The sequence below is a fragment of the Pseudomonadota bacterium genome (assembly GCA_018823135.1).
Taxonomy (GTDB): Bacteria; Desulfobacterota; Desulfobulbia; order Desulfobulbales; family CALZHT01; genus JAHJJF01.
On sequence record JAHJJF010000068.1, the window covers coordinates 1 to 57,671 of the forward strand.

Sequence of the window (57,671 nt, forward strand, 5' to 3'; positions counted from 1 at the left end):
CCTGGATCGCGTGGATGGTTTCTTAACCCGCCATGGCGGCAAGGCCGTTTTCGGCAGTCATTTCCTGCACCTGTTGCGGTCGTTGATGCCCTTCGTCGCCGGTGTCCGCCGCATGCGCTATCTGTAGTTCCTCCTCTTCAATGTGATGGGCTGCATTGCCTGGGCGACCGTGTTCGTCTCGCTTGGTTATTTTGCCGGTAAGAGTTGGCGGTTGGGCGCGAAATGGATCGGCGCCGCCAGCGAAATCGTTGGTGGTGCCCTGCTCCTCACCATCGTTCTGGGTTTGTTGTGGCGCTGGCTGGGACGGCACGAGACCGAGATCAAGCGGTGGTGGCAGGAGACGGCGGCACAACCGCGCCTGGTTGCCCTGTCCGGAAGATTAGCTCCCGTAAGAGAATTTCTTCTCGAACGCCTCTCGCCGAAGGGTTATCTGGGCCTTCACCTGACGCTTGGTGTCTTGCTCCTCATCGGCTCGTCCTGGCTGTTCGGTGGCATCGCCCAGGACGTGGTGGCCGGCGATCCGTTGACGATCATCGACAAAAATGTCGCGGAGTGGTTCCACCAGCGCCGGACTGCCGGATTGACGACGACGATGCTCCTGGTGAGCGGTCTCGCCTCCGTCACGTGGGTGACGGGTGTGGTCACGGTTACCGCACTCGTTTTGTGGTGGAAACGGTGCTGGCAACGGCTGCTGGCCTTGGTGCTGATTGTGCCCGGAGGCATGGTCCTGAACTTGCTGCTGAAAATTGCCTTCCATCGTCAACGACCCAGTTTCTCGAAATCGTTCCTCATTTTCCACGGCTATAGTTTTCCGAGCGGACACACTATGGCGGCCACGTTGCTGTATGGCTTGCTGGCCGCTTTTGCGGTCATCACAATCAAAACCTGGCGCTGGCGAGTGGGGGCGGTCCTCAACGCGTTCGTCATGATTCTGCTGGTCGGCTTCAGCCGAGTGTACTTGGGTGCTCATTATCCAAGTGATGTGCTGGGAGCCGCCGCCGCGGGTTTGGCCTGGCTGGCGTTGTCACTTACTTCTTTGGACACCTTGCGCCGAAGCCGTCTCCACCGGCACCATATGCGGGGCGGTACTCATTCGGATCGTGGTGAAACCGATTCCTTCAATACACAGTCAACCGGATGACAACGAGGAACAAAAACGAAATGAGTGACAGGTAATTGTTATGTCCGAGGGAAAAAAACATCGCAGGAATTTGTATAAAGCTTTCTCTCCCGCGAACGTATCCCGGTTTATTCCGGGCAATCGGATCGCCCTGTTACAGAACGGAGAAGCCTATTTCCCCGCCATCGAAGCGGCCTTCGACCGGGCAAGAAAGGAAATTTATCTTGAAACCTATATCTACGAAAACGATGTCACCGGACAAAGGATTACAGAGGCGCTTACGCGTGCTGCCCGGCGCGGCGTAAAAGTCCATGTAATGATCGACGGCTACGGGTCCAAGGATTTGCCGCGGAGCATGCTGGACGTTCTGCGGGCGGGCGGTGTAAAGACGCTCATCTACCGGCCCAAGATATCCCCCTGGACGTTTCGACGTAAACGCCTGCGTCGTTTGCACAGGAAAATCGCGGTGATAGACCGGGAGATTGCCTTTGTAGGGGGAATGAATATTATTGGTGACAGTGGAACGACGGGCGAGCCCCCTCACCACGACTACGCGGTAGCCGTGCAAGGACCGCTGGTGGATGTGATCCGCCTTTCCGCCCAGCGGTTGTGGTCACTGGTGGCATGGAGTTATTTCCGCAAAGGAACGATACTGAAGAGTGCACCGCCTGTTTTAACCTTCACCGGGGGGCGCATGAGCGCGGCATTCCTGGTGCGTGACAATATTGGCCATCGCCGGGACATTGAAGCGGCGTATCTGCAGGCGATTGACCGGGCTCAATCTGAGATCATTCTTGCAAATGCCTATTTTTTGCCAGGGTTTAATTTCCGTCATGCACTTATCAATGCGGCCAGGCGTGGCGTGCGGGTGGTTTTGCTGCTGCAGGGCCGGGTTGAATATTTTCTCCAGCATTATGCCTCGCGGGCGCTCTATGGCACTTTCCTCGATGCGGGAATTGAAATTTACGAATACCAAAAGAGCTTTCTGCACGCCAAAGTGGCGGTGATCGACGGGCATTGGGCGACTGTAGGGTCTTCGAATATCGATCCGTTCAGTCTGCTGCTTTCACGCGAAGCGAATGTTGTCGTTGACGACGAAGAATTCGGCGCGACCCTGACGCAAAGCCTGAAAAAGACCATGGCAACCGAAGGCTTGCGGATCTTAAGGGACAAATGGAAACAGCAATCCGTCGGCTTACGATTCATGAGCTGGTGCAGTTATGGTTTGCTGCGATTGATGACGGGAATCAGCGGGTATGCCCATGAAAACAGTGCTGATAAGCAGTTAATCCGGCAAAGCCGGAAATAAGTGCCTTAACAGCAGTCTGCAACGCATCAGGATCAAAGACTTTTCCGAGTTTTCTTGCATTTTATTACAGCAATCGAGCATTAAGGCACTAAAACAGTAAAGATAGCAGCGGAGCTGCGTTACATAATTCCGGCTCCGTCGGGATTATGAGAGGGACTCACGCAAGAGTTTGATCATCTATTTTCTGCGGCATGGAGAAAACACTGCCATCCGGATCGGCGGTTCCCATGTACCCGGGAAAATCATTCATTCCGGGGGTCATGAAAAAGGTCTGTGCAAGGGGCGAACTGCGGGTCAGAAATCCCCATGATCTGCGGCATACCTATGCAACGATCATGCTCATGGCACATCAGAGTCCCGCTTATGTTCAGCAACAGCTGGGGCATAGCTCGATAACCACTACCGTGGATGTCTATGGTCACTGGATTCAGGGAGAAGGTCGGAAAAATCTTGAGGAAGCACTGATGGGAACGGTACCAAATGAGGGCGAAAATCGCATATTTTCGCATATCGGAAAAACAGAAGGGTTGTAACCGGTTAAGATTACAACCCTTTTGATTTCATGGTGCCGAGACCAGGATTCGAACCAGGGACACGCGGATTTTCAGTCCGCTGCTCTACCGACTGAGCTATCTCGGCGAAGAACCTTGGCAATATATTGAAAGGTCTATGCTATGTCAAGTTGTTTCTCAATTGTATTGTATTACGCGAGTCCCGGAGAGACTGTCATGCCAGGCATTTTTGTTCCTGTCAATTGCTGCCCAGAGAAAGCCTGCGGCCAGTGGCAGCAGAGAAATGAGATAGCCGCTCAGGCGTAAAAAGGACTCTCCAAGTGTAATCGGTTTACCTTTTCCATTTACCACCCGCAATCCCATGATAATCTTGCCCACTGTCTGTCCACCGAAAGCATGCAGAGTAATAAAATACATGGCCATCAGAGCAGGGAGGGAAATGAGCGCAATAAGCAGGAAAAATGGAAGAAGGATTATAAGTTCCGGGTGATCAAGGCAAAACAAGAAAAGGAGGATTGCTGTGAAAAAAGCAAAGCCTGCCCCGAGTCCCAGCAGCAGGAATGTATCAATCAAAAAGGCCATTGCCCGGGCACTGAATTTGGCCGGGCAATGGCCTTGTGTAATTATGTTGGCCTTGTGCTTACTTATCATCCTCACTTTCGAGAGTCAACTCCAGATCGCCAAGATCAAAAGGTTCTTCTTCTGTTGCTCCGGAAACATCCTCAAGGTCAAGCATCAGATCATCTGCCGCATCCCCCGTACCTCGAGATGTCTCCATTGTATCGTTATCATCGCTGAGATCAAGTGTTGGGCCGGTATCATCATGCGAGCCAATATCCATCATCATGTCGTCAAGATCAAGAACCGCTTCGTCAGAATCTCTTTCCTTTGCGGGAGGTTCTTCAATAACCGGAACTTTCATGATAACGGTGTCACCTTCTTCCGACATGAGTTTGAGGGACGGTTTTTCATCTGTTTCAGGTCCCGACTCAAAAACAAGTTCATCGGAATCAATTTCAAGGACCGGCTCGTCTCCCGTCTCGGCAAGAGTTTCTTCGGCTGAATCTTCGTCAATGGGCGCAAGGTCGGAAAGGTCAATTTCGCCGAGGTTGAAGGCTATTTCTCCATTCTGCGCTTCCTGATACTCTCCTGCTTCCGCAAGGAGAGATTCCATCTGATCCGGGGGGGAGGGGGCTTCTTCTTCGATACCGGAGAGATCGATGGGCGTTTCAGCCATATCTAAGGTGATTTCATCCTCTATGGCGAGAGGTCCGGCGGCATCTGAAGAATCATCTGCTTCGAGGCTCAAGGCCTCCTCATCGGACTCGTCATCAAGCGTAAGCGATATCCCTTCATCTTCATCGGCAGTTTCCAGATCAAACATTGTCGCTTCGTCATCAGCCGCAAAAGTTTCCGCCGAAGACTCGAACGCATCTTCATCAGGAAGAGTTCCGGTGACGGAGCCCAGAAAGAGGGAAAGGTCTGACTCAAGGGAGGTTCCTTGAAGTTCTTCGGCGATTTGAGTGAGATCGCGGGAGCACTTGGAACATGAGGTCAGATGGTCAAAGGAGATAAAACCACATTTTGGACATCGCATCGAATTTTCCTTACGCTTTAGTAATCTTTAATCTTCCCAGGCTTGTTCAATGCTCACTGATGGTAAAAAGATGGTCGGTAAAATTTTGATGGAAATATCAAATGGTTGCCGAGTCATCTATGTGTTATTTTTGGTATTGGCTTCAGTCTATACAGACATTTTATTTTATAATACAAAAAAAAGCTCGTATTTGGGGTATAATTTGCCAGGCAGTTGAATTAATTATCTCATGCGAGTTGTAAAAGATTGTAATCTCTATAGTACCCATCTAGCTAAAATAATGCAAAAAAATAATTCCTGTGAGCATTTGATAATGCAGTGGCATGTCTGTGGGTACTTATCTGGCTATTGCAAAAAAATAAAGGTCCAGTATAGTCTTGCCAGCTTATATAGAATTCTCAATTGTTGATAATCTCGCAAAAAGTCGGATACTGAATTATCGCCCTCAATAATTTCAATAAGTTAACGGCGGAATACGCGTCCGACGAGGGCTTTTTGCGAGTCTGACAATTTTTAAATCCCAGGCAAAGAGAATAATGGTCGCAAAAGTGAAGGTAAAATAAAAATCACCTTAAAGCTTTTGTCAGACTAAAGAATAATTTCATTTCATATAGAGTAACAGACTGATCTTATGTTAAAAAAACATGGTGTAACTACAGCAGCTGTGCTGGCCGCTATTTTGACTGTGACCCTGCTTCTTCCGGGATGCTTTTATCAACAACGCATCCGGCATCTGCAGTCCGATGTTTGCCTGATTAAGGAAAACACCGGAAAGAATGAAGTTTATTCCTTGTTTGGGCCTCCGGCTCATTCTGTCCGTACAGAAAGCGGGGAGGAAACCTGGGTATATTATGATGTGAAAAAAAGTTTTTTGCGGAAGCTTCCTCTTGTCGGTACAGTTTTGGGGTATGAAAAATACCATGTCGTTACCGTTGCTTTTCTGGCAGACAGCGTGAGAACCTGCGAATACCGATTTTTAAGTAAAGATGAATTTTTACAGAAACTTGGGACGTACGGAATGGATTTGATCAATGAATAACTACGAAAAAGCACGGCTGCGGATGGTTCAGGAGCAACTGGTGCCGCGCAATATTACAGATGTGAAGGTTCTTGCCGCCATGGAAGTCATTCCCCGGCATCTTTTTGTCGAGGATGCTCTTCAGGCTCAGGCCTATGGCGATTTTCCCCTGCCCATCGGTGAAGGGCAGACAATTTCACAGCCATATATTGTTGCCCTGATGACCCAGGCCCTGCAACTCAAAGGCCATGAGACAGTGCTTGAGATAGGCACTGGCTGTGGCTTTCAGACCGCTATTTTGTCGGATATCTGCGGAAAAGTGTATACGGTGGAAAGGATCAAGCCTTTATTGATCAGGGCTCGGAGGCTGTTTGATTCCCTGCATTATTTTAATATCGTCTGTAAGGTGGATGACGGCACTCTGGGGTGGCCGGAAAACGCTCCCTACGATGCCATTATGGTAACCGCCGCAGGCCCGTCAATACCGGAACCCCTTGTTGAACAGCTGGCAGATCCAGGAAAAATGATTATCCCGGTGGGTGATCGTACCAGTCAGCAACTGGTTGTTATTACCAAGAAGGATGGAAACATCACCACCGATACCATTGAGAATGTTCGATTCGTAAGCCTTATCGGTAATCACGGGTGGCAGTCATGAGCGGGATATTGGAACCGGTTTCCCCGGGTGTGGTCAGGCGGATTTATGACCGTTGCATGGAATGGATCCAGACTCCCTATGGCGTTTGGGTGATGTTCATCCTTGCCGTTGCGGAGTCCTCGTTTTTCCCACTGCCCCCGGATATTTTCCTTATGGCCCTGTGCATTGCCATCCCTGCGAAATCCTTTCGTTATGCAGCGATCTGTACGGCAGGGTCGGTAATCGGCGGTGCCATCGGCTACTGGCTGGGAATGAGCTTCATGGAATTGATCGGCAACCGGATACTCGAATGGTATGGGTTGCATGAAAAATATGCCGTTGTGCAGGACTTGTATAAGGAGTATGATGCCTGGGCTGTTGGTGCAGCAGGTTTTACGCCGTTACCTTATAAACTTTTTACAATTACTGCCGGGGCATTCAGGATTGATTTTCCGACATTCATGATCGTCTCATTCTTTGCCCGTGGTGCTCGTTTTTTCCTGGTTGCAGCATTCATCTATCGCTACGGCGCCAGAGTTCGTACCTTTATTGAAAAGTATTTCAATATTCTGACAATTCTTTTTCTTGTTCTGTTGGTTCTGGGGTATATGGCAGTGAAATGGGCACTGTAAGCCTGGTATCTATCCTAAGGCCTTGCTGAGGTTGTTAACCTTGGAGATTGCGTCCTGAACATCGAAAGACAGTATCTTTCGATCCTGCATAATTATCTGTCCATCAATGATCACCATCGTCACATCGCTGCCGCTTGCGGCATACACCAGATTGTCGGCATTATAAAACGGTGTGAGATGCGGTTGGTCCAAATCTATAATAATCATGTCAGCGCGTTTGCCCTGCTCAAGGCTGCCGATGGTGTCACCCAACCCAAAGGCCTCAGCTGCCAAACAGGTGGCCATCTCCAGAATGCTGCGGGCGGGAAGGACGGTGGGGTCCTGACAATTTACTTTGTGAAGCTTGGCGCAGCTATCCATTTCCTGAAACATATCCAGGTTGTTGTTGCTGGAACAGCCGTCTGTGCCCAGAAGCACGGGAATTCTCTTTTCAATCATCTCGGGGACAGGGGCGATACCCGAAGCAAGCTTCATGTTGCTTTCCGGGCAGGTGATTACCCTGGCATTGGTTTCTTTGAGAATGTTTAAATCCTCGGGAGCCAGATGCACGCAATGCACGCAGAAAGTATCCTTGTCAAGAATATCCAGATCATTAAGATATGCCACAGGGGTTTTTCCAAACTTTTCAAGGGCCTGATTTGTTTCAAACAGGGTTTCTGCGACATGGATGAAAAAGGGTACGTTTTGTTGGCGCGCCATTTTTTTTGCCGAAACCAGGGTTGCGGCGCTGCAGGTGTAAGGTGAGTGACAGAAGATGGCAGGAGTTATCAGAGGGTTTTTCCCTTGGAGATCAGCAATAAATGCTTCAGCATGTGCAATATTCTTTGCAGGATCAGGAACCCCCGGGGCAGGAAAATCGATAACTCCCTGGGCGACAATGGCCCGCAAGCCAGCCTCCTGAAAAGCTTCGGCAACTTTTTCTTCGAAAAAATAGCCGTCTGCAACCGTGGTCGTTCCTGAGAGGATCATCTCTGCTGCGGCAAGCTTTGCGCACCAATAGGCCATTTCCGAAGTAACATGGCGCGCTTCAGCAGGAAAGATATGATCCTGCAACCAGATCATCAGCGGCAGGTCATCAGCAAGGCCGCGAAACAACGACATCGGTGCATGGTTATGGGCATTGATAAGTCCCGGCATGACAAGGGATCTGCTGCCGTCAATTATTCGCTGGGCATCAAGGGTACTTTGATTCCCGGGCATTGGACCAATTTTAAAAATTTCACCGTCTTTGACAGCTATAAAGCCGTCTTCAATAATAGATGGCTGTCCGGAAGCCATGGTCATAATTTTGGCGTTTGTTATGACGATATCGTATTTCATTGAGCTTCCGTTGGCCTTGGGGTTGAGACTTGCCCCGGCTATTCCAGGGCGATCAGTTCAATGCACGATGTAGGGCAAAAAGCCACGGTGCTTTCCAGAGCATAGGTTGAATCCACCGTTTCATTTCTTGTTTCCGCCTTTTCGCTGACCTCGTCCATGAAAAAGAATTCTGGGGAAAGTTCGGCGCAACTGCCGCAACTGTTACATCTGTAGCTATCAATAAGAATTTTGACTTTCAAAAGAGCACCATAAAAAGAATTAGATAGAAAAAAATACCTGCGGAGCGCAAAAAAAAGCCGGCGACTTAAATTCAAGTGCCGGCGTTATTTTTTAAGTGGTGCCGGAGGTCGGAATCGAACCGACATGGAGTTGCCCCCGCGGGATTTTGAGTCCCGTGCGTCTACCAGTTTCACCACTCCGGCAATGATGATGAGCCAACAATATATGGGCCTTGGTCGGCACTTGTCAAGGATAAAGAAAGGTTTATTTCGATCCCCATTTTTCCTGGATTCTTCTGGTCGCTTCCTCGACGTTTTCCTTTGAGCCGAAAGCGGAGAGACGAAAGTAACCTTCGCCGCTGGGTCCAAAGCCGCTGCCGGGAGTTCCCACCACATGGCATTCATTGATCAGTCGGTCAAAAAAATCCCAACTGGGGATGCCGTTCGGAGTTCTCAGCCAGATATAGGGCGCGTTGACACCCCCGTAGCAGGTGATGCCGGCGCTTTCAAGACCTTCGCGGATAATTCTGGCGTTCTCAAGATAATAGGCAATGACCTCTTTAACCTGTAACCACCCTTCATCAGAATAGACCGCTGCTGCCGCTTTCTGTACAGGATAGGAAACACCGTTGAACTTGGTGCACTGTCGACGGTTCCATAAAGGATTTAAGGCGATTTTTTCTCCATGGGCGGTTGTGGCCATGAGTTCCTCAGGGACAATGGTGAGGCCGCAGCGGACCCCGGTAAATCCGGCGGTTTTTGAAAAGGAACGAAATTCGATGGCGCATTGTTTTGCCCCGGCAATTTCATAGATCGAGTGCGGGATATGCGGTTCAGTGATATAGGCCTCATAGGCTGCATCAAAAAGGATGATTGCTTCATTTTTTAAAGCATAGTCCACCCAGCCTTTCAGTTGCTCTTTGGTGGCTACGGTGCCGGTTGGGTTGTTTGGGTAGCAAAGATAGATCAGATCGACTTTTTCTTTTGGAAATGCGGGAGTAAAGTCGTTTTCTTCCGTACAGGGCATATAGATGATTCCCTGGTAATACCCTTTCTTGTCAGCTTCTCCGGTCCGGCCGATCATAACATTGGTGTCGTTGTAAACCGGGTACACCGGATCACAGATTGCCACCTTGTTCGACAGGTCGAAAATATCAAGAATATTTGCGGTGTCACATTTGGAACCGTCGGAAATAAAGACTTCGTTGGTTTTTAAGGAAACACCTAAGGGAGTGAAAGATTTTTCAATAATCCGATTGATCAGCCATTCATAGCCCTGTTCAGGGCCGTAACCGTGAAAGGTTTCAGCCCTGGAAAGGTCATCCACTCCATCATGAAATGCTTTCAGAATAGTATCAGGCAAGGGCCGGGTGACATCGCCGATGCCCAGCCGCAAAAGTTTTGCGTCCGGGTTGGCCTGGTTAAAGGCCTTGACCCTCCTGGAAATCTCCGGGAAGAGATACCCGGCTTTAAGTTTGAGATAGTTGTCGTTAATACGCGCCATTCTTTTTTGGTCTCCCAAGTTGTTTCAATTTATTTACTCAGATTTAAGTGGAAATTCGTGTTTGCAGCAGATGAACAGGTTTTGGATATCGTCTAACGGAGTTCTTGTCAATAGGACTTAGCTTTTAATTTCTGATGAATTAGGTTTTTTGAAGATGAATATTACGATTTAGATGGATCCAGAAACACCTTCTGGAATTTCATGAAATATTCGATTCCGGACCAGATGGTAAGCGCAACGGAAATGTAAAGCACAATCAGGCCCAAATCATGAAGAAAGGGCAGGGGCAGGAAACCCAGAGGGAAAATAAGTATGCACAGCGCAGTGTATTGGCTGACGCTTTTGATTTTTCCAAGCCTGCTTGCTGAAATTACGATACCAGAAGAGGCGGCAACCCCTCTGAGACCGGTGATCACCAGTTCTCTTGAAATAATAATAAAGCTTGCCCACGCCGGTATTCTGTCCATGGGGATCAGCATGATGAGCGCCGAAGCCACAAGCACCTTATCCGCCACGGGATCCATGAGTTTTCCGAGAACCGTTTCACTTTTCTGCTTCCGGGCAAAATATCCGTCAGCAAGATCTGTGAGGGCCGCGGAAAGAAACAGAAAAAAGGCGAAAAGGCTTGTGGCGATACCCGCTTCGGGTTGAAAGCAAAACATCAGCACAGGGACCACGGCAAACCGAAAACCGGTGAGAAGATTGGGCAGGGTCAGAATTTTTTTTTGAGCGTGCATCAGTCGTATTGAACCTTTACCCATTTTTTATGTGGAGAGGTATTTTCCTGAAAGTATTGATAATTGTGTAAAACGGTTTGAATGTATTGTTTTGTTTCCGGAAAACTCGGGACCCTGCCGTGTTCTTTGACCCGTTCGGGCCCGGCATTATAAGCAGCCAGGGCAAGGGTGATATTGCCCTGGAAAAGGGTAAGCATTTTCCGGAGATATTGAGTGCCGCCGAGGATATTGGACTCAGGGTCAAAGACATTAGCGACGTTCATGTCTTTAGCGGTATCCGGCATAAGCTGCATCAGTCCTTTGGCGCCTTTCTTTGAAATGGCCAGCCGATTGAAATTCGACTCCGCTTTGATCACCGCTTTGATCAGCAGCGGATCAACCTCATACATTCTTGCTGCGCCACGGATATATGATTCGTACAGATATTCATAACGGTCTGCTTTGAACTGCGCAAGAGACTGCAGTCCGGGCTGGTACCTGGGATCAATCGGCACATTGGTGAGATGGATGCCGCCATCCTCATCAATAAAGGCATATATAGTTGCCTGAGCCCCCATGGGAAGAGAGATCATTCCAAGGAACAGCACAGTGCAGATAATGTTGCGAAGGAAAGCAGCCATGCCGGTATTATATACTATGTCCCAACAGATGAGAACAGGTTATGTGTTCTCTCAAAAAAAATAACCTAACTTGAGCAAGATTTGTTCAAGTTAGGTTTCAATAAAATGAGACTGCGAGTCAATGATTACTTTATGATTTTGCCCGTTTTTCCCAGTCTGCAAGAAATTGTTCAATGCCGATATCGGTGAGCGGATGCTTGGCTAACTGGGCAATCACCTTAAATGGAATCGTGGCAATGTCTGCGCCGATAAGCCCGGCCTGGAGAACGTGCATGGGACTGCGGACACTTGCAACGATAACTTCAGCTTGATAGCCGTAATTATCATAAATGGTCATGATGTCGCTGACCAGTTCCATGCCATCCTGCGAAATATCGTCAAGCCGGCCCACAAAAGGACTTACAAAAGTTGCACCGGCCTTGGCAGCCATCAGCGCCTGATTTGCCGAGAATATCAAGGTGACATTGGTTTTGATGCCTTCCTGGCTGAATCGTTTAACCGCCTTAAGTCCTTCGATGATCATCGGTACTTTAATGACGATGTTGGGGTGAATGGCGGCAAGTTTTTTTCCTTCCTTGACCATCCCGTCAGCATCCAGACTGACGACCTCGGCGCTGATCGGCCCGTCAACGGTGTTGCAGATTTCTTTTAAGATTTCTTCAAAGGGCTTTTTTTCTCGGGCGATGAGAGATGGGTTGGTCGTAACTCCGTCAACCATTCCCATGTCTGCAGCCTGTCTGATTTCATCAATATTTGCGGTGTCGATAAAGAACTTCATTGTTAGTCTCCTTTTTTCTTTAGAAAGCTTTCGCGGCATTGTTCGCTGCAAAAATGGATTGTTTCTTTGCCGTTTTGTAAATGGATCGCCTGCCCCATGGGAATATAAGTATGGCAGACGGGATCCTCTACCAGGACATCCTGGGCCGGGAAAGAATCCGGCTGTTCTCCTTTTGCAATATTCGGTTTTTTCTGTTGTTTCCCGGGACCGAAAATCAGACGATAGAGAATATACAACAAAATTGATAGAAAGATAAGTCTGAATGGACTCAAGTCGAGTTCCTCGATTTACCAGCTGGATTTGTCACCAGCCCGCTGAGAAGGGCTGATATCGTTTAATAATTCTTCAATTGTTCGATGCAGCACCGGATGATAATAGTCATGGGCGATTTCCGCAAGCGGCGCCAGAACAAAAAAACGGTGCTGCAGTTCCGGGTGGGGAATCGTCAGTCCTTTTTGGGTGAGGATAATATCATCATATAACAGGAGGTCAAGGTCAATTATCCGGTCCCGGCCTTTTGTCCTGTCTCTTCCCATGGAGGTTTCCACTGCCAGCAGTCTTTCAAGAAGCAGGTCACAGGCAAGATCCGTGTCAATAAGTCCTGCGGCATTAGTGAAAATATTGTCGGAATCCATGCCTACAGGTTCGGTACGGTAAGGGCTTGAGAGAATATGCGGGCGGATGCCGGGGATCTCACCCAGTTTTTTCCAGGCAGCCAGGATGTTGTCTTTCCCGGTGCCAAGATTTGAACCGAAACCAAGATAGGCTTTAGCCATCAGGCGTCTACCTTGTTGATCAATGTGCCGATTCCTTCGATGGTCACGGTCACGGTATCGCCGCTGGCAAGCGGGCCAATCCCTTCAGGTGTGCCGGTTGCAATAATATCGCCGGGATAAAGTGTCATTATCCGTGAAATAAAGCTGATCAATTCCGGAACTGGCCGGATCATCTGGGAAGTATTTGATGATTGCCGTAATTCGCTGTTTAAATGTGTCTGGATGGCAAGGTTTTCCGGGTCAAGCTCCGTTTCGATCCACGGGCCGAAAGCAGCAAAGGTATCAAAACTTTTTGAGCGGGTGAACTGGATATCTTTTTTCTGTAAATCTCGGGCGGTCACGTCGTTAAAACAGGTATAGCCGAGAACGGCATCCAGCGCCTCTTTTTCAGGAATATTTTTTATTGTCCTGCCGATAACCACCGCCAGTTCTCCCTCATAATCCACTCTTTTGCTCATTTCTGGGAGCATGATCGTGCAGCCTGTGCCAATGGCCGCAGATGGAGGTTTGAGAAAAATCAGCGGCTCGTCCGGGATTTGAAAATCTATCTCTTTTGCGTGGGGGGCATAATTGATGCCAATTGCAATAATTTTCGACGGCTCGCAGGGATGCAGGAGTTGCGCTTCTGCAAGGGGGATGGAGTCGATGATGCTGTAGTCGCCAAAGGGCGGGCCATCAAGGAGATTGATCCTCTGGTTTTCAATAATCCCGTAACTGCTGCCGTCTCGGGTTTTGCAGCGGACAATCTGCATGATTTTATGAGTCCATAAACATTCCGGCAATGTTGCAGAGGTTTCTGGACTGGGCTGTATCCTTATTCAATTGAGCTAACGAGCTGATAGCTTAAAGATCCTGGAGGCCTAAGACATCAAACATCGTGTACATGCCGTTGGGTTTATTGCCGACCCAAGCTGCGGCAAGGGCGGCACCTTTGGCGAAATTGTCTCTGGTGTGGGCCCGATGGGTTATTTCAAGCCTTTCGCCGGCTCCGGCAAAATACACCGTATGCTCACCGACAATGTCTCCGGCTCTGATGGTCTGGATGCCGATTTCTTTGTCGGTGCGGGCGCCGATCATGCCGTGCCTTTCGTAGACTCCGACCTCAGCAAGGTTGCGATTTACCCCCGCTGCAACCATTTCGCCGAGTTTGAGTGCCGTGCCGCTGGGCGCGTCTTTTTTCAAGCGGTGATGGGCTTCAACGATTTCAATATCATAATCGTCACCAAGGATGGAGGCGACTTTTTTAGCGATTTTGAAAAGGACATTCACCCCCACCGCCATATTTGGCGACTGAACACAGGGAAAATTGCGGCTCAGGGACGTGAGATTTGCAAGATTGTCCTGGCTTAATCCGGTGGTGCCGATCACCATTGCTGTCTTGTGTCTGGCGGCGATTTCTGCAAATCGCATGGTTGCCTCATGGAAGGTGAAATCGATTATCACATCCGCCTGGTCGATGACGCTTTCGAGGCTGTCGGCAATCAAGGCCCCGGCTGTGCCGTAGCCGCCGACTTCGCCGATATCCTTGCCGATATCCGGATGTCCCGGTGTTTCAAAGCCGCCGACAAGCTTGAGATCCTTGTGCTCGTTGACCATGAAGCCAACACGTTTTCCCATTTTTCCGGCAGCGCCTGCCACTAATACCTTTGTCATGAATATGTACCTGTATGTATTTTTATATTTTTATCTGGATTCGTAACTACAAGTCACTATTCCGGAATAGCTCAATGATAGTATTTGTACCTTGAGTGAGGAGAGAGGGGTGAGGGGCACAATCTTAAAGAATTTCATGGAGTTCTCCTCCCTCCTTACACCTGACTCCTCACGGATTCATATTTCAAATAAGTCCGTACTCGGAAACCACCTTTTTCAGTTTTTCAACGGTGGCATCATTCATTTTATACAGCGGCAATCGTGGCAGCGGCGAGGTGATTTTTCCCATCATGTGGAGGGCGGTTTTTGCCGGAACCGGGTTGGTGTCAAGAAACATTGCCTGCATCAGCGGGAAGAGTTTGTAGTGTAATTCCCTGGCCGCAGCCATGTCATCTTTCAGCGCCGCATCCATCATCAGGGCCATGTCTCTGGGGGCGACATTCGAAGTGACCGAAATAACCCCTTTTCCGCCAACGGCAACTGTGGCCATGGAGGTGAAGTCGTCCCCGGAAAGAATCGCAAAATCCTTGGGGCATAAGCGGATCACTTCACTGATCTGCATGAGGTTGCCGGTTGCTTCCTTGATGCCGACGATAGTGTTGATCTGGGCGCAGCGGGCAACGGTTTCAGGAAGCATATTGATGCTGGTCCGGCTTGGAACGTTATACATGATTATCGGGATGTCCACTGCCTCGGCAATCGCCTTGAAATGCTGGTAAAGCCCTTCCTGGGAAGGTTTGTTGTAATACGGGGTGATCATCAGGGCGCCGTCGGCGCCTGCAGCCTTGGCGTGTTTTGTCAGCTCGATCGATTCCGATGTACTGTTGGAACCGGTTCCCGCCAAAACCGGTACCCGGCCGTTGACCACCTTTATGGTTGTTTCCACAACCAGATGATGTTCTTCATGGCTCATTGTGGCGGATTCGCCGGTGGTCCCACAGGGTACGATGCCGTGAGTGCCGTTTTCCAACTGGAACTCAATGAGGTTCTTAAGTCCGGCCTCGTCAATTTTGCCGTTGATAAACGGCGTGACTATTGCAACAAAGGCTCCTTGAAATTTGTTCATATTTGTCCTCCTGCAGGATGGTTATTGAATCAACTTGTAGAGATTGATTTGCTCGATATTAATCCCATTTTTAGCGAAAGGGCATTTATTCCCCACAGTGTGGGTACCGATTGCAAATAGCAAAAAGCGGCAAAGAAGAAAACCCGTCACTATTTACTCATTACTTTTCACATATATAAAAAATAGATGTCTAGCATTTACTGAAGAAAAAATTCAACAAAAATATAAAAAAGGGTAAACATTTTCCGGGAGATTATCAACTGCCGGGTTTGGGTTGAAGCGTCCGCAACGCTTCAGGTTCAAGCTGACCTTCATAGATAAGACTTGCCGGGCCTTCCAGATACACATCGGTAATAACGGGCGGTGCAGTGTTTTCAAAAGAAAAATGGATAATCAGTTTCTCTCCTCCGGAAGTAATCACCGTCACCGGGGGATCAACCTGCCTTAAAATCGCGGCAATCAATGCTGCGCCAACTGCGCCGGTGCCGCAGGCCATGGTTTCATTTTCCACGCCGCGTTCATAGGTGCGCACCGAAAGGGTTTTGCGGTCAATGACTTCAACAAAATTTGCGTTGGTGCCGGCCGGTTGAAATTTTTCATGAAAACGGATGGCGCTTCCCCAGTTGACGATGGGAGTCTCACGGTTGTCTTTTACAAAAAATATCGCATGGGGCACACCGGTATTGATGAAATGGATTGTTTGATCATTTGCGCCAAAATCAATTTTCAGGTCCAGTGCAAGGCCTTCCGGTTGGGTCATTTTTAATTTCACGGAATGGTCGACAACCTCGGCTTCAATAATTCCGGCAATAGTTTCAAAGCGCATGGCTGCCGGGGCGATTTTCTTCATGTAGGCAAAACGAGCCGCACATCGGGCGCCGTTGCCGCACATTTCCGCGGAACTGCCGTCGGCATTATAGAAATCCCATGAAAAATCAGCCTGATCGGAGTTCTGGATGAGGATCAGTCCGTCGGCGCCCACCGAGAATTTCCTCTGGCAGACGGCCTTTGCAAAAGCGGCACGAAATTCCAGGGGTATAAATTTCTTGCGGTGGTCAATGATGATGAAATCATTGCCGGTGCCGCTCATTTTCATAAATGCTATGGGGAATTTGATATTCATTTTTTTACTTGTAACGGTTATTTCAAAAAATCCGGAATTGCTTCGCCCATGATCAGTGATTCCCTGGCTTCCCGTTTGCGGATCGTATGAAAGGTATCGCCATGGACAAGAATCTCCGGGACCCGTGGCCGTGAATTATAATTTGATGACATGGTAAAGCCGTAGGCGCCTGCACTCATCACCGCGATAAGGTCATCCCTTTCAAATATCGGGATTTCTACGCCTCGTGCCAGAAAATCGCCGGACTCACAGATCGGTCCGACCAGGTCGGCTGTTTCGCTGCCGCCTTCGGTTTTGATCACCGGCTGGATCCCGTGAAAGGCGTTATAAAGGCTTGGCCTTGCAAGATCATTCATCCCGGCATCAACAATCACAAAATTTTTCTTGCCGCGTTTCGTGTACAACACCTTGGTAACCAGAATAGCGGCGTTACCGACAATGACCCGGCCCGGTTCGAGGATCAGGGTGCAATTGAGATCCTGCATTTCCGCTTTGATTGCCGAGGCGTACTCAATTGGATGCGGTGGAGCCTCACTGTCATAGGTTATACCAAGGCCGCCGCCAAGGTCGAGATATGAAATTTCGATGCCTTGGGTCTGCAGCTTTGTAATGAAGATTTTCAGCTTATGCAGGGACTCGATAACCGGCGAGATGTCTGTGAGTTGGGAGCCGATATGGCAGCTGACGCCGATCACTTCGATATTCGGCAAACTGTTTGCACGGCTGTAGACATTTACTGCATCGTCAATGGGGATGCCGAATTTGTTTTTTGCCAGGCCGGTGGAAATATAGGCATGGGTTTTCGGATCAACGTCCGGGTTCACCCGGAAAGCCACGGGGGCTTTTCTGCCAAGGCCTGCGGCAATATCCTGAAGCCTGTCAAGTTCCTGCTCGGACTCGAGATTAAAGAGCAGGATTCCTGATTCCAGGGCATAGCGCAATTCGTCATCGGTTTTCCCGACACCGGAGTAAACTATTCGTTGTGGATCGATTCCTGCGGTAAGCGCCCGGAACAGTTCACCGCCTGAAACAATATCTGCCCCGCCGCCCAATCCGGAAAAAAGGCGGAGGATTGCGATATTTGAGCAGGCCTTTGTCGCAAAGCAGGTGATGTGCGGGATGCCTTTAAAGGCAGTATCAAACGCCTGGAAATGACGGGTAAGGGTTTCCGTGCTGTAAAGATAAAAGGGCGTGCCGACTTTTCTGGCAATTTCCGGGATTGAAACATTCTCGCAAGAAAGGGTGTTGTTTTTGTAAGTAAAATGATGCATGGATTTCAGAATTTTTATAGGTGAAAATTAATAATTAAGCAAGATGGGCTTGTAACAATTCCATCGTACCGCTTTGGGGTGCTATCACTCGTGCAGAATAATTTCCGCTTCATTTGAAAATACACTTTCGTTTGCAGGGCTGGCCCGGTCAAAAGCCGTAACGGAATAATACAATTTTGCCGGCCCTTTCGGAAGCGTGTTATCCGTAAACATTATAGCGTTTGACGGAATATTGCCAATTAATTTAGGCACCGGAGACGAGGCATCGCGTCGGTATATTCTATATCCGGCAAGGTCTTTATCGGTAACCGCCTCCCAGAAAATTCGGTTACTATTTTCCCATTTAACCACGGTGATTGCAAGTGGCGGTGCCGGAGGGGTTTGGTCTTTGGGGACACCCCAGGCAATCGCGCTGGCAGCACCGGCAGCCTTTGTGTCGTTGGCGGTGGATTGCGCCCTGATCCGGTAAAAATATTTTCTACTGTTTTCCACCGAAGCATCTGTATACGTTGTCGATTCGGTGCTGCCGAGAAATTTGAAATTCTCTTCATTATTGCCGCGATAAACTGCATAGGATAAAGGGCTGTTAATCTCGGTGCCGTCCAAAGCTTTTGCCGGTGGCGACCAGGACAAAAGCAGATGGCTGTCTCCGGCAGTGACAAGCAGGTTTTCCGGGGCGCCTGCAGGAGTGGTCCAGACAAAGGAAATAATGTTGGAATCCCGGCTTTCCAGCCGCCAGCCGGAACTGGTTCGTACTTTATAATGATAGCGATGGCCGGGCTGGAGCCCGGAATCGAAGAATTGGGCGGATTTTTTCTGGTTGCCGCGCCCATCAAGTTCACTTTCAACTCTTGCAAACTTTTCATACACTACCGGACAACCGGGGCAATGATCTTCGTCGCGCACTGCCGCTTTCAATATTTCATAATGGTCCACTGCTGCAAGCTTTCCTCCGGTTTCAGAAGAAGTCGGCCTGGACCAGAACAGGGTGACGCCCTTTTCATCAAGCTGGTACCGTAAGTCGTTGACCGGAACAGGAAGCACTGACTGCGGCGGCACCGGCAAGGTTTTTCTTCCACATGCCGGAAGAACCAGCAAAAGAAGAAGAAACGGAAATATACGGCGGTAAAAACCATGCTTCATGCTTGTCAATTCCTGGTTCAGGCAAGCGTTGCCCTGGCTTTTTCAATGGCTTTTTGAACGGCCGTGAGTGCGGTGCCGCCGGCGGATGTCCTGCTGTTCACCGAACCTTCAACGGAAAGGACGGAAAAGACATCATCCTCGATAGCAGCTGAAAAAGACCGCAGCTGGTCAATGGCCAGTTCGCTAAGATTTTTTCCTTCCTTGATGCAGTAGGCAACGGTCCGGCCGACTATGGAGTGCGCGGAACGGAACGGAATACCTTTAATAACCAGGTAGTCGGCAAGGTCGGTTGCGGTGATGAACCCGGCATCGGTTGCGGCAAGCATCCTGTCCTTGTTGAATGCACTGTGGCTGAGCATCTCCGAGGTTATTGCCAGGCATTGCTTGATGGTGTCAACGGTGTCAAAGATCGGCTCTTTATCTTCCTGCAGATCGCGGTTATAGGTGAGCGGCAGCCCTTTTAATATGGTTATCAATGCGATCAGGTTGCCGATGACCCTGCCGCTTTTACCGCGGATCAGCTCCGGGATGTCAGGGTTTTTTTTCTGCGGCATGATGCTGCTGCCGGTACAATAACCGTCCGCAAGGCTGATAAAGGAAAATTCTTCCGACGACCAGAGGACGAGCTCTTCTGCCAACCGGCTGAGATGAATCTGGATCAGGGTGGCGGCGGCAAGAAACTCCACGGCAAAATCCCGGTCGCCAACCGTATCCATGCTGTTAGCGGTTATTTCTGGAAAGTCGAGCTCTTTTGCAACAAACTCACGGTCTATGGGGAGCCCTGTGCCGGCAAGGGCTGCTGCCCCCAGGGGCATGACATTGATGCGCTTCAGGCAATCCTCGATACGCGCCGTATCCCGCCCGAACATTTCAAAATATGCCAGTAAATGATGGGAGAGCAGAACTGGCTGGGCGCGTTGCAGATGCGTATAGCCGGGAAGCATGACCCCCAGTTGCTCTTCGGCCATATCAACAAAGGTTTTGCGCAAGCGATGCAATAATTCGATAATCTTGCCGCTTTCCTCGCGAAGATAGAGCCTGATGTCAAGGCATACCTGATCGTTTCGGCTCCTTGCGGTGTGGAGCTTTTCACCCGCCTGGCCTATTTTATCAGCAAGGGCTTTTTCAATATTCATGTGAATATCTTCAAGCTCCGGCTTGAACTCAAAGGTTCCAGCGTCGATTTCTTTTTCGATTTCCGAAAGACCGGCGAGGATCTGTTGGCATTCTTCAGCGGAAATCAGCTGCTGTTTTGCAAGCATTTTCGCGTGGGCTGAGCTGCCTGCTATATCGTGGCGATACAGCCGTGCGTCAAAATGAATGGATGCCGTGAAGGCCTCAACCGATGCTGCGGTTTTTTCCGCAAACCTGCCGCCCCAGAGTTTTTTTGAATCAGAAGAATCGGTCATTTAAGGAATAATCCCTGTCATTTTTTATTAGCGGTTAATGCCTGGATTTTCAACCGCAGGGCGTTTAAGCGGATGAAGCCCCCGGCATCGGCCTGGGAATACACCTCATCTTCCTCAAAGGTGGCAAAGCTTTCCTGGTACAGAGACTGGTCGGATTTTCTGCCAACCGGAATACAATTCCCTTTATACAACTTGAGACGAACAATGCCGTTTACCCTTTCCTGGGCGGCATCCATCGTCCCCTGCAGAAGTTTCATCTCCGGCGAAAACCAGAAACCGTTATAGACAAGCGTCGCATATTGGGGCACAAGGTTATCCCTGATTTTCATGACTTCGCGATCCAGGGTGATGGTTTCAAGGTCACGGTGTGCGGCCCGGAGAATCGTCCCGCCGGGAGTTTCGTAGACACCGCGCGACTTCATGCCCACAAAGCGGTTTTCCACCATATCCAGACGGCCGATGCCATTCTGGCCGCCAACGGTGTTGAGCTTTGCAAGCAGGGTTGCCGGAGATAATCTTTCGCCGTCAATTGCCACAGGATCGCCGTTTAGAAATTCCATCTCTATATAGGTGGGTTTGTCCGGGGCCTTTTCAGGGGAGACCGAGAGCTTGAACATCGACTCTTCCGGTTCCTTCCAGGGGTCTTCCAGGATGCCGCCTTCAAAGCTGATATGCAGGAGGTTTTCATCCGAGCTGTATGGTTTTTCCTTGGTCACCGGCACCGGAATGGAATGCTGTTTGGCATATGCCATGAGTTTGGTTCGTGAATTCAGATCCCATATCCGCCAGGGAGCAATAATTGTAAGTTTCGGGTTGAGAGCCATATAGGTCAGTTCAAAACGGACCTGGTCGTTTCCCTTGCCGGTGGCGCCATGGCTTACCGCGTCGGCGCCTTCTTCTTCGGCTATCCTGACCTGTTCCTTGGCAATTATCGGTCTGGCCAGGGAGGTGCCCAGGAGATAGGACCCTTCATAAATGGCATTGGCGCGGAAGGCGGGAAACACGTAATCCTTGACAAAGGTTTCCCTGAGATCAACGATGATCACTTTTTCGGCGCCGGTGGCTAGCCCTTTGCGCCGCACCTGGTCCCAGTCTTCCTCCTGCCCGACATCTGCGGCATAGGCAATCACCGGGCACTGGTATTCTTCCGTGAGCCATCTGAGGATGACTGAGGTGTCGAGACCTCCTGAGTAGGCGAGAACTATTTTGTTAACGTGTGATGACATTATTTTTTACCCTTTTCATTCATCCCAGGTGTTTCGCCAGGATGGCTTTATGGATGTGGAGTTTGTTTTCAGCCTGATCAAAGGCCACGCATTGTTTGCTTTCCAAGACCTCGTCAACAATTTCTTCGTCCCGATGCGCCGGAAGACAGTGCAAGACTATGGCGTCGGCCTTGGCGTTCTTTAAAAGGGCGGGATTTACCTGATACGGCATAAAATATTTTACGCGTTTTTCCTGTTCGTCTTCCTGGCCCATGCTGGCCCAGACGTCGGTGTTAATCACATCGGCACCCTGAACAGCCTCAACGGGGTCCCGCACCAGGGTGATCGGCATTGAGGCTGTTTTTTTGGCCTCAGCGAGAATTTCCGGGTTCGGCTCAAAACCTTCCGGGCAGGAAAGGGTCAGGGAAAAACCCATTGTGCTTGCCGCCTGGATCCAGGAATTCGCCATATTGTTGCCATCGCCCATCCAGACGATTTTAAGTTGTTGAGGCTCGCCCTTGAACTCGATTACCGTCATGATATCGCTCAGGATCTGACAAGGGTGGTGGCGATCAGTCAGGGCATTTATCACCGGGATGGAAGAGTAGTCGGCAAGTTCCTCGACAACATTTTGTCCATAGGTCCGCACCACCAGTCCGTCGACGTATCTGGACATTACTCTTGCCATGTCCTTTAAGGGTTCGTTTCTCGCAAGCTGCGTATCTTTTCCGGAAAGGTAAATGACATTGCCTCCCAAGCCGTACATCGCCGCTTCAAAAGAGACTCTGGTGCGAGTCGAGGGTTTTTCAAAAACCATTCCGATGGTTTTCCCGGCCAGCAAATCGTGCCTGATTCCATTACGGCTTTCCTCTTTAAAGAGTAAAGCCTGGTTAATATATCCTCTGAGCTGGTCCGCGCTGAAATTTTTCAGTGATAATAAATGAGTTGGCATAATTCGTACTCTTTTGTTAACCGGCCAGTTTCTGGATTTTGTGCTGTGGCTAAAATGTTAAAAGCTTTTGCTGACCGTGATTTTGAGCCAAACACGAATCAATACAAAAAAATATATATTTTGCAAACGTTTTTGTTGATAGAACCAGACTTTAAAACATCCGGAGTTTGCTGTGAAGGGTGATTTGTCCGGAAGCGGCGCGGAACTCAGGCAGAATTATAGTGATTATCTTTTGTTGTCGAATTCGGCAAGGACCTTGTCAAGTGTGCCGATAAATTCATCAATGTCGGAGTATTCGATAATCAGCGGCGGGATACAACGCAGTACGGCATTCCCCGCAAAATTAAGCAGCACTCCCTGTTCAAAGAGCCGGGTCACCATGGATGCGCCATGGGGAATCGTCTCTTCGGTCAAGACCAACGCCTGAATAAGACCAATTCCCCGCACGCCTTCTGCCAGACCCGGATATTTGGCTGCCAGGCCGTTGAGTTTTGCAGCAAGATATTCGCCTTTTTGGGCGACCCCTTCAAGAAAACCCTTGGCAAGCATGGTCTTGACCACCGCAATCGCCGCAGCACAGGCAACCGGATTTCCGCCGAAAGTGGAAGCATGGGAACCCGGCTCAAAGGCGGCGGCAATTTTGTCTTTTGCCAGCATGGCACCAATGGGCAGGCCGTTTGCCAGGGCTTTGGCGAGAGTCATGATATCAGGTTCAACGCCGGACTGCTCATAGGCAAAAAGGCTGCCGGTGCGGCCCATGCCAACCTGTATTTCATCAAATATAAGCAGGAGATCGTTGTCATCACAGAGTTTGCGAATGGCTTTCAGGTACTCCTTGTCCAGAGGCCGCACACCGCTTTCGCCCTGCAGGGGTTCGCAGAGAATAGCGCAGGTTTTAGGTGATATCATCGATGCAAGGGTGTTGATGTCGCCGAAGGGGGCGTGCACAAAGCCCTCGGGCATGGGTTCGAAACCCTTGTGAAATTTTTTCTGGCCGGTGGCCGCGACCGTTGCAAGGGTGCGGCCGTGGAAAGACCCTTCAAGGGATATAATTTCATAACGGCCTTCGCCGCTGTATTTTCTGGCCAGTTTGATTGCCGCTTCGTTTGCCTCGGCACCGCTGTTGGCAAGAAAGATCCTGTCGGCAAAGGAGTTTTCAACAAGCAATTCCGCAAGTTCAATCTGCGGCATAGTGTGAAACAGATTGGAGATGTGCGTGAGTTTTGCCGCCTGTCTGCAGATAGCATCGGTCACCGGCGGAAAGCAGTGCCCGAGGCTGCAGACGGCTATCCCTGAGAGAAAATCAAGATATTGATTGCCGTCGGCATCTTTCAGCCTGCAACCGGAAGCTTCAACCATGACCGCAGGAAAGCGAAGATAGGTATTCATGAATTTTGAATTTCCCCGGTTTATCCAGTCTTTTGTGCTCATTCCACGATCTCCGTGCCGATGCCTTCGTTGGTAAAAATTTCAAGCAGAATGGCATGTTCGATTCGGCCGTCGATTATATGTGCTTTGGGGACCCCCTGGGCGATTGTCTTCCGGCAGCAGTTGATTTTCGGGATCATGCCACCGGCGACGACCCCGGAAGTGATAAGTTTTTCAGCCTCGGAGTGTGAAAGGGTGGGGATGAGCTTGCCGTCCTGGTCAAGCACTCCAGCGACATCGGTGAGCAGAATAAGTTTTTCCGCTTTCAGGTGCGTGGCCACCGCACCGGCAACAAGGTCGGCATTTATATTAAAGGCCTGTCCGTCTTCCCCGACACCCACGGGAGCAATGACCGGGATGAAGCCATTTTTTTCGAGGCTGTTCAAGACAAGGGGGTTGACATTGGTGATTTCGCCAACCCGTCCAAGGTCAATGAGCTCGGGTGGCGCGTCTTTTTCCTGGCTTTTGAGCATGGTCATTTTTTTTGCTTTGATGAGGTCGCCGTCACGGCCGGACAGGCCAACTGCCGATCCCCCGTGAAAATTGATCAGACTGACAATTTCCTTGTTGACCTTGCCCACCAGCACCATCTCGACAACGTCCATGGTCTCACCGTCGGTGACCCGCATTCCCTGAACATAACTGGGTTTGATGTTCATCCGGTCAAGAACTCTGTTGATCTGCGGGCCGCCGCCGTGGACGATCACCGGATTAATGCCGATGTATTTCATCAGGATGATGTCGAGGGCGAAGTTTTTCTTGAGCTCGTCGTCCACCATTGCGTGGCCGCCGTATTTAATAACGATGGTCTTGTTAAAGAATTTTTTAATATAAGGAAGAGATTCGATGAGAATCTTGGCCTTTTTAATGCTTTCATTCATAAATATGTTTCACCTCGTTTTTAATTACAATGATGAAATACTTCTAAAAAGTCTGACGTGCCTTCTTTTAAGATGGCTAAGTAAAAAATTCGATATACAAGGAGTAGTGGTGTTGCGAAAGCGGAGGCATACATGTGGTATGTTGAGCATTTCGCATTCCGCATAGACGCAGTAGATCGGACTTTTTACGACGCCATCAATGATGGGAAAACATCATAATGTCACATGTTCAATATGTAAAGCAACTATATAGGTGAGGATCAACGGCATTTGCTTTATTGTTTACAGGCAAATAATTCCATAGTAATGCTCTCAGGCCTATACGGGATGTCTCTCTGTTTCGGGAGACCAAAAACCCTTGTTGTAAAATCCGCGAAGAGGCTTTATTATCCGATGACAACATCTGTTGAGTGACCTGAAAGAGTATCTGGTGATGAACACTTTGAAAAAGAACTTCCTGATTATATATATAGCCCTCCTGCTTGTTTGTCTCCTGAGCGCCACAGGTGTCCTGGCTGAGGATGAGGCGGCCCGCGCCCCTCAGCAGCCGATTCATATTGAGGCAGACAGGATGGAATCCCTTAAAGATAATGATGCCGTTATGTTTACCGGCAATGTTGAGGCTCAGCAGGGCGACTTGATTATTCATGCCGGTAAAATGACGGTTTATTATTCAACAGATGGTGCCAAGTCCAGCGAACCGGGCATGGGGTTGCAGAAAATCAAAAAGTTCATTGCTACCGGAGATGTGAAGATCATCAGGGAAGGCTGGGTTGCCACGGGAGAAGTTGTCGAATACTTTGGTTTGGAAAAGAAGGTATATCTTACCGGCAACACCAAAGTGCTTCAGGATAACAACATGGTTACCGGTGATAGCGTCACCCTGTATCTTGAGGAAGGAAAGAGTATTGTTGAGCGGAGCGGTGAAAACGGATCAAGAGTGAAGGCCTTTTTCTATCCTGATGCGGACAATCAGGGTGAAACGAATGATAAATCACCATGACATGCATAGTATGCCAAGCGTTGAATTCCCTCCAGGCTACCGAAATTCCCTCGTCATCTTGTATGTTTTCTTACAATTCCTGTGTGTTTTACTGTAAATAAATTGTACATATGTGAATGAGATATATGCAGTCATTTGCTGTAATCCTGGGGGAGACCGGTGAAGCCCTCATTCCGTGAGGTTCGTACGCTAAATTAATAAATGGTATGAATGTGTCTGTCCTCGAAACCTGTGAAATAGTCAAACAATACAAGCAGCGCCGTGTGGTCGACGGTGTGAGTCTCAAGGTTGAGACCGGGTCGGTTGTGGGCCTGCTGGGTCCTAACGGCGCCGGAAAGACCACCTCTTTTTATTCAATCGCCGGTTTCATTAAACCTGATTCCGGAACCGTTCTCCTGGACGGGAAGAATATTACCTCTCTGCCTATACACAAACGTGCCCTTCTGGGGATTTCTTATCTGGCGCAGGAACCGTCGGTTTTTAAAAAACTCACCGTCGAAGAAAATGTCCGTATCGTGTTGGAGCCTCTCGGACTGGCCAAGAAAGAAATCAAGGAGAGAATTCAGCGGTTGATGGAAGAACTGAAGATTGAGTATCTGGCAAAAAATCTGGGCCATTCCCTGTCCGGCGGTGAACGAAGAAGGGTGGAGATAATGCGTGCTCTGGCGACAAACCCGCGCTTTATATTGCTTGATGAGCCTTTTGCCGGAATTGATCCGCTGTCGGTAGCCGATCTGCAACAGATTATTTACGAATTAAAGGAAAAAGGGCTTGGCGTGCTTATTTCCGATCATAATGTGCGCGAAACACTTATGGTCTGTGATTACGCCTATATAGTCAATCACGGCAAGATCCTCACCAGTGGCGCGGCCGAGGAGATAGTAAACAGTGATATTGCCAGAAAAATGTATCTGGGTGAGAATTTCAGTATGTAATCATCCTGGCCCGAGGAAACAGTGCTGTTTCCAGTCCATCCTTGAGGGGGGATAAGCCCTTTAGATTCGAAACCACGGAAGGGGGCAGTTGATCTTCTCGCACCATTCACACTGTAAGTGAGTATTTCCCGTAAAGGCTCTAAACAGGATGTACTAAAAATTATTTGATGTGCTATAGTAGAAGTATTGAACGGGAATTAAAAATTATTATGCGCTTTCTCAAAAATTATATCCTTACAAGAGGGAACTGAAATTTATGGCTCTGGAACTTCGGCAACAGATGAAACTGACGCAGCAACTGGTGATGACACCACAGCTGCAGCAGGCGATCAAGTTGCTCCAGTTATCCAGGCTTGAACTGGTAACAACCATCCAGCAGGAAATCGAGCAGAATCCACTGCTTGAAGAAGACGGCTTATCGTCCTCCGATGCCGAAGGCGATTCCGGCGAAGATTACATTACCGGCGAAGAGGTTCCCGCCCCGGTCAGCGAAAAAACCTTTGAAGTAAATATGGACGGTAATTCCTCGTTATCCGAGATCAATTGGCAGGACTATGCCAATGAATATGAGCATAATCTGCCCTACCGACCCGCCGAAAGTTCCGACCTGCCGTCACGCCTTGATATTCTTACCCAGAAACCAAACCTGCAAAGCCATCTTCAATGGCAAATCAATTTTGCAGACCTCACTGACGACGAAAAAGAGATTGGCGTCTTTATCATAGGAAATCTTAACAAAAACGGTTTTCTTGAAGCGGACCTTGATGATATCACCGGAAAGACAGGATGTGACGAGGCTACCGCAATTCGGATTATCAAAGAGGTTCAGGAGCTTGATCCAGCAGGTGTTGCCGCAAGAACGGTTAATGAATCACTCCTGCTGCAGTTGAAAAGACTGGGGCTTGAAGATTCACTTGCCGCAAGAATCGTCCGGGACCACTTGAGCAGCCTCGAGACCAAGAACTATGCGGCGATCATCAAGGCCACCAAGCATTCCCAGGATGATGTGCTTGCCGCGATAAGGATCGTAACCAACCTTGATCCTTTTCCGGGCAGTCAGTATTCAGATGATGAGCCACAATATATTACGCCGGATGTTTATGTTCATAAGATCGGTGACGAATACGTCATTTTGTTGAACGACGAAGGGCTGCCGAGGTTGAAACTCAGCTCCTATTACAGGGATATTCTTAAGAAAGAATCCAACGCGTCCACTTCAACCAAGGAATATATCCAGGATAAACTCCGTTCCGCAACCTGGATGATCAAAAGCATTCAGCAGCGGCAGCGGACGATTTACCGGGTTGTCGAGAGCCTGGTCAAGTTTCAGAAGGATTTTTTTGAACGGGGTGTTGCGCATTTAAGACCATTGGTACTGCGGGATGTTGCCGAAGACATCGAGATGCATGAGTCAACGATCAGCAGGGTGACCAGTAATAAGTATGTGCATACGCCTCAGGGCATTTTTGAGCTCAAGTATTTTTTTAATTCCTCCATTGAACAGAAAGACGGGGACGCATTGTCCTCTGAAAGCGTCAAAAACCGGATTCGTTCGATTATTCAGGAAGAGAACTCAGATAAACCGTTAAGCGATAATGCAATTGCCGAGATCTTCCAGAAGGAAGACATCAGACTTGCCCGCCGCACAGTTGCAAAATACCGTGAGCAGATCGGTATTTTGCCCTCCAAGTACAGAAAGAAGTCCAAGCTGACCTCATGTAAATAATTTCTTGTTATTCAAGTATGCTCAGCAGGCGGGTGGATTGTGTCCACTGTGGTTTGGCCATCTTTCTCTCTGCTCAGGCGGATTACTGCGCCGTTATCAAAGCTGATGCTTCTGAAATCTTTCATGGGCAGATCTCGGTAATGGAGAAGCAGGCAGCGCAGAGGGATGAGGTGGCTGACAATAAGCGTATTTTGCCGGGTGTTGATTTGAAAAATCTGTTCAGCGGCCTCTACAGCCCGCTGCTGCACTGCGTACAGGGTCTCGCAGTCAGGGAGTTCGAACTTTTCGGGTTGGCTGAGCCAATGGGGATATTCATTGCCGAACCGCTCTCGCAGTTCATCCTTGGTGCAGCCGTCCCAGTGGGGGATGAGGATTTCGTTGAGTCGCTGGTCGATTACGATTCCGGCGCCGGTAATCCGGCTTAAGATGCCGGCGGTTTGCGTGGTTCGAGGAAGCGGGCCTGAAACAATTGATCTGATATTTTTCGGAACAAGTTGCCTGCCCACCGACTCTATTTGAGTGATGCCGTCGGCATGGAGGGGTTCCTGGCTGCGGCCTGCAAATATTTTATTCAGGTTGGCGGCGGTAATACCATGGCGAATGAGGTAGATTTCGGTCATTTTCGTTTTGTAAAAAAGAATCTTAATGGCAAGGGTAACGAGGTTTTTTACATATTATCATCGGAATGATGGCTTTTTATTTATAACTGTTTTAAAAATACTGACGGTGAATGATCTGGTCAAACAGGCTAAAGGTTTTTAGTCTATTAGGCCATAGGAAAAAACTTTTGTAATCTCAAGAAACCAACAGCCTTTAGCCGGCAGTCGGAGTAGTCTGGTTTCCTTAATGATTGTTGCCGGATACCAGAGGCTCTTATGCTATCAGCCTCGTTCATACGAGAAAAAATAATTTTTATCAACCGGAAAGAAAAGGATCCAACGTGAAAAGAAATAAATCTAATCTGATTTCAAGCTTGATTGCCCTGACTTTTTTGTTATTAACCGGCATTGCCGGTGCATCAGAAGAATCTCAAAAACCCCGTGTTGCCTTCCTGCCTTTTGAAGTCCATGCCGCAAAAGACCTTTCATATCTTCAGGATGGCGTGCGGGTTATGCTGGCAAGCAGACTTGCAGCAGGCGCAGGAATCCAGATTATCGATAAATTGCAGGTTGATTCCGCTGTTGCCCAACCCCAGTCCGAAAATATGATCAATGCTGTGGCTCAGGCAGTAAAGGCTGATTATGTGGTGATCGGCAGCATAACAGGCCTCGGAGGCAGTGTCAGCCTTGATGCAAAAGTGTATAAAATGCCTGAACCGGGAGCGTATGAAAGCTTTTTTGTCACCGCAGCCCGTGAGGAGGAAATTATTCTAGCAATCGATCAGCTTGCCTGGGATATCGCCTCTAAGGTATTCGGCGCCGAACCTCCGGTCAGAAAGATGAGGACCACAACAGCTGACACTTCTTCGCAGACAACCTTTCAGACCGCCCATCCGGACCGTGCATTTATCACCCCCGGCGGCGTTCCGGTGCCGGTAATCACCGGAACGCCCGCAGTTCCTGCCACGCCCCCAACAACAGTGGGCGCTTTCGGATTTACCAAGACCCAGAATCTCAAAAAAGTTGATCTTCAAGCCATGGATATCGGTGATGTGGACGGCGACGGCGAACAGGAGATAATTCTTGCCGGAAAAAGCCGGGTGCATGTCTATAAACTTAAAGGAAATAATCTTCAGGAGATGGCAAAGATTGACGGAAATTCTCAATATAAAAACATTTCAGTGAGTGTTGAAGATCTCAATGGTGACGGCAAGGCCGAGATATATATCTGCGCCGCTGACCATAAAGAGCCGGATTCGTTTGCGGTTGAGTGGGACGGCGACAGCTTCGAGCATATCTATAAAGACCAGAAATGGTATACGAAGACTATGACTGTGCCCGGTCGCGGAATCACTCTGGTTGGTCAGCAGCCAGGACTTCCCGCTCTTTTTGAGCGCGCCATTTATCTGCTTCAGGTGGAAGGCGACGGTTTAGTTGCAGGCGATACACTTGCTGCTCCCGAGGCCCTTGATCTATTTGATTTTTCCTTTGCCGACCTTGACCGTGACGGCGAGGACGAGTTTGTCGTGTTGGACAGCAGATCGGACCGGATTATGGTTCTTGAAAGCAACGGCGGTGCGGTCTGGTCCAGCAGTGAATACTATGGCGGTGTATTACGCTATATCGGCGGCAAGGATCCCCTGGATTTCACCGATGATAAGGTGGCAAGGTTTTATATCCCTTCACGGATAATTGTTACTGAAGTAAATAATGACGGGATTGTTGATGTGATCGTTAAAAAAGATTCCGCTGAATCTTCAAGGTTGATGGCGGATTCCAAACAATACCCCAGCGGCGCCCTGCATGCGCTTTCGTGGAACGGCATTTCCCTTGCCACGGTCTGGCAGACAAACAAGATTGACGGGTATATTGCCGATTACCAGCTTCGCGAGATCAACGGCAAAAAGATCTTGTTTGTGGGGATTCTGCTTCAGGAAAAAGGTGTGTTCGATTCGGCGATCAGCACTGTGCTGATGTATCCGGTGAACTAAACCGCGCTGACTCGATAAATAGAAATAAGGTAACGGTCTGATTTACGAAAAACCGTACGATTTTATCAGGAGGCTGATATTCGTGACAAAAATTACTGTTTCAAAAGCAAGGGCAAAATTTACGGCTAGTTGACTCAGTGGCATCCGAGCACAAACCGGTTACAATCAGAGGTAAACGGGCAAGCGGTGTCCAGGTTTCGGAAAATGACTGGGAGGCAATACAGGAAACTCTTTATTTAACATCAGTTCCCGGCATGTGAGAATCTATCAGGGTGGGTTTGGCAACTCCTGTCGAAGAATGCGCTGAGGAGTTGGATTGGTGAGTTGGAAAAGAGTATTTACCAAAATGGCTCAAAAGGGTGCAAATAAAATATAAAGAGCAGGCTTAAAGGCCCGTGTAGAAAATCTACTATCAGTCTTCAAGAAAATCCTTTCAAAAATCCCCCTTCATACGAGAAGCTTGTTGGAGATCTGGACGGTGCATATTCCCGTAGGATCAACATCCAGCACCGGTTGGTTTATCCAGTGTTTACAAATGCAAAGATCATAAAGATTATTCGAATGTGGACACACTACGAGTAATCTTTACTGAAATTTTTGACGTGTTCTAATTTGTTGAAATTATGCATTTATTTCAAATCAGGGCCATTGAGTCATTTTTGAAAGATTCCAGGTAAGGTAAGTTTACCCGACTCCGGAACCCGGGATTAAGCATTTAGAATGACCGATGTTGCTCCATTGCTTCGGGTTTCTGGTTGCTGAACTCTACATAGAAATTGAATAATTTGATCGTTATCGCTGATTAATTCATTTATATTCAGTTGGTTCAGTCTGCTCAGAAAGTTCAAATCTTTAGAAATTCCACAAGAAACTGCTGGCAAATCACTCAAGTGCAAGTGGTCTGGAAACAATCGCGACTGCTTTCGTTAGTATTTGCTCCCCCCAATAAAAAAACCCTGCTCAGGAAAACCTGAACAGGGTTTTGGTATAACGGAACTGAAGAGCTAAGACAAATTAGAAGTCCAGCGTAAGGCTGTGACGAAGGAACCAAACGTCATCAACTTCAGCAGTTGGGGTCGTTTTCCAAGCATCTCCAGTCAGGAGGTAGGCAGCTTCGATGCCGTAGGAAAGGCCGTTTGAAAGCTTCCAGGTCAGGAAGCCTTCAAGCTCGATACCAAGATCATCATCCGCTCCAACAGCAACTTCATTCAGGGTCATGTAGTTGACACGTGCTTTCCAGGAGATATCATCGGTGATTTTTCCTGCACCATTAACCTGAACCAATAACATGTTCTGCAGGCCGGTGTTTTTGCTAGCAGCTCCAGGTACTTGCAGGATGTAACCGACCATGGTTGAGTAATAACGAACGTCAGACAGGAAGTTAATGAATTTTTCCTGGTCGGTATCAGTTGCGTCTCCATCACCGGTGCCATATCCGAGAACCGCACCAACTTTTACCGCGCCGGCATCCATGGAACCGTCAACAACAACCGCATAACCTGCAAAGCCGTGCTGTGCAGTAGGGGTGCCGCCAGTGAATGTACCGCCGTCATCACCCATCTGGTAGTCGAGACCGGCTTTAAGTGCAACAGGACCGAATTTGCCGCCGAAGTCAATACCCAGGTTGTACATGTCCAGAACATCACCATCCCTGTTCAGGTTGGTGAGACTTACTCCAAGGTTTGAAGCGCCCATTTTCTGCATCAACAGCGCAACATAACCGTCGATATCGTCATTTGCGGAGGTGTTACCTTCGTTGAATTTTATGGTCAACAGGCCGATATGGGTATTGCTTGAAGGGTCCATGTAGACAACGATCGCATCGTCGCCATCAGTTGTGTGGTCAAAAAACTGTTTGTTGTTCAAGGCAAGGGGCATATGGCCGACTTTCACACCAACCATGCCCGGATCGTAGTTGATCCATGCCTGATTAATCTCCATACTGCCTCTCTTGGAGCCGCCGGTATTCAGTCCAGCAGCGCCGTCCCAGTTATACGTATCACCGGAGCCTGAACCGGTTTCCAGGTGTATATAGCCGCTTGCTTCGTCGGACAGAACTGCTTTGACGCCCAACTGTACGGTTGAGTCATATCCTTCTGCAGTGGAGCCATCCGAGTTGGCAACGGTTGTGGTGCTTTTGCTGTAACCCCGAGAACGGATTTTGCCGTCAAGGGTAATTTTTGCGTTTTTGCCCGCAACAACTGACTGCTCAGCCGGAACGGTTCCATGAATTGCAAAGGCGCTGGCTGCGAAGCCAAGCAGGAAAGTGGTACCTAATGCTGCTGTTAATGTTTTTTTCATGTTACCTGTAACCCCCCTCGTTGAATTTATAAAATAATTTTGCTTGTTAACGGCCTCCGGCCGCTGCCTTCAGGGCCGGATTTCGCTTTTGAGTACAAACTCAACAGAGGAATGCCGCCCAAACAAAAGTTAAACGCTTAAAAATTGAAACAAAAATTCTTCGGTTTTTAAAATTCTTCCATCACCTCCTTTCCCTTAATTTTGTATCAGGGCAATTATTTCTGAAATTTTTAATAGGTATCAAGCCTAAAATTTTCGATAATAATTTATGAGGTTTTTTCGATCTATTTTTACATATATTGTTGTGGATTAAATCACTCAGTGCCTGTTTTGTCAAGAAAATCGAGTCGTTAATACCAAAAATATATGCATCCCCGTTTCACTGGCATAAATCCATACCACAATGTGGTACCCATATCAACAATTATGTTCTAGTTTTTTTCTCCTGTAAGATTAATGGATCATTAGTAATTATATGTTATTAAATTTTTAAATAGCGTTATCTTATGAGAAATACAAGGAAAAAAATGAAAAACAGTGAAAAAAATGCATCAATAAAAAAAAACTACAATATGTTGTGTGCAATTGAGTGCAATGCATACTAGAAACCATTTTTTTCCTTTGAATTCAACAGGTAGCAAAGATTCATTAGGGATGTTTGTTAATTGATTATTTGTGGCGGCGTGGATTTTTTATTTTTATCATCTATAAATGAATCAAAATTATTGTAAAAAATAGCTGAAAAGGAAAGGGGGGGAATTGTAATATTTTTTTGTTTGGAAAGGCAAAGGGAGTAGGGCGTTAAAGACATTTATCAAGGATTTCTCTAGCTCGCTGGTTCTCAGGATCGATTTTAAGCACCTGTGACGCCCATTTGTCGGCGCGGATAAGTTTGTTGATATCAAGGTATGCCTGGGCAAGAGACAGCAGCAGCTCAACATTGGTGCCGGCAATCTCAACCGCTTGCTCCAGGGCCTTGATCGCCTCGTTGTTGTCACCCTTCATCTGCAGGGCGATGCCCAGATTTCCGGTGAGATAAAAGCGATCCGGATTTTCTTTAAGAATGGCGCGGTAAGCTTTTACGGCCAGTGCCGGGAGCTTGTTATTACGGCAGGTATCGGCAATCCGTTCTTTGGTTTCGATATCAGGATTGGTCCGTAAAACGAGTTTCAATACTTTTTCAGCTTCCCTGTATTTTCTTTGACCGAGAAGGAGATCCGCAAAGTTAAGAGCCCGGTCGGCATGCCGTGGGCTGATTTCCATGGCCCTGGCATAATTATCGGTGGCCTTGTCTATTCTTCCGAGGTGAAAGAGAATCTGCCCGAGGCAATGATAGGAGACAACATCAAGACGGTTTAAATCCGTGGACCGTTCAAAACAGTTCATGGCGTTCTTGAGGTCTTTTTTTCCCATGAAGAGCAGGCCCAGTTCCCGAAGAGGTCGGGATGACTGCTGGTGCGCGGTCACTGCTTTTTTTGCTTCGGCAATTGCTCCTTCAATGTCGCCTTTTTCCTTGAGATCGCGTATTGCCCTGAGGCTCAAGGTAAGGGCATCCGGGTTTTTTGCCTGATTCAGCAGCTCCTGTATTTTCTGTTCCAGGGTGGCGGTTACGAAGGGCTTGGTCATGTAGCCATCCACATCGTGTTCCGCTGCTTCGGCAACGATTTCCATATTGGTGTCGGCGGTGACCATCAGAAAAGGGATGTCCCGGTACTTAGGAGACATGCGGATTCGATGCAGAAGTTCGGTGCCGGTCATCTGCGGCATGTTGTAATCGGAGATTATGAAGTCGATGGTGTTGTCGGGGTTTTCCAGGTAATTCCAGGCATCAAGGCCGTTTTGCGCCTCAAAGAATTCTCTGCCGAAATTTATGAGCCTCAACATGGCCCGGATGGAGCGGCGCATGTTGTCCATATCATCGACTATGAGGAAATTCATTTTGCTGGGATGTTTCATTAATGAAGATCCCCCAGTGCAAGAAAATAAGACTGAATCATGGAGTGATTGTCGATTGTAAATAAGGATATCATTGCAAGAAAGGCTTTCCCTTGAGTTAGAAGGATGAGTTTTTTAAAGAGGGAGTGTGAAAATAAATTTGCTGCCTTTGCCGACGGTACTTTCAACCCAGATTCTTCCCCGATGTGCATCTATTGCGAGTTTGCAGAAATAAAGCCCCAGGCCGGTGCCCAGAATAGCATTTTTCTTTTCAGTGATCCGGGCATATTTTTCAAAAATAATCCGGGTTTTTTCTTCAGGAATACCAGGACCCTGGTCCTGCACATGGAACTCAAGTTGTTTCTTGTCTTGAACCTTTCTGCAGCCAACTTGAATTTTTGTTCCGGATAAAGAATATCCTATGCCATTGGTTAGCAGATTCTGCAGGACGCGCAGGATCAAATAACGATCAGCCTGGATTCTTGGAAGCGCTTCATTAATTTCAAGGGTAAGCTCTATATTCTTAATAAGGGAAACGCCTTTTGAATTGGAAACTGATTCATTTAAAAGGCTTTCCACTTCAAGCTCTTCCTTGATGAGTTTCATTTTTCCGTCTTCGATCTTATCTATGCTCGCAAGGTTTGAAACCATGAGCACCGCTCTTTCGCAGCCGATTCGTGCTGATTCGAGAAACTCTGCAGATTCTTTCGGAATCGTATAGGAAAGAATATCAAGATTGGCGACAATTTCCGAAAGCGGCGCTTTCAGGTCATGGATGAGAAGTTTGGAAAGCTCCGCCCTGGAAGCCTCCTGGTGACGCAGCTCCTGGTTGCGGGTTTTAAGGGTTTTTTGCTGTTTTTTGATCTCGGCGTTCAAATTCTGTTGAACCGCAAGCCAGAGAACGACGCTGCTGAATTTTAGAAGATAGGAGATATCGTCCTGGAAAAAATCCTTATCAGCGGACTTATCAGTGACATTGATCACTCCGAGGATTTTATTTTCACTCATTATCGGGGCGGAAAGCAGGGAATTTTTTTTATATTCGCCTCGACGGGATTTGAATCTCGAGTCTTTCGATATGTCAGGGATGAAAAGGGGGGCCTGGAATTTTACGACCCAGCCGGCAACAGTGTTTGCGTCAAGCGCAAGACATCGGCCGATGAGTTCTGATTTGTTGGTTGCGATAATTTCCAGTTCTTTTTTTTTGTTAAGGATCATGATTGATCCTTGTTCGACGCCGAGATAATTCAGAATCAGCCGGAGGATTTCATCCATGCGGCTCTGGTATGAAAGTTTTTTGGTATTTATGACATTGATGATGCGCGAAATCGTTGCAAGCAGTTTTATCGCCATCTCCGGGTCTTTGGGAAGATCCGGCGGCCTGCTGGGATCAAAATCCTTCATCGAACTCCTCTTGGGGTGAGTGCTGAAAGTTCAAAGCTGAAAGTAAAAGAATTAGCCGCAAAGTCGGGCCTCTCGCCCGGCGCTCAAACAAGCTGATTCGTCACAGATAATATCATACCCTGATGCATGACGAAAGGGCAAAAGGGATCAGAGCGAAAGACGCCTGTCTGCCGTTAAGCTACTCCCATTCAATGGTGCTCGGGGGTTTTGAGGAGATATCATAGACCACACGATTAATGCCGCGGACCTCGTTGATGATCCTGTTTGAAATCCTGCCGAGCAGGTCGTAAGGTAATTTCGACCAGTCAGCGGTCATTGCATCAACACTGTCAACCGAGCGCAGGGCAACAACGTTTTCATAGGTGCGTTCATCGCCCATGACACCTACGGTCTGGATCGGCAGCAGTACGGCAAACGACTGCCAGACTTTGCGGTAATACCCCGATTTCTTCATCTCTTCGAGGACGATTACATCAGCCTGCCTGAGAATATCAAGCCTTTCCTGGGTAACTTCGCCGAGTATTCTGATTGCCAGTCCGGGGCCTGGAAAAGGCTGCCTGAATATGGCTTCTTCGGGGAGCCCGAGTTCAAGGCCCAGGAGTCGAACTTCATCTTTGAACAGTTCGCGAAGCGGTTCGATGAGGTCGAGTTTCATGATGTCGGGCAGACCCCCGACATTGTGGTGGGACTTGATTATGGCTGAAGGTCCCTTGACGGAAATGCTTTCAATGACATCAGGATACAGCGTGCCCTGGGCAAGGTATTTGATGTCGCCCAGTTTTTTGGCTTCTTCCTCAAAAATCTTGATAAAGCCGTAGCCAATGCTTTTGCGTTTTTTCTCAGGATCGCGTTCGCCGGCGAGTTCACCCATAAAGTAATCAACCGCATCGACGTGAATGACGTTCAAGCCGGTTTTTTCTCTGAAGAAGTTCAGGACGCTTTCGGTTTCTCCGGTGCGCATCATGCCATTATTAACATAAACACAGATCAACTGGTCGCCGATGGCCCTATGGACAAGCGCTGCAGTAACCGAAGAATCAACACCACCGCTCAAAGCACAGATCACCCGGCCAGAGCCGACTTTTTTCTTGATTGCCGAAACCGTTGTTTCAATGAACGATTGCATGGTCCACTTTGGTTTGCAGTTGCATATTCCGAACATGAAATTTCGTAAAACATCAACACCGATCAAGGTATGGACTACCTCCGGATGAAACTGGACTCCGACCAGTGGTTTTTTGGTATGACGGATGGCGGCGTGAGGGGAATGTTCGCTGACTGCGGATATTTCGAAACCCTCCGGCAGACTTTCAATTCTGTCGCCGTGGCTCATCCATACCTGGTATTCGGCGCGATTTTTTTCCATTCCGGCAAACAGTCCGTCGGTGAAATGCACTTCGAGTTCGGCCTTGCCGAATTCGCGCTTGAGAGCTTTTTCAACTTTGCCGCCAAGCTGCCTGGTCATAAGTTGGGCGCCGTAACAGATGCCCAGCACCGGAATGTCCAGCGAGAAAATTCCCGGATCGCTGATTGGCGCATCCTGGTCATAGACGCTTGAGGGGCCACCGGAAAGAACGATGCCGTTGGGGGCGATTTCCTTGATTTTCTCAAGAGTGATATTGTACGGATGAATTTCGCAATAAACTTTCTGCTCGCGGATTCGACGGGCAATAAGTTGTGTGGTCTGGGATCCGAAATCAAGGATCAATATTTTTTCATCATGAATGGCCAACGTTGGTTCCTCATATAAGGTTTAACTAAATTTACACCCTAAGTTTGAAACATCTACGTTTTCGAAGTCTCACTTCGTTCGCGATCTGCGTAGATGTTGACTGATGGATTTGAACCGGAGAATATCGAACAAGGAATATCGAATGTCGAAGTGACTGATTAAACTTTATCATTCTGCGGTTCCTTGTTCGATATTCGATATTTCCGGCTTCGCCGGCTTAAGGTTTAACCAAGACGATAGTTCGGCGCCTCTTTTGTAATAATAACGTCGTGAACGTGGCTTTCCCTGAGGCCTGCCGCAGTTATTTTGACAAATTTAGCTTTTTTGCGCAGTTCTTCTATGTTTTTTGCGCCAACGTATCCCATGCCCGAACGAAGTCCGCCCATGAGTTGATATATTGTTGTGGAAAGCGGCCCGCGATAGGGGACCTTTCCTTCAATGCCTTCCGGAACCAGCTTGGACTGACTTTCAACCTCTTCCTGGAAATATCTGTCACTGCTGCCTTTTTTCATGGCTTCAATTGACCCCATGCCCCGATATCCTTTATAGGTCCTTCCTTGATACAGAAATGTATCCCCCGGGGTTTCATCGGTTCCGGCAAACAGGCTGCCGATCATAATGGAGTTGGCGCCGATGCCGATCGCCTTGGTAATATCGCCGGAATACTTGATGCCGCCGTCGGCAATAATCGGGATCCCGTATTTGGCGGCTTTTTTTGCGCAGTTGCCGATGGCAGACATCTGCGGCACCCCGACACCGGCAACAATCCTGGTGGTGCAGATCGAACCTGGGCCTACACCGATTTTTACACAATCCGCCCCAGCCTTGATAAGGGCCTCGAGGCCTTCTGGGGTAGCAATGTTTCCGGCAATCACCTGCAGATCCGGGAAGGCGCTTTTGATGTTCATGAGGGTCTTGATAACATTTTGAGAATGACCGTGGGCCGAATCAAGGGCGACAATGTCAACTTCAGCCTTGACCAGGCGTTCGACCTGGGCCATGTAATTGCCGCCGATGCCGATTGCCGCGCCCACTCGGAGGCGGCCAAGGTCGTCTTTTGCGGCATTGGGATATTTGCGAATTTTTTCTAGATCTTTGATGGTAATAAGACCTTTAAGGTTGCCGTGCTCATCAACTACCAGAAGTTTTTCAATGCGGTGCTTGTGGAGCAGGGCCTTGGATTCCTCCAGAGTGATTCCCACATGAGCGGTGACCAGATTCTTGCTGGTCATGACCTCATGCACCTTGACCGTGAGGTCCGTAACAAATCGAAGGTCGCGATTGGTGACAATGCCCACGAGTTTTGATTTACGCAAGACAGGGACACCGGATATCCGGTAATTCTGCATGATGGATTTTACTTCACCGACGGTCTGGCCCTCCTCAACGGTCACCGGGTCCACCACCATGCCGGATTCAGATTTTTTGACCTTTATAACCTCGAGAATCTGGTCATCCACTGACATGTTCTTGTGAATAATGCCTATGCCGCCTTCCCTGGCCATGGTTATTGCCGTGCGATGCTCGGTGACCGTGTCCATGGCCGCGCTCACCAGGGGGATATGGAGATTGATGGTTTTTGTCAGACGGGTGGAAAGATCTACTTCGGAAGGCAGAACCTTTGAAGCCTGTGGGATCAGGAGAAGATCATCAAAGGTGTATGCCTGTTCTATCTCATTTGCTATCATGTGAGGTCTCCTTCTTAATCAAAAGGGAAAAATAAAGCCTGGGCAAGGGTAAAAGGATGATACGGATACCGGAGCTCTTATCCTGCCCTCAGAAACAACCTGTGCCCTGAAAGCGGGCGACAAATCAAGGCAAGCTTTTATGGTACATTCATGTACTGTTTTTACAGGTTTTTTTCAACAACTAGCTGTAAAAGTGTATTATTCTTTTATCTGACGCAATATAATTTTCAGATTGAAGCATAGAGGCCAAATTATTTTATGACTTCCTGTCATGCACACTTCGGGGCTGATCGATTCGCTGTTTCGGGCAAGGCGGCAAGCCGCCGGCAAAAAAAAATAAAATGCCGGGAAAATTGTTGAGGAGCACCTTCTTTTATAAGGAATCGGCTGTAAACGGTCAAGCCGGAAAGGTTTTTCATGAACCCCTCAACGGGAGAAGCAGCAGTAATCTCCTTTAAGGCCGCTCAGTAAAATTCCTTCCAGTAACCCTGCATCACTGATTATTATTCCGGGAGCGTGTATGAAGTCAATTATTGATTGATAAATCATCAATCCGGCAATAATGATTTCTCCACGGTTTTTATCAAGCCCCGGCAGCCTGTTTCGTTCAGCCGCTGCAAGCCGAGTCAGCCGGTGTTCAAGCCGTTGGAGATTTTCAGAAGTTAAAAAATGATTCTGGACAAGTTTTTCATTATAAGCTTCAAGTTCAAGATCCAGGGCCGCAAGGGCCGTTGCCGTACCCCCTGAGGCAAGGAGGGTCAAATTCTGTTTTTCAAATGAAAGAATCCTGAACCCTTGCCGCAAAACCCTGGTTATATGTGCTGCGGCTTTTTTCAGCTCTTCAGGATTCGGTGGATCGCTTAAAAGAAATTCTTCCGTTACTGAAACCGCACCAAGGTTCAGGCTTATTGCACAAGGACTATCGTCGAGGTGTGAATCGAGCACCAGCTCGGTACTTCCGCCTCCTGCATCAATATATAATCTCGGGTTATCGTCAGTTCCGGGGGGAAACCCCCAGGCACCCTGGTAGCTGAGAAGGGCCTCTTCTTCACCACTTAAAACAGTCAATTCGCAACCGGTTATTCGAGTCGCCCGGGAGATGAACAGGGCAGCGTTGTCGGCGTTCCGCAAAGCAGCGGTGCCGCACATCCTGCAGGATGATATATTGTATTTTTGTAATAGCAGATTAAAATCAGACAGGGCATCAAATGCCCGGCACATCGCCTGGTCAGAAAGATTACCTCCCCGGGAGAGCCCCTGGGCAAGACGCACGGATATGAGTTTTTTTTCAAGGGGAATAAGGTGGTTTTCTTTGACTTCGGCAATCAGCAGCCTGAAACTGTTTGAGCCGAGATCGATTCCAGCGGCTATATTCATTTGGTTTGGCATTGCTTCTGCTTAATGATTGATATATTATGCCTTGCCGGCGATAAACCGGAATAAAACCCGGGAAAGAAACAAAACAAGCCTATACGTATTGCAAATGTTCCCCCATAATAATGCATGGGATCAGATTCTAAACAGAAAAACAGTATAACGATATGATTTTAAATATTAACCCGGATAATCCCCAACCGCGTCTTATAAGTCAGGCGGTGGAGTGTCTGAGGCGCGGGGGCGTCATTTGCTATCCAACCGATACGGTGTACGGCATCGGTTGCGATATATTTAATCAGAAGGCCATAAAAAGAATCTATCAGATCAAGAGAAGGCCGAAAACCAAACCGTTCAGTTTCATGTGTTCCAGCCTGAAAAATGTAAGTGATTACTGTTATATATCGAATTCCGCGTATCGGATTATGAAAAAGAATCTTCCCGGGGCATATACCTTTATTCTGCCGGCGGCAAAGATTGTTCCCAAAATACTGACCACCAAACAGAAGACCGTGGGTATCAGAGTTCCTGATAATAATATCTGCCGAGAACTCATCGAAGCCCTGGGAAATCCGATTCTGACAACAAGTGCGGTTACCGAAGATGAGGACAGGCCTTTGTCCGAGGCTTTTGAAATTGAGGATAAATTGGGTCGGCAGGTTGATTTTGTTATCGACGGCGGGTCTCTCTTTCCTGAACCGTCAAGCATAATATCTCTAGTGGAGGATTATCCGGTTGTCCTGCGGAACGGCAAGGGGGACATCGGACCCTTCATCTAGGAAGCTTTTTTGGGTTTTTTCCGTAAACTCCCCAGAAAAAAATTTCATGACCTGAAAAGGATCGGTAAAATAAACTTGTCACAAACGTTATTGGTGATGAAATCGAAGAAAGACTTATTCCATCGGGTTATTGCGTTGAAACAAGTTGATTTGCTGGGGGGACCCTGAGGTTACAGCGGCATTTCAATATTCAATCATTTATGATTTTTTACCAAAGGGTCTTTGAGGGATTTGCTCATTGTGAAGTTAAGGGTTTTGCGCGGTGGAATATGCATTACCTTGCTGGTCTTTGGATTTTTAGTGGTCCGTTCTTTTCGTTGACGGATTGAAAAACTGCCAAAACCCCTGATTTCCACTCTGCGGCCTTTGGACAATGCATCTGCGATGCTATCCAGTATAATATCAAGTGCTTGCCTGACGTCTTTTTTCAGAAAGCCACCCAGTTCTTCGGATACTTCGTTAATTAAATCACGTTTCAACATTAAATCACTCTCTATTGTTTGCGATATGCAACACCTTGAGCGTTACCAAACAAGGGGCTGCGTTTATTAATTTTGAGGCTGAAAGGTCAATTCATAGGAAAGAATCGGTGAGATATTGATAAAGCGATTTGTAAGCGTTTGTCCGGTCTCACCTGCCAGAAGCGTCAGCAAAGAGAATTTTTTTTCTTTTGGAAAAATGAGATGCGGTGTTTCCGATGGGAGACCTGCAAGGGTTGCAGCGAGTTTTATCGCATCTGCAAAATTTCCGAAATCATCAATCAGACCAAGATCTTTCGCCTGCTCGCCTGAGTAAATACGACCGTCGGCGAGTTTTCGAACAACCTCCGGGGCAAGGGCGCGGCTTTTGGCAATGTCATTGATAAACTGCTCATGCACATTGTCGATAAGCGCCTGGAGGATATTTCTTTCCTCCGCGGTCATCGGTCTTGTGGCTGAGCCGATGTCCTTATTGGCACCGCTTTTAACAACTTCGCTTTTATACCCTATTTTTTCAAAAAGATTTTCCAGATTGGGAAACTTAATTATAACGCCGAGGCTGCCGGTAAGCGTCCCTGGATTTGCAATAATTTTTTGCGCGCCGAGAGAGGCGTAATAGGCTCCTGATGCAGCCATCGAGCCCATGGAAACGATAACAGGTTTGATGCCGTTGGTGCGTTTGATTTCCGTAAATATTTCTTGGGAAGCACCAACAGCACCACCCGGGCTGTCAACTCTGAGGATTATTGCCTTGACTCTGCTGTTCTTTTGAAAGGCCGCAAGGTCGGTGACAATTTCCTCAGAGGAAGTAATAATACCTTTAAGCTCAATAACGCCGATACCATCTGTTTTACTGAAGAGTTCTGAGTTTTCCGAACTTCCCAGGGCGGAGATGAAGAAAATTATCCCAGCCCAGAAGAGAAAAAATATCGCTCCAAGCATTAGAATGCCCAGTAAAATAGGGTGGTCTCGGCGGAATGATCGCACGGCCTTGGCTCTCAAATAATCGGGCTATTTATCTTCTTCCGTATCTGCTTCGGCGGCGGCAGTCACCTGCTCGGCTTCAGCTGCTGTATCTTTATTCTCAAGTTCTTCTTTCAACAAGTCGCCGAGCGTTGAAGGCCCGCTGCTGGCCTGTTTTTTCTTGTAGTCGCTTATATCACCTTTGTCGGAATCTTCAGTGAGCGCCTTGATTGAAAGACCGATCTTTCTGTCCTTGGCGGAAACGTTGATAACCTTGGTTTCAATGGTGTCACCGATATTATACATGCCCACCGGAGTATTGACCTTATCTTTACTGATTTCAGAGACGTGAACCAGGCCTTCAATGCCTTCTTCCACTTCTACGAAAATACCGAAATCAGTGACATTGGTAATTTTACCTTCCACCTTGGAGCCGATGGGGTATTTTTCAATGGCTTTCTGCCATGGATCTGGTTCGAGCTGCTTGATGCCAAGAGAGAACCGCTCATTTTCGCGATCGATTTTCAAGACAACGGCCTGGATTGTTTCGCCTTTGGCGTATTTTTCCGTGGGATGTTTGATTCGTTCGGTCCAGGAGAGGTCGGATACATGGATAAGTCCGTCAATGCCTTCTTCGATGCCGATAAAGACGCCGAAGTCGGTAATGTTCTTGATTTTCCCCTCAATGATCGAACCCACCGGATAGTTTTCTGAAACAAGATCCCATGGATTGGGCTGCAGTTGTTTCATGCCGAGAGAAATACGTTTGGCATCAACATCGATGTTTAAGACGACGACTTCAATTCCATCGCCGACTCCGACTATTTTAGATGGATGGCGGGTCTTTTTGGACCAGGACATTTCCGAAACGTGGATGAGTCCTTCAACGCCTTCTTCAAGTTCGGCAAATACACCATAGTCAGTGATGCTTACGACTTTACCGGTTGTTTTGGAGTTAAGCGGGTATCTTTCCGTAACAGTTGTCCATGGGTCGGGTTTGAGCTGTTTGACACCCAGGGAAACTTTGTCAGCCTCTTTATCGTATTTGAGGACCTTGACATCGATTTCTTCGCCAACCTTGAAAAGTTTCGACGGGTGGGAAACGCGGCCCCAGGAAAGATCGGTGATATGGCAGAGTCCGTCCATGCCGCCCAGATCGATAAATATACCGTAATCCGTAATGTTGGTAATTTTCCCTTTGATAATTGCGTTTTCTTCAAGAGAGGAGCGCATCTCATCGCGAAGCTGGCTTCTTTCTGCTTCAAGAATCGCCCGCCTGGAGATTACGACATTGTTTCTCTTTCTATTATATTTGAGGACCTTGAACTCAAAGGTTTTGCCGATGAGGGAATCAAGGTCTTTTACCGGACGTAAGTCAATCTGAGAATACGGAAGGAAAGCGGGTACACCGATATCAACAGAAAGTCCGCCTTTGACTCGGTTGTCGATTCGACCCTGAATGGTTTTATCTTCTTCCTGTATTTTAGCAATATCTTCCCAGACTTTGATGCCGATAGCTTTTTCGCGTGACAGACGCAGACCACCTTCGGCTTCACGTTTTTCTACGAAGACATCGAAAGTATCACCGATTTTTATATCGGCATCAACTCCTTCGGTTCTGAATTCAGAAACCGAAATGTTGCTTTCAGATTTGTCGCCGATGTCAACCACGACAAAATCTTTGTAGATACTGATTACCGTGCCAAGGACAACCTCGCCAACCGAAGCGACTTTGATGCTATCCTCAAAAAGTTCGGCAAAGCTCATGCCGTCGGTTGATGTTACGCTGCTGTCTTCCTGCTGTTTTGTGTTTGTTTCGTTGGTTACCATTAAGACATTCCTCCTTCCAGTAGTATAGAAAGCGGTTATATACCAGAGACGGTGATCAAATACAACGGTTAATTGTGATTTTAATTGATTCAAGCTCACTGTGGCACGGCGTCTTGGCTTTAATGCAACAGTGATGGCATCAATAACAAATACCTTGCGCCAAAGTCTTTGAAGTGTTTTCGGTCACCCCTTCTGGCTCAGGCTTGTTTTACTGATATTTTATAATGTTTGGTTTCCTGCGGGTTAACAGAAGAATCTTTTGGGGTTTTCTCCTGACCCTTTAACCGCGATTGTATCAACTTATCAGGTTCAGCTATATAAAGGATGGTAGCGGGTGAGCAATTATAGGATAATTGATTTTTTGGTGGATGATCAAAAAGGTGAGAGATGAATCGAGGCTGGAAATTAATTGCTGTCGCAAACTATATTGTCTTTTCCTGAATCCTTTGCTTTATATAGGGCATTATCGGCCCTGCGCACAAAAGTGGTCAGATCCTCTTCCCATGAGTTTTTTTCGTTCCGGCAGAACCGGGCAATGCCGATACTTAAAGTGGTAGGGGTGAAATTCTTGCTTCTGTAGGTGTTTAATATCCGTTCGGCAATATGCAGCGTCTGCTCGATTGTAATATATGGTGTAATGATCGCAAACTCGTCGCCGCCGTGCCGGAAAACCCAGTCGACATTTTCTCTTGTACAACTTAAAAGGATATCGCTGATAGCTTTTAAGACGTCATCTCCGGCCTGATGGCCGAAAGAATCGTTGTAATCCTTGAATCGATCCACATCGATCATCAGGAGCGTCAAGGGATAATTCTGGCGATGGGAGCGATGCGCCTCTTCGTGAAGTTTTACGTCGAAATACCTGCGGTTGTAAAGGTTTGTCAGTGCATCGCATAAAGACAGATATTCGAGTTCTCTGATGTATTCCTGCTCCCGGGTGAGGCGATTGAGTTTTGCTTCAAGTTCATCTGCGGTAAACGGTTTGGTGATAAAATCGTTGGCTCCGGCCTTGATTACGTCGGTGTAGCTGAAGGAACCGGTGTAGCCGGTAATGACGATGACGCCGATCTGCGGGTAATTCTCCCGGATATGGCTCAGGAGCTGCATGCCGTCCATGTTAGGCATGATCATGTCGGTGATGACGATTGCAAAAGGTTCTTTTTTGAGGAGTTTGGTAGCTTCAATCCCGTCTTCAGCAGAAGTATACGCATAACCGAAAGAATTCAGGGAGAATTCCAGAAGTTCCCGGATCAGGGGGTTGTCGTCCACTATGAGAACTTTAAAATTTTTTTTCTCAAGAGGATCTTTGTTGGCTAAAATAGTCATTTAATATTCTTTTATGATCAAATACCAGTGGTGGCAAGGTTTCTTCTGAAAAAATTTTCGCCTGAATCGCATCGTCGGCCCCTTTGGGAACGCCTTCGGCTTCTGCTATAAAAACGGTTGAAATCGTATGGAGCCTTGCATCTCTGTCAGGATCGGAATAGGTGTGAAATTGTTTTATCAGTCTGACCTGAAGACCGGTTTCTTCAAGGGCTTCACGCACCGCAGCCTGTTCAAGTGATTCGCCGTAATCAACAAAGCCTCCGGGCAATGCCCACCCATGTGGCGGGTTTTTTCTTTCTATTAAGACAATGCCGTCATTAATCTCAATAATTACATCCACTGTGGGCACAGGGTTTTTTTTGTTTGTAGGTTGGTTTTTGTCAGGTGAAGTTTTCATAATACATTAAAGATATTAATAATTGTATCTAAAAAGAACAGGAAAGGACAAGCAGAATATGCTTTACTGTGCGGTGAAAGTTAAGGACCGGGGAATGACTGGGCAAGGCACATGTCCCGGACATCATGCCAGTTGAAAATATATCGAAGCTGTTTTCTGCCGCGATTCCATGGTTGTTCATAAACAAAAGGCATAATTCCCTCCTCTTTCAGCATGAGGCAGGTCTCCGCCCGGTCGTCGATGAAATACCGGAGATTCATCTCCTTGATGCATTCTGTTTTGCCGTCATGCTCGCCGGTCGCCTCAAGGCGCATATCTTTGCAAGTCTTTTCACCCAGGACATTTATCAGCCAGTCATGGACGGGTTCTTTTAAGGGCCTTGCGGTCACGAAACTCAATGGGGCATGTGTTGACAATTCCTGCAGAACTTCGACGGCATGGGGCATGGGCCGGAGCCCCGCTTCAATGGGGGCATTCATAAGCCTGGTAAATATTTCATCAATTATAACAGGATCCATGGGCAGGCAGTCTTCAACGATGAAAGCAGTGATCTTTTCCGGTTCAACGGTTATATCGTAGTCATGGCGTGCAAGACGGATAAATGCTTCCATGGTGTCGGCAACAACCCCGTCAATATCAAAGCCGATATGTTCCGGTGGGACGAAAGGCAGAAAAGATTGATTGCTCATAGGGTTTCTTTGGCTTGGGGTTTATATGGGTTGATGCCGATATTTTGAATCATAACTATCCAATAAAACAGGATGATTGTAGCGTATCTTCTTGCAATTGCCAAGTTCCTTGTAAGATGGATGTTAACTCATTGCTTTGTTAGCTTTTTGATGTTGCGCTTGAAGATATTTACCAGTCTTGACAAAATTGATAAGGCAGGTCATATTGTCGGGTGCATTTTTAACTATTTTAGTAATTATATAAAAAGTCGGAGATATAGAAGAAAGAATGAAATTACCATCACTAACTATTGGTCCCTTTACTGCGCCGATTCCTTTGGTGCAGGGGGGGATGTCCATACGTGTTTCCACATCAGCACTTGCTGTTCCCGTTGCCGAATGCGGCGGCATCGGCACTATCGGCGGCTCGGCAATCCCGGCAGATGAATTACAGGCGGATATCCGCAAAGCCAAAGCAGAGACAAAGGGAATTATCGCGGTGAACATCATGTTCGCCATGAAGAATTTTTATAACCTGGTCATGGCATCCATTGAAGCCGGGGTTGACATGATTGTCACCGGTGCCGGATTTTCCAGGGATATTTTCAAAATCGGCAAAGAAACCAACACGCCGATTGTTTCCATTGTTTCATCGCCGGCGTTCGCGCGCCTTGCGGAAAAACTCGGCGCCGCGGCAATAATCGTTGAAGCCAAGGAAGCCGGCGGTCATCTGGGTACGGATATAGCCTTACGGGATTTGTTTCCTGAAATTCGTAAAGTTGTGAGCAAGGTGCCGCTGATTGCTGCGGGCGGAATGACCAACGGTTTTGAAATGGCTGAAATGATGGACAAGTACGGGGCGGACGGAATTCAGATCGCCACCCGGTTTGTGCTTACCAAGGAATGTTCGGTTGCCGATGGATTCAAACAGGCGATGCTCAATGCCTCGAAAGAGGATGTGACGCTGATCCGGTCTCCGGTTGGTCTTCCCGGCAGGGCGCTTAAAACCCCATTTGTCAAGAGATTGCTTGATCAAGAGAATCTTATGACCAAGGAGTGCAAGTATAAATGCCTGAAAAAATGCAGCCATTATTATTGCATTTCCGACAGACTGAATTTTGCGCGTAAGGGAAACCTTGAAGACGGCCTGTTTTTTACCGGAGAGAATGTATATAAAATGAAGGAGATCCTGACGGTGAAGGAAGTGTTCGATCAGTTCGTCGCCCAGGCTGAATCAAAATATAAAGAGCCGGGAGTTCAGTATTAATTTTTCCCTTCCTGCATTCATATAATGATGTTTTTATACGCTTCTCCGATCCTGCCGCATTCGGAATTTCGCAAACGTTCATCTTGCCTCGACATCGGCAAATGCACAGCCATGAATTTGACGACAGTTTTTTTGTCGGGGTCCGGAAGAGCTTTCATCCATGGGGAAGCGGTTGCCGCTTTTCAAAAATAATCCATGCGGATCAGACCGCAACTTAATGTAATTGATAAGTGATGCCGGAGCCAAGAATAATCCCCCGATCAGCGCATCCGATTTCAAGACATGACATAGACCGTGAGGCTCTCAAGGTCATGTATAAACTCAGGGATGCGGGTTTTTCCGCCTACCTCGTGGGCGGCGGCGTTCGTGACATTTTCCTCGGGAAAAAACCGAAAGATTTCGATATCAGCACCGATGCCAGGCCTGGACAACTTCGCAAGCTGTTTAATAACAGCCGGATTATCGGCAATCGATTCCGCCTGGTGCAGGTCCTTTTTCGCGGCGGCAAGATTGTCGAGGTCTCGACGCTGCGTTGCAAGAGCGAGTATGACATCAACGGCGAAAATGAAGTCCTGCAGTCCAACAATACCTTCGGCTCCCTTGAAGACGACGCCTTCCGAAGAGATCTGACCATTAATGCCTTATTTTACGAGATAGAGAATCACACGGTTATTGATTATTGCGGCGGTGTTGAAGACATTCAAAAACGTATAATCAGGATTGTCGGCGATCCGGAAAGGCGAATTATCCGGGATCCGGTGCGGATTATGCGGGCTATCAGGCATGCATCCCGAAATGATTTTGCCATTGAAGATATAACCTGGCAGGCAATACTGCAGCATTCTGCTGATCTGAGACTATGCCCGATTTCGAGAATCCGGGATGAGGTGTTTAAGGATTTTCGGAGCGGTTCTCTAGCTGCATGGGCCAGAATTGCAATTGAAAGCAGAATATTTTTTGAGATATTTCCTTTTTATGAAGACCTCCTGTTACCCGCGACCGACCCACCGCAAGACCCTCAAACTCCAAAGGTAACCCCGGCGCTTGAGTTCCTTCTGGAAATTTTCCAGGTTATTGACAGATTGCAGAATGATGGCCATAAACTGCCGGATCATTTGCTTATAGCATTGTTTCTTATCCCGTGGGCCCAGGAAAAAATGGGATTGATGCAATTGGATCTTTCCGGCAAGGCGCATTTTACTTTTTCAAGGCAGATGCGCTATGAGCTGAACCTGAATTTCAACCGGTTGAGCATTAAGCGGCTGGATAAAGAAAATATTACTTCTCTGCTGGTGAATCTGCCAACATTTATTAAGTTTTCCGAAAAGAGTAAATGGCCAGGCTGGTTTCTGAGAAAAAGTTATTTCAATACGGGCCTGGAGTTCTATGAAATTTATCGGGAAGCAACCGGCGGCGATATGGTAACCTCGTTAAACAGCATCCGAAAACCCGAGCCAGAGCATGTTCCCGACCATGAGCCCGTCCATGTTCGTAAAAAAAGTCGCAGCTCCCGACATGCCGGCAGGACGCCGGCATTCAGCAATACGGCCGGGGGAATTTTTGGTCTTAAAAGAAAATGAAGGATTTTGGAAAAGAAATTGAGTCCTTACGGAAGTTATCGGTTGCGGAGCTGATGGGCCGAGCCCTTGAGAAAAAGCTTGCCAGCCGCGGCGAGAAATTTTCTCTGTGCAGCATTATCAACGCCAAATCCGGGCAATGCAGCGAGGATTGTAAATTCTGCGTGCAATCGGCGCATTACAAAACCGATATTTCGGTTTATCCCCTGAAAGACATTGAAGAAATCGTTCTTGCGGCCCAAGAGGCGCGAAGTATCGGCGCCGGGCATTTTTCCCTGGTGACCAGCGGTCGCGGCATGCAGGGAGCTGAGGTGGAAAAGGTTGCGGGAATTATTGCTGCAATCAGAAGTCGCGTTGATATAAAGGTCTGCGCCTCCCTGGGGATTTTGTCCTACGACAGTTTTATGGTGCTGAAAGATGCGGGCTTGAGCCGCTATCATCATAATATCGAATCTTCCAGGGAATTTTTTGATACAATTGTCTCAACCCATAGCTTTGATGAGCGCATCGAAACCATCAAGGCTGCCCAGCGAGCAGGACTTGAAGTATGTGCCGGCGGGATTATCGGCCTCGGCGAAACAGAAGACGACCGTATTTCCATGGCCTTGACCCTGAAAGAATGCAAAGTGGATTCCGTCCCTTTAAATATCCTCATTCCGCTGCCCGGCACCCCCCTTGAACACACCGCCAGGTTATCCATAGAAGAAATTCTTCGGGCAATAGCATTGTTTCGGTTAATTGTCGGAGGAATTCCTGTAAGGCTCTGTGCCGGCAGGGAATCAGCACTCAATGATTTTCTGGGTATGGCGTTTATGGCCGGCGCGGATGGCATGATGATCGGCGGTTATCTGACCCAGCGGGGCCGCTCTCCTGAAGCGGACAATCAGCTGGTTCAGGACATGAAAAAAATCTGGAATTCCTGATTATTCGTCAAAAAGCCTGTGGTATACTGCCGGTAGAATTTATAAGCGATGGGTGGCAAAGGTTTTTCCCTTCGCTGTTTGAATAGTGCCTGAATTTTACGGTATGTTCCGCTGGATTTCAAAAACTCGCTCGGTCCTCACTCAGACACTCGGAGACTACGCCACTTCGAGGGTCCGCGTACCTTGAAATCTCCCGCTCCACAATACCTTGAATTCTAATGAAAATGAGTGGAAATGCTTAACAATAAAACCTTTTCAGGCTGTGCTTGTTTTAGAAGCACCTAAGCAAAAGAGAGCTGGGTAAAATGAGTATGGACGATTACGTTTCTCAGTGGCTTGAGGAACAAAAAGCAGCAGGGACCTTGAGAAAGCTTGTCCCCCATGAAAGGATCAGGGGTGGGCGCATCAAACTTGTTTCCGGAGCTGAGGCCGCAGGCCCGCTCTGGGACTTTTCCTCCAACGATTATCTGGCTCTTACCGAGCATCCTGAAGTAATCAAAAAAAGCAGGGAGTTCCTTGAACAATACGGTGCCGGCGCCGGCGCTGCCCGTCTTATGAGCGGCGACAATAACCTGAATCATTTGCTTGAAGAGAGTATTGCCAAGCTTAAAGGCAAAGAAAGCGCCCTTGTTTTCGGCAGCGGCTACATGGCCAATATCGGCGTGCTTCCGGCACTGGCCGGCCGCGGCGATGTGATATTTACTGACCGTCTGAACCATGCAAGCATCTATGACGGCTGCAAATTGTCCGGCGCCCAGATGCAGCGCTTCCAGCATAACGATGTAAACCATCTTGAGGAATTGCTTAGGGATAAACGGGGTAAGGGCCGCGCCCTCATTGTTGTGGAATCCATTTACAGTATGGATGGCGACCGGTGTCCATTAAGAGATCTCGTTGCCATCAAGAACAAATACTCCTGCCAGTTGATGGTGGATGAGGCCCATGCTACCGGGGTGTTCGGCAGCAACGGCGGCGGAGTAATTCAGGAAGAAGGTGTGGTCGACCAGGTTGATATTGCCATGGGCACCTTTGGCAAGGCCCTGGGAAGTTACGGCGCTTACATCGCGGCATCTCATGACATGGTTCAATTTCTGATCAATAAGGCGCGAAGTTTTGTTTATTCAACAGCCCTGCCGCCAGCTGTTATCGGCGCCTCTCTTGCCGCAGTTAAAGTTGTGGAAAAGGGCGAGGCGTTGCGCCGGGAGCTTTTTGCCAAGGTCGGGGTATTTAAAGATGCCCTCCGGGAAAATGGCATTGGCGGGGATTTCGGCCCCAGCCAGATTGTCCCGGTTTTGATAGGGGATGTCGCGAAAGCGGTGAATGCGGCATTGAGCTTGCGGAGACAAGGGGTTTTTGCCACGGCCGTTCGTCCTCCCACCGTGCCCAAGGGTACATCACGGCTGCGGTTTTCAGTCACCCGCCATCTTCCTGACGAGGTACTGAAGGAAACCGCCCATCTTCTCGGCAGGATTCTTTGATTTACACTCCTTGAATTTTTTCATTATACCTTTTGGCAATGCGGGCAGAAGTATGTAGCGCGGCCGGCCATGACCTGCCGAATGATCTGTCTTTTGCATTTTGGGCAGGGTTTTCCTTCACGACCGTAAACCATGAGCTGGTTCTGGAAATAACCTGGATTGTTGCTGCTGTTGACAAAATCCGAGATGGTTGTGCCGCCGAATTTAATGGCTTTTTTGAGAACGGCCCTGCCGGCACGGATTATTTTTGCCCATTCGGTTGCGGAAATACATCCTGATTCCCGGTTTGGATTGATCCCGGCGATAAAGAGGGTTTCCGATGCATAGATGTTGCCGATGCCCAGCACCACAGCGCCATCCATCAGAAAGTTCTTTACAGGTTTTGTTTTATGCAGAGCCATCTTTGCAAGGTAGGTTTTTGAAAAATTTCTGCTGAGGGGTTCAACACCTTTAATATTGAGCAAATTCGTTTCATCCGCACCGGGCGGCAACACCTGGACGGAGCCGAAACGCCTGGCATCGTTGAACCGCAGTTCCACGCCGTTATCGAGATGGAACCGTAGATGGTCGTGTTTGCGCAAAGGCTGTTCTTTGGAAAAAAGGCTCAATTTGCCGCTCATCCCGAGATGAATAACCAGTGATGCCTTGTTGTCCATTCTGAAAAGGAGGTATTTCCCCCGGCGGTCAACCCTGGTAATTATCCTGCCTTTGATCAAATTATCCAGAAATGCGCGGGGAACCGGCATCCGGAGTTTTTTGTTGGACCAGGTTATGTCCTGAATTGTTCTGCCAACCACATGGGTGGTCAGACCCATTCGGACAACTTCAACCTCGGGAAGTTCCGGCATGAAACAGTTCCTTTTTCATGGATGTTTTGTTGTTGCGTTTTCTTCCGGCGGGCGTATTTTTTTCACAACCCTGGGGATGAAGAACGAAACAACAAAAAGAACCAGTGAAATGAGTGATTTGGTGTTAAACAGCTGCGACCAGTCGTTGCTGGCCCAGACCTCGGCCAGGTTTGCAAAGAAAAAGGTCAGTACAAAGCCGCCGGCGATAATCCCGAAGAGGGTCCCGAAAAAATAGTCTCTAAATGTAACCCTGGTCAGCCCCATTCCGAAATTGAGCGGCGTAAAGGGGAAAAAAATCAGCCTCAGATAGAGGGTTGTGGCAAAGCCGTTTGCAGCGATTTTTGCGTCATATTTTTTCAGGCCTTCACCGATCAGCGATGCGGCAAAATCCCTGCCGAGATAGCGGCCGATGTAAAAGGCGATTGAAGCGCCGATCAGCGCTCCCACTTCATTATAGAGGAATCCGTAATAAGGCCCGAACAGCACTGCGCCGATCCCGGTAAAAAGCAGCGCCGGCAGAAACATACAGATGCCGGCGGCATAGCTCAGGATAAAAACCACCGGTCCCCATGGGCCGAAGCCTTGGATTATTTTCCGGATATTGTCCGGCGTGATGATTTCCCGGACCGGAGAAAATCGGAAAAGGAGTATGGCACTGAGAATAAAAAGGATAAAAACCACCGCTTTAAGGGTGCTTTTTTTCGGGCCTTTTGGATTGTTTCCCATTCCGGGCTCCATCTTTTTGGTTTGTGGTTCAGGGGTTGCCTGATGATTAATCATAGGCGCGGCATATGTTTCGGTCAAGTTGTTAACTCATTCACGGCAGACATCTTTCAGGCGGAGAATACCTTTTCTTTGAGGGCGGACCTGGTGATGGTGAAGGCCCCCAGGAATACCGAAAAGCCGATCACCAGAAATGTGGTTTTTAAGCTGAAAAAATCGGCAAGGGTTCCGGAAAGAACGGCACCGAACATGAAACCCGCATCGAAAACTCCGGTGAAGAGACTCATGACTGCAGCCCGTTCATTTTCATCAGCCTGGTCCACTGCCAGGGCGTTAAGCGCCGGATAGAGACAGCCGAGACCCGCGCCATATAAAATTATTGAGCCGTAATAAAACAAATCCGAGGCGGCTTCGGTAAACAAGATGAGTCCGGCCCCCAAAAGCAGAAAGCTGTATTTGGCGAATCTTTTTTTCCCGTGACGGTCCATTAACTTGGCTCCGAACAGGCGGATGAGAATCGCAATGATGGCGATCTTGCCATAGTAGACCGGGCCGGAAAAGCCCTGCTCCTTGCCGAAGAGGGCAACAAAGGTAAGAAGCGTAGCATTGGCGTTAACAAAAATCAGGGTTGAGGCAAGGACAAGCCAGAGATTTTTTTTGTAAAGCACCGATAAGATTCCGGTGTGGTTTTTTGGGTCATCCGCAGAATTTTTTTTCTGCCTGATGGTCACCACAAGGATCATCGAAAAAAAGGCAGTTGCTGCAGCGCTGTGAAAAAGGGCCGGGTATCCGAACCCTGTGATCAATTGTTCCCCGAGGATCGGCGCCGCTGCAATGCAACCCAGCAGGATTGCGCCGATATATCCGAAGGCCTCGGCCCGCCGTTGGCCAGGGATTATATAGGTCACGGCGGTAAATGAGGCGGCGACAAATGCGGAGAACCCCAGGCCGTGCAGGATGCGGACAGCAAAAAGCGTCCAGGAAAGTTTTTCAACCATATGATAACCCAGTGAGGCGATAAAGATGGTGATCAGGCCGGCCTGGAGGGTTTTGTGGATGCCTATTTTCCGGATAAGGGCGGGCATCAAGGGTCTTACGATTACGGTGCTTGCCGGCAGAGCGCCCATTGCCCAGCCGATCAGGGCTTTGCTGCCGCCGAGAGATTCAAGGTATAACGGGTAGAGAAAGAAAAAGGCGATATTGGAATACACCAGGATAAATAATCCGTTGATAAAGAAAAACTGCCGGGTAAAAAGATCAGGTTTGGTCACGTTCACAATAAATGCTCGGGGTTTAAGTTATAAACAGGTAATTTCAGAATAATCGTAACATACTTTGAAACAGATGCAGATGGCAAGGACCGGATGGAGTCTTGCAAGATGGCTGATTTCGGTTTATTTGTTTGTGAGATTGAGAATAACCATTGTTAATGGTTTAATCTGCTGACATGAAAAGTGATATTGAAAATCAACAAACAAGTTTTCCGGATAGCAAACAATTGCGACGGCAGATCCTTGCCCTGCGCGACAAGCTGTCGCCGGAACTGAGAAAGCTGAAAAGCAGCAAAATAGAAGAACATCTCTGTTCGGTTATGGCCTTTCAGCATGCTGCAACAATTATGCTTTATGCCAGTTTTCGCAGTGAAGTGGCGACCTATTCACTGATGAACTGGTGTCTGGGCAAAGGGAAAACCCTTGTGCTGCCGGTAACAGCTGAAAACCATCAACTCAAAGTCTATCCGATTGGGGATATCCACAAGGATCTCCAGCCTGGCTATTGTTCAATCCCGGAACCAGACCACCAGAGGCTCCAGCCGATTGCTCCTGAAATAATTGATCTTGTTGTGGTGCCGGGATCTGTGTTTGATGCAAAGGGGCATAGGCTGGGTTACGGCGGCGGCTATTATGACCGTTTTTTAGTTGACCGTGCTCCGCAGGCAATAAGGATCGGAATCGCCTTTGAACTCCAGATTGTGCCGGAGGTGCCTGCCCAGGACCACGACCAGAGAATGGATTATATCATCACCGAAGACCGCGTGATTCGCACTGATCGTTAACTGCTATATTCAGAAACCTTGGGGTTTTGTTTTGACCGGGTGGTTAAATATTCTGACTACTCGGCTTTCCGGGCCTTGTTGCGGCCGTCGTTTTTGGCTATGTAGAGGGCTTTATCTGTTTTGTAGATGAGGTCATCGACCTCTTCACCGATGTTATGTTGACCGATGCCGGCGCTTACTGTCACCCGGGCGGTGAGTACGTCACTTATTTTTATTTCCATTTTTTCAATATGTTTGAGGATTCTTTGTGCAGTTTCTTCCGCTTTGTTGATGTTGGTCAGCGGCATGCCGATAAGGAATTCTTCGCCGCCGAACCTGCAGACAATGTCGTATTCGCGGAGCGCGCTTTTTAACATCAAGGCAATTTTTTTGAGTACCTGGTCTCCGGCCAGATGTCCGAAATCGTCATTGATGTTTTTGAAGTGGTCGACATCAATCAGGATGATGGACAGATCAAGTTTTTTGCGGACACTTCGTGAAATTTCCTGCCTGAGTCGCCGCATGCCCTCTCGGCGATTAAGCACTCCGGTGAGAAAGTCCCTGGTGGCCATGGCAAGGAGTTTCTTTTCCGCATCTTTGAGGCTGGTCAATAATTTTCGGGCAATAAAGAAGAAAACCAGGAAAATAAAGGTGATGGTAATGCCGGTCGAGACGGCCAGATAAATTTTACTGCTCCTGATCCTGTCCAGAAAGTTTGATGCAGGGATAGTTACGCTCAAGCCGCCGTGTATGTCGCCAATTTTATAATCGTGGTCGTTAT

At 48.1% G+C, this 57,671-nt stretch carries 54 protein-coding genes, 2 tRNA genes and 1 pseudogene (1 of these 57 running past the window's edge); 17 read left to right on the forward strand and 40 right to left on the reverse strand.

Features of this window, described 5'->3' with window-relative positions:
• Positions 1–145 precede the first annotated feature (145 nt).
• The 3 genes from KKE17_06835 (at position 146) to KKE17_06845 (ending at position 2,962) form a co-directional block, all read left to right on the forward strand.
• Positions 146–1,141: a phosphatase PAP2 family protein gene (locus tag KKE17_06835; GenBank protein ID MBU1709704.1), complete on the forward strand. Its 996-nt coding sequence runs from the start codon at positions 146–148 to the stop codon at positions 1,139–1,141.
• A 40-nt stretch (positions 1,142–1,181) separates the two neighbouring features.
• Positions 1,182–2,429, forward strand: a complete 1,248-nt coding sequence (gene clsB / locus KKE17_06840) for a cardiolipin synthase ClsB (GenBank protein ID MBU1709705.1) — start codon at positions 1,182–1,184, stop codon at positions 2,427–2,429.
• A 191-nt stretch (positions 2,430–2,620) separates the two neighbouring features.
• A complete protein-coding gene (locus KKE17_06845) occupies positions 2,621–2,962 on the forward strand; it encodes a tyrosine-type recombinase/integrase (protein MBU1709706.1) in 342 nt (113 codons plus the stop codon).
• Between the two features lie 30 nt (positions 2,963–2,992).
• On the opposite strand, the gene KKE17_06850 is transcribed toward KKE17_06845, so the two are convergent.
• From KKE17_06850 to KKE17_06860, 3 genes are all read right to left on the reverse strand, one after another.
• Positions 2,993–3,068 (reverse strand) — tRNA-Phe (locus tag KKE17_06850).
• Between the two features lie 50 nt (positions 3,069–3,118).
• The gene (locus KKE17_06855) at positions 3,119–3,592 is read right to left on the reverse strand and encodes an RDD family protein (GenBank protein ID MBU1709707.1); all 474 of its coding nucleotides are present in this window, start codon (positions 3,590–3,592) and stop codon (positions 3,119–3,121) included.
• Complete coding sequence (locus KKE17_06860) at positions 3,582–4,538, reverse strand: hypothetical protein (GenBank protein ID MBU1709708.1); 957 nt, start codon at positions 4,536–4,538, stop codon at positions 3,582–3,584. Before KKE17_06860 ends, KKE17_06855 begins: the two co-directional genes overlap by 11 nt.
• 631 nt (positions 4,539–5,169) lie before the next feature.
• On the opposite strand from KKE17_06860, the gene KKE17_06865 reads away from it, so the two are divergent.
• The 3 genes from KKE17_06865 to KKE17_06875 are packed head-to-tail and all read left to right on the forward strand — an operon-like array spanning position 5,170 to position 6,825.
• A complete protein-coding gene (locus KKE17_06865; GenBank protein ID MBU1709709.1) occupies positions 5,170–5,577 on the forward strand; it encodes a hypothetical protein in 408 nt (135 codons plus the stop codon).
• Positions 5,570–6,214 carry a protein-L-isoaspartate(D-aspartate) O-methyltransferase gene (locus tag KKE17_06870; GenBank protein MBU1709710.1) on the forward strand — a complete coding sequence of 215 codons (645 nt, stop codon included), beginning with the start codon at positions 5,570–5,572 and terminating at the stop codon, positions 6,212–6,214. Before KKE17_06865 ends, KKE17_06870 begins: the two co-directional genes overlap by 8 nt.
• Positions 6,211–6,825: a DedA family protein gene (locus KKE17_06875; GenBank protein MBU1709711.1), complete on the forward strand. Its 615-nt coding sequence runs from the start codon at positions 6,211–6,213 to the stop codon at positions 6,823–6,825. The genes KKE17_06870 and KKE17_06875 overlap by 4 nt, the downstream gene beginning before the upstream one ends.
• A 9-nt stretch (positions 6,826–6,834) precedes the next feature.
• Here KKE17_06875 and KKE17_06880 read toward each other — a convergent pair whose 3' ends face one another.
• The 20 genes from KKE17_06880 to argB all read right to left on the reverse strand — a co-directional run bounded on the left by KKE17_06880 (position 6,835) and on the right by argB (position 24,909).
• A complete protein-coding gene (locus KKE17_06880; GenBank protein MBU1709712.1) occupies positions 6,835–8,145 on the reverse strand; it encodes an amidohydrolase in 1,311 nt (436 codons plus the stop codon).
• Between the two features lie 38 nt (positions 8,146–8,183).
• A complete protein-coding gene (locus KKE17_06885; protein MBU1709713.1) occupies positions 8,184–8,384 on the reverse strand; it encodes a ferredoxin in 201 nt (66 codons plus the stop codon).
• Between the two features lie 96 nt (positions 8,385–8,480).
• Positions 8,481–8,567 (reverse strand) — tRNA-Leu (locus tag KKE17_06890).
• 61 nt (positions 8,568–8,628) lie between these two features.
• The gene (locus KKE17_06895; protein MBU1709714.1) at positions 8,629–9,867 is read right to left on the reverse strand and encodes an LL-diaminopimelate aminotransferase; all 1,239 of its coding nucleotides are present in this window, start codon (positions 9,865–9,867) and stop codon (positions 8,629–8,631) included.
• Positions 9,868–10,028: 161 nt separating this feature from the next.
• Positions 10,029–10,604, reverse strand: a complete 576-nt coding sequence (gene pgsA, locus KKE17_06900; protein ID MBU1709715.1) for a CDP-diacylglycerol--glycerol-3-phosphate 3-phosphatidyltransferase — start codon at positions 10,602–10,604, stop codon at positions 10,029–10,031.
• On the reverse strand, positions 10,604–11,224 hold the full coding sequence (locus tag KKE17_06905) for a lytic transglycosylase domain-containing protein (protein ID MBU1709716.1): 621 nt from the start codon (positions 11,222–11,224) through the stop codon (positions 10,604–10,606). Before KKE17_06905 ends, pgsA begins: the two co-directional genes overlap by 1 nt.
• A gap of 130 nt (positions 11,225–11,354) precedes the next feature.
• On the reverse strand, positions 11,355–12,002 hold the full coding sequence (gene fsa / locus KKE17_06910) for a fructose-6-phosphate aldolase (GenBank protein ID MBU1709717.1): 648 nt from the start codon (positions 12,000–12,002) through the stop codon (positions 11,355–11,357).
• Positions 12,003–12,004: 2 nt separating this feature from the next.
• Positions 12,005–12,274 carry a TRASH domain protein gene (locus tag KKE17_06915; GenBank protein ID MBU1709718.1) on the reverse strand — a complete coding sequence of 90 codons (270 nt, stop codon included), beginning with the start codon at positions 12,272–12,274 and terminating at the stop codon, positions 12,005–12,007.
• A gap of 15 nt (positions 12,275–12,289) precedes the next feature.
• Positions 12,290–12,778 carry a 2-amino-4-hydroxy-6-hydroxymethyldihydropteridine diphosphokinase gene (gene folK, locus KKE17_06920; GenBank protein MBU1709719.1) on the reverse strand — a complete coding sequence of 163 codons (489 nt, stop codon included), beginning with the start codon at positions 12,776–12,778 and terminating at the stop codon, positions 12,290–12,292.
• On the reverse strand, positions 12,778–13,530 hold the full coding sequence (locus KKE17_06925; GenBank protein MBU1709720.1) for a fumarylacetoacetate hydrolase family protein: 753 nt from the start codon (positions 13,528–13,530) through the stop codon (positions 12,778–12,780). The genes folK and KKE17_06925 overlap by 1 nt, the downstream gene beginning before the upstream one ends.
• Before the next feature lie 91 nt (positions 13,531–13,621).
• Entirely contained in the window at positions 13,622–14,431 is an 810-nt protein-coding gene (dapB, locus tag KKE17_06930) for a 4-hydroxy-tetrahydrodipicolinate reductase (protein ID MBU1709721.1), read from the reverse strand.
• A gap of 184 nt (positions 14,432–14,615) precedes the next feature.
• Positions 14,616–15,497: a 4-hydroxy-tetrahydrodipicolinate synthase gene (gene dapA / locus KKE17_06935; protein ID MBU1709722.1), complete on the reverse strand. Its 882-nt coding sequence runs from the start codon at positions 15,495–15,497 to the stop codon at positions 14,616–14,618.
• A gap of 256 nt (positions 15,498–15,753) precedes the next feature.
• Positions 15,754–16,620, reverse strand: coding sequence for a diaminopimelate epimerase (gene dapF, locus KKE17_06940; protein ID MBU1709723.1), 867 nt, complete (start codon positions 16,618–16,620; stop codon positions 15,754–15,756).
• A 17-nt stretch (positions 16,621–16,637) separates the two neighbouring features.
• The gene (gene lysA / locus KKE17_06945; GenBank protein MBU1709724.1) at positions 16,638–17,891 is read right to left on the reverse strand and encodes a diaminopimelate decarboxylase; all 1,254 of its coding nucleotides are present in this window, start codon (positions 17,889–17,891) and stop codon (positions 16,638–16,640) included.
• Positions 17,892–17,975: 84 nt separating this feature from the next.
• Positions 17,976–19,034, reverse strand: a complete 1,059-nt coding sequence (locus KKE17_06950) for a hypothetical protein (GenBank protein MBU1709725.1) — start codon at positions 19,032–19,034, stop codon at positions 17,976–17,978.
• A 17-nt stretch (positions 19,035–19,051) separates the two neighbouring features.
• Positions 19,052–20,443, reverse strand: a complete 1,392-nt coding sequence (argH, locus tag KKE17_06955) for an argininosuccinate lyase (protein ID MBU1709726.1) — start codon at positions 20,441–20,443, stop codon at positions 19,052–19,054.
• Positions 20,444–20,460: 17 nt separating this feature from the next.
• Entirely contained in the window at positions 20,461–21,669 is a 1,209-nt protein-coding gene (locus KKE17_06960) for an argininosuccinate synthase (protein ID MBU1709727.1), read from the reverse strand.
• A gap of 19 nt (positions 21,670–21,688) precedes the next feature.
• Positions 21,689–22,600, reverse strand: a complete 912-nt coding sequence (gene argF, locus KKE17_06965; GenBank protein ID MBU1709728.1) for an ornithine carbamoyltransferase — start codon at positions 22,598–22,600, stop codon at positions 21,689–21,691.
• A 225-nt stretch (positions 22,601–22,825) separates the two neighbouring features.
• The gene (locus tag KKE17_06970; protein ID MBU1709729.1) at positions 22,826–24,031 is read right to left on the reverse strand and encodes an aspartate aminotransferase family protein; all 1,206 of its coding nucleotides are present in this window, start codon (positions 24,029–24,031) and stop codon (positions 22,826–22,828) included.
• Positions 24,028–24,909 (reverse strand): acetylglutamate kinase, encoded by an 882-nt coding sequence (argB, locus tag KKE17_06975; GenBank protein ID MBU1709730.1) that lies wholly within the window; start codon positions 24,907–24,909, stop codon positions 24,028–24,030. Before argB ends, KKE17_06970 begins: the two co-directional genes overlap by 4 nt.
• A gap of 433 nt (positions 24,910–25,342) precedes the next feature.
• Here argB and lptA point away from each other — a divergent pair, with 433 nt between their 5' ends.
• The 3 genes from lptA to rpoN all read left to right on the forward strand — a co-directional run bounded on the left by lptA (position 25,343) and on the right by rpoN (position 28,573).
• Positions 25,343–25,912, forward strand: a complete 570-nt coding sequence (gene lptA / locus KKE17_06980) for a lipopolysaccharide transport periplasmic protein LptA (protein ID MBU1709731.1) — start codon at positions 25,343–25,345, stop codon at positions 25,910–25,912.
• 206 nt (positions 25,913–26,118) lie between these two features.
• The gene (gene lptB / locus KKE17_06985) at positions 26,119–26,847 is read left to right on the forward strand and encodes an LPS export ABC transporter ATP-binding protein (protein MBU1709732.1); all 729 of its coding nucleotides are present in this window, start codon (positions 26,119–26,121) and stop codon (positions 26,845–26,847) included.
• A gap of 256 nt (positions 26,848–27,103) precedes the next feature.
• On the forward strand, positions 27,104–28,573 hold the full coding sequence (gene rpoN, locus KKE17_06990; GenBank protein MBU1709733.1) for an RNA polymerase factor sigma-54: 1,470 nt from the start codon (positions 27,104–27,106) through the stop codon (positions 28,571–28,573).
• 11 nt (positions 28,574–28,584) lie between these two features.
• Here rpoN and KKE17_06995 read toward each other — a convergent pair whose 3' ends face one another.
• Positions 28,585–29,193 carry a histidine phosphatase family protein gene (locus tag KKE17_06995; GenBank protein MBU1709734.1) on the reverse strand — a complete coding sequence of 203 codons (609 nt, stop codon included), beginning with the start codon at positions 29,191–29,193 and terminating at the stop codon, positions 28,585–28,587.
• A gap of 320 nt (positions 29,194–29,513) precedes the next feature.
• On the opposite strand from KKE17_06995, the gene KKE17_07000 reads away from it, so the two are divergent.
• Together KKE17_07000 and KKE17_07005 are read left to right on the forward strand one after the other, a co-directional pair.
• Entirely contained in the window at positions 29,514–31,163 is a 1,650-nt protein-coding gene (locus tag KKE17_07000; protein ID MBU1709735.1) for a VCBS repeat-containing protein, read from the forward strand.
• Positions 31,164–31,482: 319 nt separating this feature from the next.
• Positions 31,483–31,745: pseudogene (locus KKE17_07005) on the forward strand (Txe/YoeB family addiction module toxin).
• 432 nt (positions 31,746–32,177) lie between these two features.
• On the opposite strand, the gene KKE17_07010 reads toward KKE17_07005, so the two are convergent.
• The 6 genes from KKE17_07010 to KKE17_07035 form a co-directional block, all read right to left on the reverse strand.
• Entirely contained in the window at positions 32,178–33,464 is a 1,287-nt protein-coding gene (locus KKE17_07010; GenBank protein MBU1709736.1) for a hypothetical protein, read from the reverse strand.
• A gap of 801 nt (positions 33,465–34,265) precedes the next feature.
• Positions 34,266–35,420 carry a response regulator gene (locus tag KKE17_07015; GenBank protein MBU1709737.1) on the reverse strand — a complete coding sequence of 385 codons (1,155 nt, stop codon included), beginning with the start codon at positions 35,418–35,420 and terminating at the stop codon, positions 34,266–34,268.
• A gap of 114 nt (positions 35,421–35,534) precedes the next feature.
• A complete protein-coding gene (locus KKE17_07020) occupies positions 35,535–36,752 on the reverse strand; it encodes a GAF domain-containing protein (GenBank protein MBU1709738.1) in 1,218 nt (405 codons plus the stop codon).
• 229 nt (positions 36,753–36,981) lie between these two features.
• Positions 36,982–38,535 (reverse strand): glutamine-hydrolyzing GMP synthase, encoded by a 1,554-nt coding sequence (gene guaA / locus KKE17_07025; GenBank protein ID MBU1709739.1) that lies wholly within the window; start codon positions 38,533–38,535, stop codon positions 36,982–36,984.
• Between the two features lie 224 nt (positions 38,536–38,759).
• Complete coding sequence (guaB, locus tag KKE17_07030; GenBank protein ID MBU1709740.1) at positions 38,760–40,223, reverse strand: IMP dehydrogenase; 1,464 nt, start codon at positions 40,221–40,223, stop codon at positions 38,760–38,762.
• A 426-nt stretch (positions 40,224–40,649) separates the two neighbouring features.
• Positions 40,650–41,612, reverse strand: a complete 963-nt coding sequence (locus KKE17_07035; protein MBU1709741.1) for a hypothetical protein — start codon at positions 41,610–41,612, stop codon at positions 40,650–40,652.
• A 152-nt stretch (positions 41,613–41,764) separates the two neighbouring features.
• Between KKE17_07035 and KKE17_07040 the strand changes: the two genes are divergently transcribed.
• Complete coding sequence (locus tag KKE17_07040) at positions 41,765–42,376, forward strand: threonylcarbamoyl-AMP synthase (GenBank protein MBU1709742.1); 612 nt, start codon at positions 41,765–41,767, stop codon at positions 42,374–42,376.
• Positions 42,377–42,570: 194 nt separating this feature from the next.
• Here KKE17_07040 and KKE17_07045 read toward each other — a convergent pair whose 3' ends face one another.
• The 6 genes from KKE17_07045 to KKE17_07070 all read right to left on the reverse strand — a co-directional run bounded on the left by KKE17_07045 (position 42,571) and on the right by KKE17_07070 (position 48,060).
• Entirely contained in the window at positions 42,571–42,858 is a 288-nt protein-coding gene (locus KKE17_07045) for an integration host factor subunit beta (GenBank protein MBU1709743.1), read from the reverse strand.
• Between the two features lie 66 nt (positions 42,859–42,924).
• Positions 42,925–43,797, reverse strand: a complete 873-nt coding sequence (sppA, locus tag KKE17_07050; GenBank protein ID MBU1709744.1) for a signal peptide peptidase SppA — start codon at positions 43,795–43,797, stop codon at positions 42,925–42,927.
• A 69-nt stretch (positions 43,798–43,866) separates the two neighbouring features.
• Positions 43,867–45,648, reverse strand: coding sequence for a 30S ribosomal protein S1 (locus KKE17_07055; GenBank protein ID MBU1709745.1), 1,782 nt, complete (start codon positions 45,646–45,648; stop codon positions 43,867–43,869).
• 405 nt (positions 45,649–46,053) lie between these two features.
• On the reverse strand, positions 46,054–46,974 hold the full coding sequence (locus KKE17_07060; protein ID MBU1709746.1) for a diguanylate cyclase: 921 nt from the start codon (positions 46,972–46,974) through the stop codon (positions 46,054–46,056).
• Positions 46,943–47,371, reverse strand: a complete 429-nt coding sequence (locus KKE17_07065) for an NUDIX hydrolase (GenBank protein MBU1709747.1) — start codon at positions 47,369–47,371, stop codon at positions 46,943–46,945. Before KKE17_07065 ends, KKE17_07060 begins: the two co-directional genes overlap by 32 nt.
• 80 nt (positions 47,372–47,451) lie before the next feature.
• Positions 47,452–48,060 (reverse strand): hypothetical protein, encoded by a 609-nt coding sequence (locus tag KKE17_07070; protein MBU1709748.1) that lies wholly within the window; start codon positions 48,058–48,060, stop codon positions 47,452–47,454.
• A 268-nt stretch (positions 48,061–48,328) separates the two neighbouring features.
• On the opposite strand from KKE17_07070, the gene KKE17_07075 reads away from it, so the two are divergent.
• The 4 genes from KKE17_07075 (at position 48,329) to KKE17_07090 (ending at position 53,284) form a co-directional block, all read left to right on the forward strand.
• Positions 48,329–49,306: a nitronate monooxygenase gene (locus KKE17_07075; GenBank protein MBU1709749.1), complete on the forward strand. Its 978-nt coding sequence runs from the start codon at positions 48,329–48,331 to the stop codon at positions 49,304–49,306.
• Positions 49,307–49,539: 233 nt separating this feature from the next.
• Positions 49,540–50,886, forward strand: coding sequence for a poly(A) polymerase (locus tag KKE17_07080; protein MBU1709750.1), 1,347 nt, complete (start codon positions 49,540–49,542; stop codon positions 50,884–50,886).
• A complete protein-coding gene (bioB, locus tag KKE17_07085) occupies positions 50,883–51,806 on the forward strand; it encodes a biotin synthase BioB (GenBank protein ID MBU1709751.1) in 924 nt (307 codons plus the stop codon). The genes KKE17_07080 and bioB overlap by 4 nt, the downstream gene beginning before the upstream one ends.
• A 311-nt stretch (positions 51,807–52,117) precedes the next feature.
• On the forward strand, positions 52,118–53,284 hold the full coding sequence (locus tag KKE17_07090) for an 8-amino-7-oxononanoate synthase (protein ID MBU1709752.1): 1,167 nt from the start codon (positions 52,118–52,120) through the stop codon (positions 53,282–53,284).
• A 23-nt stretch (positions 53,285–53,307) separates the two neighbouring features.
• Here the strand turns inward: KKE17_07090 and mutM are convergent, their stop codons facing one another.
• From mutM to KKE17_07105, 3 genes are all read right to left on the reverse strand, one after another.
• The gene (mutM, locus tag KKE17_07095; protein ID MBU1709753.1) at positions 53,308–54,132 is read right to left on the reverse strand and encodes a bifunctional DNA-formamidopyrimidine glycosylase/DNA-(apurinic or apyrimidinic site) lyase; all 825 of its coding nucleotides are present in this window, start codon (positions 54,130–54,132) and stop codon (positions 53,308–53,310) included.
• A gap of 15 nt (positions 54,133–54,147) precedes the next feature.
• A complete protein-coding gene (locus KKE17_07100; protein MBU1709754.1) occupies positions 54,148–54,870 on the reverse strand; it encodes a TVP38/TMEM64 family protein in 723 nt (240 codons plus the stop codon).
• A 95-nt stretch (positions 54,871–54,965) separates the two neighbouring features.
• Positions 54,966–56,132: an MFS transporter gene (locus KKE17_07105; protein ID MBU1709755.1), complete on the reverse strand. Its 1,167-nt coding sequence runs from the start codon at positions 56,130–56,132 to the stop codon at positions 54,966–54,968.
• A gap of 170 nt (positions 56,133–56,302) precedes the next feature.
• On the opposite strand from KKE17_07105, the gene KKE17_07110 reads away from it, so the two are divergent.
• Entirely contained in the window at positions 56,303–56,911 is a 609-nt protein-coding gene (locus KKE17_07110) for a 5-formyltetrahydrofolate cyclo-ligase (protein ID MBU1709756.1), read from the forward strand.
• 56 nt (positions 56,912–56,967) lie between these two features.
• On the opposite strand, the gene KKE17_07115 is transcribed toward KKE17_07110, so the two are convergent.
• Positions 56,968–57,671 carry the 3' portion of a diguanylate cyclase gene (locus KKE17_07115; GenBank protein ID MBU1709757.1) on the reverse strand. It continues 577 nt past the right edge of the window, so 704 of the gene's 1,281 nt are visible here — the last part of the coding sequence; the start codon falls outside the window, past its right edge; its stop codon occupies positions 56,968–56,970.

Coding starts and splice junctions, on each gene's coding strand:
- argH (MBU1709726.1), bottom strand. CDS start 20,443: ATGACCGATTCTTCTGATTCAAAAAAACTCTGGGGCGGCAGGTTTGCG.
- bioB (MBU1709751.1), top strand. CDS start 50,883: ATGAAGGATTTTGGAAAAGAAATTGAGTCCTTACGGAAGTTATCGGTT.
- lysA (MBU1709724.1), bottom strand. CDS start 17,891: ATGCATCATTTTACTTACAAAAACAACACCCTTTCTTGCGAGAATGTT.
- KKE17_06960 (MBU1709727.1), bottom strand. CDS start 21,669: ATGTCATCACACGTTAACAAAATAGTTCTCGCCTACTCAGGAGGTCTC.
- mutM (MBU1709753.1), bottom strand. CDS start 54,132: ATGCCGGAACTTCCCGAGGTTGAAGTTGTCCGAATGGGTCTGACCACC.
- KKE17_07045 (MBU1709743.1), bottom strand. CDS start 42,858: ATGTTGAAACGTGATTTAATTAACGAAGTATCCGAAGAACTGGGTGGC.
- KKE17_06950 (MBU1709725.1), bottom strand. CDS start 19,034: ATGAAGCATGGTTTTTACCGCCGTATATTTCCGTTTCTTCTTCTTTTG.
- argF (MBU1709728.1), bottom strand. CDS start 22,600: ATGCCAACTCATTTATTATCACTGAAAAATTTCAGCGCGGACCAGCTC.
- dapA (MBU1709722.1), bottom strand. CDS start 15,497: ATGAACAAATTTCAAGGAGCCTTTGTTGCAATAGTCACGCCGTTTATC.
- KKE17_07035 (MBU1709741.1), bottom strand. CDS start 41,612: ATGCCAAACCAAATGAATATAGCCGCTGGAATCGATCTCGGCTCAAAC.
- clsB (MBU1709705.1), top strand. CDS start 1,182: ATGTCCGAGGGAAAAAAACATCGCAGGAATTTGTATAAAGCTTTCTCT.
- KKE17_06870 (MBU1709710.1), top strand. CDS start 5,570: ATGAATAACTACGAAAAAGCACGGCTGCGGATGGTTCAGGAGCAACTG.
- KKE17_07055 (MBU1709745.1), bottom strand. CDS start 45,648: ATGGTAACCAACGAAACAAACACAAAACAGCAGGAAGACAGCAGCGTA.
- fsa (MBU1709717.1), bottom strand. CDS start 12,002: ATGAAGTTCTTTATCGACACCGCAAATATTGATGAAATCAGACAGGCT.
- KKE17_06845 (MBU1709706.1), top strand. CDS start 2,621: ATGGAGAAAACACTGCCATCCGGATCGGCGGTTCCCATGTACCCGGGA.
- KKE17_06880 (MBU1709712.1), bottom strand. CDS start 8,145: ATGAAATACGATATCGTCATAACAAACGCCAAAATTATGACCATGGCT.
- KKE17_07020 (MBU1709738.1), bottom strand. CDS start 36,752: ATGGCGATAAAACTGCTTGCAACGATTTCGCGCATCATCAATGTCATA.
- KKE17_07080 (MBU1709750.1), top strand. CDS start 49,540: ATGCCGGAGCCAAGAATAATCCCCCGATCAGCGCATCCGATTTCAAGA.
- folK (MBU1709719.1), bottom strand. CDS start 12,778: ATGGCTAAAGCCTATCTTGGTTTCGGTTCAAATCTTGGCACCGGGAAA.
- KKE17_07100 (MBU1709754.1), bottom strand. CDS start 54,870: ATGGAGCCCGGAATGGGAAACAATCCAAAAGGCCCGAAAAAAAGCACC.
- argB (MBU1709730.1), bottom strand. CDS start 24,909: ATGAATGAAAGCATTAAAAAGGCCAAGATTCTCATCGAATCTCTTCCT.
- KKE17_06970 (MBU1709729.1), bottom strand. CDS start 24,031: ATGAGCACAAAAGACTGGATAAACCGGGGAAATTCAAAATTCATGAAT.
- lptB (MBU1709732.1), top strand. CDS start 26,119: ATGAATGTGTCTGTCCTCGAAACCTGTGAAATAGTCAAACAATACAAG.
- KKE17_06875 (MBU1709711.1), top strand. CDS start 6,211: ATGAGCGGGATATTGGAACCGGTTTCCCCGGGTGTGGTCAGGCGGATT.
- KKE17_06855 (MBU1709707.1), bottom strand. CDS start 3,592: ATGATAAGTAAGCACAAGGCCAACATAATTACACAAGGCCATTGCCCG.
- lptA (MBU1709731.1), top strand. CDS start 25,343: ATGAACACTTTGAAAAAGAACTTCCTGATTATATATATAGCCCTCCTG.
- KKE17_07060 (MBU1709746.1), bottom strand. CDS start 46,974: ATGACTATTTTAGCCAACAAAGATCCTCTTGAGAAAAAAAATTTTAAA.
- KKE17_07070 (MBU1709748.1), bottom strand. CDS start 48,060: ATGAGCAATCAATCTTTTCTGCCTTTCGTCCCACCGGAACATATCGGC.
- KKE17_06905 (MBU1709716.1), bottom strand. CDS start 11,224: ATGGCTGCTTTCCTTCGCAACATTATCTGCACTGTGCTGTTCCTTGGA.
- KKE17_07010 (MBU1709736.1), bottom strand. CDS start 33,464: ATGAAAAAAACATTAACAGCAGCATTAGGTACCACTTTCCTGCTTGGC.
- KKE17_07065 (MBU1709747.1), bottom strand. CDS start 47,371: ATGAAAACTTCACCTGACAAAAACCAACCTACAAACAAAAAAAACCCT.
- KKE17_07040 (MBU1709742.1), top strand. CDS start 41,765: ATGATTTTAAATATTAACCCGGATAATCCCCAACCGCGTCTTATAAGT.
- pgsA (MBU1709715.1), bottom strand. CDS start 10,604: ATGCACGCTCAAAAAAAAATTCTGACCCTGCCCAATCTTCTCACCGGT.
- KKE17_06835 (MBU1709704.1), top strand. CDS start 146: ATGGGCTGCATTGCCTGGGCGACCGTGTTCGTCTCGCTTGGTTATTTT.
- KKE17_07015 (MBU1709737.1), bottom strand. CDS start 35,420: ATGAAACATCCCAGCAAAATGAATTTCCTCATAGTCGATGATATGGAC.
- KKE17_06895 (MBU1709714.1), bottom strand. CDS start 9,867: ATGGCGCGTATTAACGACAACTATCTCAAACTTAAAGCCGGGTATCTC.
- KKE17_06995 (MBU1709734.1), bottom strand. CDS start 29,193: ATGACCGAAATCTACCTCATTCGCCATGGTATTACCGCCGCCAACCTG.
- dapB (MBU1709721.1), bottom strand. CDS start 14,431: ATGACAAAGGTATTAGTGGCAGGCGCTGCCGGAAAAATGGGAAAACGT.
- KKE17_06860 (MBU1709708.1), bottom strand. CDS start 4,538: ATGCGATGTCCAAAATGTGGTTTTATCTCCTTTGACCATCTGACCTCA.
- KKE17_06925 (MBU1709720.1), bottom strand. CDS start 13,530: ATGCAGATTGTCCGCTGCAAAACCCGAGACGGCAGCAGTTACGGGATT.
- guaB (MBU1709740.1), bottom strand. CDS start 40,223: ATGATAGCAAATGAGATAGAACAGGCATACACCTTTGATGATCTTCTC.
- KKE17_06865 (MBU1709709.1), top strand. CDS start 5,170: ATGTTAAAAAAACATGGTGTAACTACAGCAGCTGTGCTGGCCGCTATT.
- KKE17_07075 (MBU1709749.1), top strand. CDS start 48,329: ATGAAATTACCATCACTAACTATTGGTCCCTTTACTGCGCCGATTCCT.
- KKE17_07110 (MBU1709756.1), top strand. CDS start 56,303: ATGAAAAGTGATATTGAAAATCAACAAACAAGTTTTCCGGATAGCAAA.
- dapF (MBU1709723.1), bottom strand. CDS start 16,620: ATGAATATCAAATTCCCCATAGCATTTATGAAAATGAGCGGCACCGGC.
- KKE17_07090 (MBU1709752.1), top strand. CDS start 52,118: ATGGACGATTACGTTTCTCAGTGGCTTGAGGAACAAAAAGCAGCAGGG.
- rpoN (MBU1709733.1), top strand. CDS start 27,104: ATGGCTCTGGAACTTCGGCAACAGATGAAACTGACGCAGCAACTGGTG.
- sppA (MBU1709744.1), bottom strand. CDS start 43,797: ATGCTTGGAGCGATATTTTTTCTCTTCTGGGCTGGGATAATTTTCTTC.